The 42,713-nt window shown below is 66.4% G+C and carries 42 protein-coding genes and 1 riboswitch (1 of these 43 only partly in view); of the genes, 14 read left to right on the top strand and 28 right to left on the bottom strand.

The genetic code is table 11. The features are described 5' to 3' along the window. On the top strand, positions 1 to 1,029 hold a 1,029-nt coding region (locus C4S71_RS16220), incomplete at its 5' end, for an S-(hydroxymethyl)glutathione dehydrogenase/class III alcohol dehydrogenase (protein ID WP_103969853.1). 184 nt (positions 1,030 to 1,213) lie between these two features. Further along, a complete protein-coding gene (gfa, locus tag C4S71_RS16215) occupies positions 1,214 to 1,789 on the top strand; it encodes an S-(hydroxymethyl)glutathione synthase (RefSeq protein WP_103969850.1) in 576 nt (191 codons plus the stop codon). Between the two features lie 104 nt (positions 1,790 to 1,893). Here the strand turns inward: gfa and C4S71_RS16210 are convergent, their stop codons facing one another. From C4S71_RS16210 to C4S71_RS16195, 4 genes are all read right to left on the bottom strand, one after another. Beyond that, entirely contained in the window at positions 1,894 to 3,198 is a 1,305-nt protein-coding gene (locus C4S71_RS16210; protein WP_235014547.1) for an amidohydrolase, read from the bottom strand. 18 nt (positions 3,199 to 3,216) lie between these two features. Next, positions 3,217 to 4,680: a sodium:solute symporter family protein gene (locus tag C4S71_RS16205; RefSeq protein WP_103969848.1), complete on the bottom strand. Its 1,464-nt coding sequence runs from the start codon at positions 4,678 to 4,680 to the stop codon at positions 3,217 to 3,219. Beyond that, a complete protein-coding gene (locus tag C4S71_RS16200; protein ID WP_103969847.1) occupies positions 4,673 to 4,885 on the bottom strand; it encodes a DUF3311 domain-containing protein in 213 nt (70 codons plus the stop codon). Before C4S71_RS16200 ends, C4S71_RS16205 begins: the two co-directional genes overlap by 8 nt. A 154-nt stretch (positions 4,886 to 5,039) precedes the next feature. Continuing rightward, the gene (locus C4S71_RS16195) at positions 5,040 to 6,275 is read right to left on the bottom strand and encodes a D-amino acid dehydrogenase (RefSeq protein WP_103969846.1); all 1,236 of its coding nucleotides are present in this window, start codon (positions 6,273 to 6,275) and stop codon (positions 5,040 to 5,042) included. A gap of 151 nt (positions 6,276 to 6,426) precedes the next feature. Continuing rightward, a riboswitch (glycine riboswitch) is annotated at positions 6,427 to 6,525 on the bottom strand. 85 nt (positions 6,526 to 6,610) lie between these two features. Here C4S71_RS16195 and C4S71_RS16190 point away from each other — a divergent pair. After that, complete coding sequence (locus C4S71_RS16190) at positions 6,611 to 7,522, top strand: LysR family transcriptional regulator (RefSeq protein WP_103969845.1); 912 nt, start codon at positions 6,611 to 6,613, stop codon at positions 7,520 to 7,522. Between the two features lie 3 nt (positions 7,523 to 7,525). Here C4S71_RS16190 and C4S71_RS16185 read toward each other — a convergent pair whose 3' ends face one another. From C4S71_RS16185 to C4S71_RS16140, 10 genes are all read right to left on the bottom strand, one after another. Further along, positions 7,526 to 9,238, bottom strand: coding sequence for a DEAD/DEAH box helicase family protein (locus tag C4S71_RS16185; protein ID WP_103969844.1), 1,713 nt, complete (start codon positions 9,236 to 9,238; stop codon positions 7,526 to 7,528). A gap of 82 nt (positions 9,239 to 9,320) precedes the next feature. Further along, on the bottom strand, positions 9,321 to 10,526 hold the full coding sequence (locus C4S71_RS16180; RefSeq protein WP_103969843.1) for a benzoate/H(+) symporter BenE family transporter: 1,206 nt from the start codon (positions 10,524 to 10,526) through the stop codon (positions 9,321 to 9,323). Between the two features lie 98 nt (positions 10,527 to 10,624). Further along, positions 10,625 to 11,866, bottom strand: a complete 1,242-nt coding sequence (locus C4S71_RS16175; RefSeq protein ID WP_103969842.1) for a benzoate/H(+) symporter BenE family transporter — start codon at positions 11,864 to 11,866, stop codon at positions 10,625 to 10,627. 72 nt (positions 11,867 to 11,938) lie between these two features. Continuing rightward, a complete protein-coding gene (gene benD, locus C4S71_RS16170) occupies positions 11,939 to 12,715 on the bottom strand; it encodes a benzoate diol dehydrogenase BenD (RefSeq protein ID WP_103969841.1) in 777 nt (258 codons plus the stop codon). Further along, positions 12,712 to 13,755, bottom strand: a complete 1,044-nt coding sequence (gene benC, locus C4S71_RS16165; protein ID WP_103969840.1) for a benzoate 1,2-dioxygenase electron transfer component BenC — start codon at positions 13,753 to 13,755, stop codon at positions 12,712 to 12,714. The genes benD and benC overlap by 4 nt, the downstream gene beginning before the upstream one ends. Positions 13,756 to 13,788: 33 nt before the next feature. Beyond that, on the bottom strand, positions 13,789 to 14,277 hold the full coding sequence (benB, locus tag C4S71_RS16160) for a benzoate 1,2-dioxygenase small subunit (protein ID WP_103969839.1): 489 nt from the start codon (positions 14,275 to 14,277) through the stop codon (positions 13,789 to 13,791). A 31-nt stretch (positions 14,278 to 14,308) separates the two neighbouring features. Next, positions 14,309 to 15,676 (bottom strand): Rieske 2Fe-2S domain-containing protein, encoded by a 1,368-nt coding sequence (locus C4S71_RS16155; protein WP_103969838.1) that lies wholly within the window; start codon positions 15,674 to 15,676, stop codon positions 14,309 to 14,311. A gap of 111 nt (positions 15,677 to 15,787) precedes the next feature. Further along, positions 15,788 to 16,756: a catechol 1,2-dioxygenase gene (gene catA, locus C4S71_RS16150; RefSeq protein ID WP_103969837.1), complete on the bottom strand. Its 969-nt coding sequence runs from the start codon at positions 16,754 to 16,756 to the stop codon at positions 15,788 to 15,790. 52 nt (positions 16,757 to 16,808) lie between these two features. Further along, complete coding sequence (catC, locus tag C4S71_RS16145; RefSeq protein WP_103969836.1) at positions 16,809 to 17,099, bottom strand: muconolactone Delta-isomerase; 291 nt, start codon at positions 17,097 to 17,099, stop codon at positions 16,809 to 16,811. Positions 17,100 to 17,109: 10 nt separating this feature from the next. Then, positions 17,110 to 18,228, bottom strand: a complete 1,119-nt coding sequence (locus tag C4S71_RS16140; RefSeq protein ID WP_103969835.1) for a muconate cycloisomerase family protein — start codon at positions 18,226 to 18,228, stop codon at positions 17,110 to 17,112. Positions 18,229 to 18,330: 102 nt separating this feature from the next. Between C4S71_RS16140 and C4S71_RS16135 the strand changes: the two genes are divergently transcribed. Beyond that, the gene (locus tag C4S71_RS16135) at positions 18,331 to 19,233 is read left to right on the top strand and encodes a LysR family transcriptional regulator (protein ID WP_103969834.1); all 903 of its coding nucleotides are present in this window, start codon (positions 18,331 to 18,333) and stop codon (positions 19,231 to 19,233) included. A gap of 12 nt (positions 19,234 to 19,245) precedes the next feature. On the opposite strand, the gene C4S71_RS16130 is transcribed toward C4S71_RS16135, so the two are convergent. The 5 genes from C4S71_RS16130 to C4S71_RS16110 all read right to left on the bottom strand — a co-directional run bounded on the left by C4S71_RS16130 (position 19,246) and on the right by C4S71_RS16110 (position 22,794). Further along, positions 19,246 to 19,818, bottom strand: coding sequence for a hypothetical protein (locus C4S71_RS16130; RefSeq protein WP_103969833.1), 573 nt, complete (start codon positions 19,816 to 19,818; stop codon positions 19,246 to 19,248). Between the two features lie 36 nt (positions 19,819 to 19,854). Further along, positions 19,855 to 20,469 carry a class I SAM-dependent methyltransferase gene (locus C4S71_RS16125; RefSeq protein ID WP_103969832.1) on the bottom strand — a complete coding sequence of 205 codons (615 nt, stop codon included), beginning with the start codon at positions 20,467 to 20,469 and terminating at the stop codon, positions 19,855 to 19,857. A gap of 3 nt (positions 20,470 to 20,472) precedes the next feature. Further along, positions 20,473 to 21,225, bottom strand: coding sequence for an enoyl-CoA hydratase-related protein (locus C4S71_RS16120; protein ID WP_103969831.1), 753 nt, complete (start codon positions 21,223 to 21,225; stop codon positions 20,473 to 20,475). 197 nt (positions 21,226 to 21,422) lie between these two features. After that, a complete protein-coding gene (locus C4S71_RS16115; protein WP_103969830.1) occupies positions 21,423 to 21,797 on the bottom strand; it encodes a cupin domain-containing protein in 375 nt (124 codons plus the stop codon). Positions 21,798 to 21,915: 118 nt separating this feature from the next. Further along, the gene (locus C4S71_RS16110) at positions 21,916 to 22,794 is read right to left on the bottom strand and encodes an enoyl-CoA hydratase/isomerase family protein (protein ID WP_103969829.1); all 879 of its coding nucleotides are present in this window, start codon (positions 22,792 to 22,794) and stop codon (positions 21,916 to 21,918) included. 239 nt (positions 22,795 to 23,033) lie between these two features. On the opposite strand from C4S71_RS16110, the gene C4S71_RS16105 reads away from it, so the two are divergent. The 8 genes from C4S71_RS16105 (at position 23,034) to C4S71_RS16070 (ending at position 30,937) form a co-directional block, all read left to right on the top strand. Beyond that, positions 23,034 to 24,680 (top strand): AMP-binding protein, encoded by a 1,647-nt coding sequence (locus C4S71_RS16105; protein ID WP_103969828.1) that lies wholly within the window; start codon positions 23,034 to 23,036, stop codon positions 24,678 to 24,680. A gap of 43 nt (positions 24,681 to 24,723) precedes the next feature. Beyond that, the gene (locus C4S71_RS16100) at positions 24,724 to 25,491 is read left to right on the top strand and encodes an SDR family NAD(P)-dependent oxidoreductase (RefSeq protein ID WP_103969827.1); all 768 of its coding nucleotides are present in this window, start codon (positions 24,724 to 24,726) and stop codon (positions 25,489 to 25,491) included. A gap of 47 nt (positions 25,492 to 25,538) precedes the next feature. After that, complete coding sequence (locus C4S71_RS16095; protein ID WP_086508572.1) at positions 25,539 to 26,336, top strand: enoyl-CoA hydratase-related protein; 798 nt, start codon at positions 25,539 to 25,541, stop codon at positions 26,334 to 26,336. Between the two features lie 25 nt (positions 26,337 to 26,361). Next, complete coding sequence (gene aliB, locus C4S71_RS16090; RefSeq protein ID WP_103969826.1) at positions 26,362 to 27,501, top strand: cyclohexanecarboxyl-CoA dehydrogenase; 1,140 nt, start codon at positions 26,362 to 26,364, stop codon at positions 27,499 to 27,501. After that, on the top strand, positions 27,498 to 28,052 hold the full coding sequence (locus tag C4S71_RS16085; RefSeq protein WP_103969825.1) for a MarR family winged helix-turn-helix transcriptional regulator: 555 nt from the start codon (positions 27,498 to 27,500) through the stop codon (positions 28,050 to 28,052). The genes aliB and C4S71_RS16085 overlap by 4 nt, the downstream gene beginning before the upstream one ends. Before the next feature lie 94 nt (positions 28,053 to 28,146). Then, positions 28,147 to 29,370, top strand: coding sequence for an ABC transporter substrate-binding protein (locus tag C4S71_RS16080; RefSeq protein WP_103969824.1), 1,224 nt, complete (start codon positions 28,147 to 28,149; stop codon positions 29,368 to 29,370). Positions 29,371 to 29,431: 61 nt separating this feature from the next. Then, entirely contained in the window at positions 29,432 to 30,109 is a 678-nt protein-coding gene (locus C4S71_RS16075) for a nitroreductase (RefSeq protein WP_103969823.1), read from the top strand. Positions 30,110 to 30,223: 114 nt separating this feature from the next. Next, complete coding sequence (locus tag C4S71_RS16070; protein WP_103969822.1) at positions 30,224 to 30,937, top strand: SDR family NAD(P)-dependent oxidoreductase; 714 nt, start codon at positions 30,224 to 30,226, stop codon at positions 30,935 to 30,937. Positions 30,938 to 30,943: 6 nt separating this feature from the next. On the opposite strand, the gene C4S71_RS16065 is transcribed toward C4S71_RS16070, so the two are convergent. From C4S71_RS16065 to pobA, 5 genes are all read right to left on the bottom strand, one after another. Beyond that, positions 30,944 to 32,167 (bottom strand): CaiB/BaiF CoA transferase family protein, encoded by a 1,224-nt coding sequence (locus C4S71_RS16065; RefSeq protein WP_103969821.1) that lies wholly within the window; start codon positions 32,165 to 32,167, stop codon positions 30,944 to 30,946. Positions 32,168 to 32,213: 46 nt separating this feature from the next. Beyond that, the gene (locus C4S71_RS16060) at positions 32,214 to 33,719 is read right to left on the bottom strand and encodes a tripartite tricarboxylate transporter permease (protein ID WP_103969820.1); all 1,506 of its coding nucleotides are present in this window, start codon (positions 33,717 to 33,719) and stop codon (positions 32,214 to 32,216) included. A 30-nt stretch (positions 33,720 to 33,749) separates the two neighbouring features. Continuing rightward, a complete protein-coding gene (locus C4S71_RS16055; RefSeq protein ID WP_103969819.1) occupies positions 33,750 to 34,250 on the bottom strand; it encodes a tripartite tricarboxylate transporter TctB family protein in 501 nt (166 codons plus the stop codon). Between the two features lie 72 nt (positions 34,251 to 34,322). Beyond that, positions 34,323 to 35,249, bottom strand: coding sequence for a Bug family tripartite tricarboxylate transporter substrate binding protein (locus tag C4S71_RS16050; protein WP_191223224.1), 927 nt, complete (start codon positions 35,247 to 35,249; stop codon positions 34,323 to 34,325). Between the two features lie 255 nt (positions 35,250 to 35,504). Beyond that, positions 35,505 to 36,689: a 4-hydroxybenzoate 3-monooxygenase gene (gene pobA, locus C4S71_RS16045; RefSeq protein WP_103969818.1), complete on the bottom strand. Its 1,185-nt coding sequence runs from the start codon at positions 36,687 to 36,689 to the stop codon at positions 35,505 to 35,507. A 139-nt stretch (positions 36,690 to 36,828) separates the two neighbouring features. On the opposite strand from pobA, the gene C4S71_RS16040 reads away from it, so the two are divergent. Continuing rightward, positions 36,829 to 37,737 carry a helix-turn-helix domain-containing protein gene (locus C4S71_RS16040; protein ID WP_103969817.1) on the top strand — a complete coding sequence of 303 codons (909 nt, stop codon included), beginning with the start codon at positions 36,829 to 36,831 and terminating at the stop codon, positions 37,735 to 37,737. A gap of 102 nt (positions 37,738 to 37,839) precedes the next feature. Here the strand turns inward: C4S71_RS16040 and C4S71_RS16035 are convergent, their stop codons facing one another. From C4S71_RS16035 to C4S71_RS16020, 4 genes are all read right to left on the bottom strand, one after another. Next, positions 37,840 to 39,126 carry a TRAP transporter large permease gene (locus C4S71_RS16035; protein WP_103969816.1) on the bottom strand — a complete coding sequence of 429 codons (1,287 nt, stop codon included), beginning with the start codon at positions 39,124 to 39,126 and terminating at the stop codon, positions 37,840 to 37,842. Beyond that, positions 39,119 to 39,643 (bottom strand): TRAP transporter small permease, encoded by a 525-nt coding sequence (locus tag C4S71_RS16030; protein ID WP_086508582.1) that lies wholly within the window; start codon positions 39,641 to 39,643, stop codon positions 39,119 to 39,121. The genes C4S71_RS16035 and C4S71_RS16030 overlap by 8 nt, the downstream gene beginning before the upstream one ends. A gap of 14 nt (positions 39,644 to 39,657) precedes the next feature. Continuing rightward, complete coding sequence (locus tag C4S71_RS16025; protein WP_103969815.1) at positions 39,658 to 40,692, bottom strand: TRAP transporter substrate-binding protein; 1,035 nt, start codon at positions 40,690 to 40,692, stop codon at positions 39,658 to 39,660. Between the two features lie 251 nt (positions 40,693 to 40,943). Beyond that, complete coding sequence (locus C4S71_RS16020; RefSeq protein ID WP_103969814.1) at positions 40,944 to 41,951, bottom strand: helix-turn-helix domain-containing protein; 1,008 nt, start codon at positions 41,949 to 41,951, stop codon at positions 40,944 to 40,946. A 234-nt stretch (positions 41,952 to 42,185) separates the two neighbouring features. Between C4S71_RS16020 and C4S71_RS16015 the strand changes: the two genes are divergently transcribed. After that, positions 42,186 to 42,713, top strand: the start of a protein-coding gene (locus C4S71_RS16015; protein WP_103969813.1) for an aldehyde dehydrogenase family protein. The gene runs 891 nt beyond the window's last position; the window shows 528 of its 1,419 coding nt (coding positions 1–528); its start codon is at positions 42,186 to 42,188; its stop codon lies beyond the right edge, outside the window.

Genomic DNA, 42,713 nt, shown 5'->3' with positions numbered 1-42,713 from the left:
GGTGAGGTGCTGGTACGGATCAAGGCCACCAGCGTGTGCCACACCGACGCCTTCACCCTCTCCGGCGCCGACCCCGAAGGGCTGTTCCCCTCGGTGCTGGGCCACGAGGGCGCCGGCATCGTCGAGGCAGTGGGCGAAGGGGTGACCAGCCTCAAGCCCGGCGATCACGTCATTCCGCTGTATACCGCCGAGTGCGGCAAGTGCAAGTTCTGCCGCTCGGGCAAGACCAACCTGTGTCAGGCGGTGCGCGCCACCCAGGGCCAGGGGTTGATGCCCGACGGCACCTCGCGCTTCTCGCTCGACGGCAAGATGCTGCACCACTACATGGGCTGCTCGACCTTCAGCGAATACACCGTGCTGCCCGAGGTCTCCCTGGCGGTGGTCTCCAAGGAGGCGCCGCTGGACAAGATCTGCCTGCTCGGCTGCGGCGTGACCACCGGCATCGGCGCGGTGCTCAACACCGCCAAGGTGGAGCCGGGCGCCACCGTGGCCGTGTTCGGCCTCGGCGCCATCGGCCTGGCGGTGATCCAGGGCGCGCAGATGGCCAAGGCCAGCCGCATCATCGCCATCGACATCAACCCGGACAAGTTCGACCTGGCGCGCCAGTTCGGCGCCACCGACTTCGTCAATCCCAAGGAGCATTCCGATCCGATCCAGCAGGTGATCGTCGACATGACCGACGGCGGGGTCGACTACTCCTTCGAGTGCATCGGCAACGTCAACGTGATGCGCTCGGCGCTGGAGTGCTGCCACAAGGGCTGGGGCGAATCGGTGATCATCGGCGTGGCCGGGGCCGGCGAGGAGATCTCGACGCGGCCGTTCCAACTGGTCACCGGGCGGGTGTGGCGTGGCTCGGCGTTCGGCGGGGTGAAGGGGCGCAGCGAGCTGCCCGGCTACGTGCAGCGCTACATGGATGGCGAGATCAAGATCGACGAGTTCATCACCCACGACATGCCGTTCGAGCAGATCAACGAGGCGTTCGAGCTGCTGCATGCGGGCAAGAGCATTCGTACGGTACTCCATTATTGAAAGTCGCGCGAAAGCGTCACAAGAGCGATACACGTCCAAGGGACAAGGAGGCAGCATGAGCCTGATGGACATCATCCAGCGCTGGTTCGGCGGCAAGCCTGCAACTGCGACACAGAGCACGCCCCGACCGCCACCTGCGACGAGAAACCCCGAAAAAACGACAACACAGGGGAGTCAACCCACCATGAGCCACCACAACGTTCACATCCATCCCGCCGTGGACGACGGCGTCAAGCGCGGCAGCGACAGCTTCACCGGTGGCAAGCTCCACTGCCACTGCCCGAGCGACCGGGTCGAGGTGACGATCGACGCCCAGTGCGCCCACAACCATGTCTGCGGCTGCACCAAGTGCTGGAAGCCCGAGGGCGCGCTGTTCTCGATGGTGGCCGTGGTGCCCCGCGACAAGCTCAAGGTCACCGCCCACGAGGAGAAGCTCCAGGTGGTCGATTCGGCCGCGGCCATTCAGCGCCATGCCTGCACCGGCTGCGGTGTGCACATGTACGGCCGCATCGAGAACACCAGCCACCCCTTCCACGGGCTCGATTTCATCCACACCGAGCTCTCCCCCGACGAGGGCTGGGCCGGCCCCGAATTCGCCGCCTTCGTCTCGTCGATCATCGAGTCCGGCGCCGACCCGCAGAACATGGGCGCGGTCCGCTCACGGCTGCAGGAGCTGGGCCTGCCGCCCTACGACTGCCTCTCGCCGCCGCTGATGGACGCCATCGCCACGCATACCGCCAAGGCCAAGGGGGTGCTGTGACGGTAGCGTTCATCTTCCTGAAAGCGTCCGGGCCCGCCATGCTGATCTGATCTCGATGGCGGGCCCGGTCACCTTCGCCTTGTGCGGCGGGCCGCACCTCGCCCTTACTCGCCCAAATAGGCCAGCGCTGCCGCCGCCAGCGCCTCGATGCCGGTGCGCAGGGTCTCGGGATTGCCCGGGAAGTAGTAGGGGGAGTGCGGCATCTCGAGGTGGCGCATCTTGTCGACCACGCTCGCCCCGGGCGTATCGGCCCAGCGCTCGGCCGGCGTCGCGCCGATGAACCAGTAGACGTAGGGAATGTCCTCGCCGCCGAACCCGCCGGCCTCGGCATTGCCGAAGAAGGAAAAATCCTCGCTGCCGTTGAGCCGTGGCATTTCGTAGAGCCGCTCCGGCCCGAAGTGCCCGGCGTGAGCCCGGCGCACGTGGTCGACTGCCACGGGGTCGTTGTGCAGGGCGAGGGTCTCGTTCAGCACACGGAACTCCGGCGCTCTGGGCGAGCGCCCGGCCTCGCACTCGGCGCGTACGATGCGCTCGATGGCGGCTACCACCTGGCGATGCAGGGTGTCGTCGAAGCTGCGCACGTTGATCTCGAGCTCGGCCGAATGGGGGATGATGTTGGCCTGAGTGCCGGCCTGCAGCTTGCCGACGGTGACCACCACCGTCTCCTCCGGCGGCACTTCACGAGCGACGATGGTCTGCAGGCGAGTGACCACGTGAGCGGCGATCACCACCGGGTCCACCGTCTGGGCGGGCATGGAGCCATGCCCGCCGGCGCCGTGAATCGTCACCGCCAGGTTGGTGCAGGCGGCCATGGCGCGGCCGGCAATGTGCCCGACCGTGCCGGCCAGCGCCGGCATGTTGTGCTGGCCCAGCACCACGTCCGGCCGGGCGAAGCGCTCGTAAAGGCCGTCGTCGAGCATGGCCCTGGCACCACCGAAGATCTCTTCGGCAGGCTGGCAGATGAGCATCAGGGTGCCGTTCCAGCGCTCTCTCAGTGCTGCCATCACACCGGCGGCACCGACCACACAGCTGCTGTGCAGGTCATGGCCGCAGGCGTGCATCAGCGGCACCCGCTCGCCCTGGGCGTTCTCGGCGCTCTCCCGACTGGCGAACTCGAGCCCGGTGCGCTCCTCGATGGGCAGAGCATCCATGTCGCCGCGCAGCATCACGGTGGGGCCTTCGCCGTTGCGCAGCAGGGCCACGACACCGGTACCGCCCACGCCGCGGGTCACCTCGAACCCCAGGCTCTCCAGCGCCTCGGCGAGGCGGGCGCTGGTCTTGTGCTCCTGGAAGGGCAGCTCGGGGTAGCGGTGCAGCTGGCGGTAAAGCGCCTGCACCTCATCGAAGCCAGCCTCCACCTGGGCGCGAACGGCGCCCTTGAGGTCCCGAGTGGGGGATAAGATCGTCATCATGGCCTCCGTGGCGGTTCAGTGACTTGGAGTGCTGGATAAGGGGTGGCCATGGCGAGCCGAGCGGGATAGCCCCTGCCAGGCCGCTACCACGCCTACGTTGAGCAGCATCGCCCATACGCCGGCATGCCAGCCCAGCGGCGAGCTCCAGACGAAGTCCATCAGGAGATAGGCCAGGCTGCCCACCAGGGCGCCCGCCATGACGCTGGTGCGACGCAGTCGCGGCAGGAACAGGGCGCCGATCACCATGGGGAAGAGCTGTACGATCAGTCCGTAGGCGCCGAGCAGCAGCAATACCAGGGAAGCAGGATTGGCCAGGGCGAAGAGATAGGCGATCAGCGACAGGCCGACCACGCTCCAGCGGGTGGCGCTGACCACGGTCCGTTCACTGGCGCGCTGCATCACGGTGGGCCCCAGCACATCGCGTACCAGTACGATGGCCGCGGTATGGGCCAGGTTGGCGCCGGTGGACATGGCCGCCGCCAGCGCACCGGAGAGCATCAACCCGATCACCCAGGGGGAGAAATTGGCCACGTCCATGACCATGCGCAGCAGCACGGTATCCGAGCGCGCCAGCGGCTCGTCGGCGAACACCAGCACGCCGGCAAAGCCGATGAACAGCAGCGGTACCAGCAGGTAGGCGTAGAGCGGATAGAAGACGCTGACCTTGCGCAGGGTGCGGCCGCTGTCGGCGGAGTAGAACTTCATGAACAGATGCGGCCACATGGCCCCGCCGAAGGCGCTGACCAGTACCGCGGTGCTGAAGTAACCCCAGCTCATGCCGCTGGCGCCGGGCATGGTCAGGTACTCGGGCGCCGCCTGCTGGAGCTGGAGGAACATTTCGCCGACCCCGCCGTAGAGGCGCTGCGACACGGCCAGGCCCAGAAACCAGGCGATGGCGATCATCATGATGCCCTGCACCAGGTTGGTCCAGCCGATGCCGCTCAGGCCGCTGCAGAACACGTAGGCCGCCACCACCATGAAGGCCAGCAGGGCGCCGAGCCAGAAGGGAATCAACCCATCGGTGGCGGCCTGGAACAGCAGCCCGGCTCCGGCGATCTGGATGGTCAGATAGGGCACCAGCGCCAGCACGCCGATGGTGCCGGCCAGGATACCCAGCGCCTTGCTCCGGTAGTGGTCGGCGATCATGTCGCCCTGGGTCAGATAGCCCTTCTGGCGGCCCAGCTCGGCGACCCGAGGCCCCATCGCCCAGATGGTGATCGGCACCAGCGCCAGGTAGGCGAGAATGTAGAAGGCCGGCGAGCCGTGCTGATAGGCCCAGCCCGGCGCACCGAGGAAGGCGAAGGCGGAGAAGATCTCGGCACCGAGGATGAAGAACAGGATCACCACGCCGACGTGGCGTCCGCCGGCCACATAGCCCTCGAGGCTCGAGCTCTGCTGACCGCGGGCGCGCAGGCCCACCCACAGCACCATGGCGAGATAGGTCAGGGTGATACCGACCACGATCAGCGAATCAGTCATGACGGCCGCCTCCGTGACGTACGACGTAGGCAAGCCACATGCCGGCGAACAGCACCAGCATCCACAGGATGTACCAGAAGAACAGGAAGGGCAGCCCCAGCACGAAGGGCTCGATGCGGTTGGCAATCAGCGCACCGGGCCAGATCATGGCCAGCGTGCACAGGGCGAAGTGCAGCCCCGTCAGGAGATGGTAGGTCTTGGTCATCGGGAGAGTCCAGCTCGCCGCAGCGAGTCTTGTTGTGGGTTGTCTCCTGACTATGGGACAGACGGCACGATCGAAAAAATAGGGATTTGGGATGCGAGCCATGCCATGACGGCATGGCTCGTGGAAGGCTTCCGTACTGAAGCGCGCGGAGCGGTTACTGAACCAGGCTGGGGCGTACCTGCTCCGTTCTGGCCACCATCACGGAGTCAGCCACCAGCTCGGCGGTGATCGCCGACAGCGTCCAGCCCAGATGGCCATGGCCGGTGTTGTAGAACACCCGTGGCTGCCGCCCTCTTCCCACCCGCGGCATCATGTCGGGCAGCATGGGGCGCAGCCCCGCCCAGGGTACGACCCGCCGGGTACCGACGCCGGGGAAGCAGCGTTCGACCCAGTCGATCAGCGGACGAATTCGGTCGTGACGGATATCGCGGTCGAGGCCGTTGAACTCGGCGGTGCCGGCCACGCGGAAACGCTCGGCGCCCAGTCGGCTGGTGACCAGCTTGGCCTCGTCGTCCAGCAGGCTCACCATCGGCGCCGCATCTCGAGAGGCCGCGTCGTCGAGATGCACAGTGATCGAGTAGCCCTTCACCGGATAGACGTTGAGACGGTCGCCGAGACTGGCCGCCAGGCCACGACTCGCCACACCGGCGCACACTACCAGGCCGTCGTACGCCTCCCGCTCGCCTTGCACGCCGACCCAGGCTCCGCCGGCATCGGCCCCGACGCTGGACACGTCCTGGCCGTAGCGAATGCTCCCGCCGCGACGCTCGACGGCAGCCGCCAGGCCCTGGGTGTACTTGTGGATGTCGCCCGTGGCGTCGCTCTCGGTGAAGAAGCCGCCATGGTAGTCACCGGCCAGATTCGGCTCGATGGCGCGCATCTCCTCGGGCGTCACCGGCCGCCGCTCGAGCCCGCCATTTGCCAGCATCCTGGTGACTCTGGCCGCATGCTCGAAGCTCGCCCGGTCGCGGTAGATGTGCAGAATGCCCCGCCGCTCGAGGTCGAACTCGATCTCTTCGTCGCGCGCCCAGCGGTAGAGATACTCCCGGGCGGCGATCGCCAGGCGTGCCGTCTCCGTGGTGTTGTCGGCATAGCGGGGAATGGCGGCGATGAACTCGGCGAACCAGCTCAGCTTGTGCCAGGTAGGCCGGGGATTCACCAGCAGGGGCGCATCGGCTCGCAGCATCCAGCGCAGCCCCTTGAGCACCGTGGGCCAGTGAGTCCACACCTCGGCATTGGAGGCCGACAGCTGGCCGCCGTTGGCGAAGGAGGTCTCCATGGCTGCATAGCGGTTGCGCTCGTAGAGCGTGACGTCCAGGCCGCGTTTGAGCAGCGCGTAGGCGGTGGTGACACCCGTGATGCCACCGCCGATGACGGCGATACGTTGCATTGCGTTTCTCCAGACGCGTCGGGTCGAACTCGCCGCCAGCCGGCAACGAGCACCCCATCCGTCATGGAACCTGAGAGATTCACGCGCGCAACGCCCGCTTGCTCCTTCGGTGTGCCGACGGACGCAGTCGTCGGCCGCTCTTCGGAATCAGTGATGCGAAGCGGTCCTGTGGCCTGAGAGTTTCCGGGGCAGTTGCTCCTTCGGCGCCGGTGCCGCAGCTCACGGACCGGTCTCTCCCGCTGTCGCACTATCAGTCATGCCACTATCCGCGCTGGGAATCCATAGGAAAAATACCAATAATCGATGAAAGCCATGCCATTCAGGTATCGGAGCCGATGGAATTCCGCCAACTGCACTACTTTGTCGCCGTCGTCGAGGCCGGCTCCATTTCCGCCGCCAGCCGTCGCGTGCATGTCGCCCAGCCCGCCCTGACCCGTCAGATTCACCTGCTGGAAGAGGACCTGGAGACGCGGCTGTTCGAGCGGCATGCCCGCGGCATACGCCTGACGGTGGCCGGCCAGGCGCTCTATGAGGAAGCACAGCAGCTGCTCGACCGCCGCACCCGGCTCAAGGCACGCCTCACCGCGCTGGGACAGGGGGTGGTCGGCAAGGTCAGCCTGGGCGTGACGGTGACCCACCTGTGGGTACCGCAGGTGGCCGGGCTGCTCGGGCGCTATCGCGAGCGCTTCCCTCAAGTTGCCTTCGAGGTCTTCCCGCTGCTCTCGGGGCCGCAGTTGGAGCGGCTGCGGGAGGGCACCCTGGATGCCGGCATCCTCTACCTCGACGACAGCGGCCAGCCGGGGCTGGAGACACGCCTGCTACAGCACGATTCGCTGGTGCTGGCGGTGCCGGCAAATTCTTCCTGGGCCGAGGTCCCGCCGACGAGGCTGGAGCAGTTGGCCGACGCCGAGTTCGTGTGGGGGTTTCGCAGCGCTTCGCCGGTCTACTTCGATCGCATGCAGGCCCACTTCCAGCGTCTAGGCTTCCACCCCCGGGTGGTGCAGTATGGCGCCGACAACATCGCCATCTTGAGCATGGTGGCCGCGGGGCTCGGCATCGCCATTCTGCCCGCCGCCAGCAGTCATCACCCCATGCCGGGGATCCGCTTCCTGCACCTGCCGGAGCTCGACGCCTGCGCCATGCCGCTGTGGTTCGCCTGGCGGCCCGGCAACGACTCCCCGGCACTCTGCAATCTGATCGAGCTGGTCGAGAGCCTGGACGCTCCCGCCGGCCCAGCCCAGGGCTGAATTTCACTCCCCCTCGGACACACCCAGCGCCGCAAACAGCGCCGTAAGCTCCGGGTCCTGCCGCTTGGTGCGTAGCAGTGCAGCGTCCTCCACCGTGAAGCGGCCCGCGGTGGCGCTCAGGTAGACCTTGCCGCTGGCGCGGTCGGCGAAACGCACCTCCGGCACCTTGGCGAGGCACTGCTTGAGGAAGGTGCAGTTGGCGGCCACTGCCAGGGTGTCGCCGGCGGGATAGACCTCATCCGGACACGTCGCCGCGGTGTTGATCTTCTTGTAGCGGTCGAGGTTGACCAGGCCCACAGGGTCCAGCACGTGCAGCACTTCGCGGGTGCCGTGGGCGACGACCTCCGGCGGGGTGTGCCGGGGCACGCTGTTGTCGAGGAACACGTACTTGAAGCGTGGCCGCGGGCTGTCCATCCACTTGAAGAACACCCTGGGCATGCCGTCGTAGGCCTCCACACAGTGCCCCAGGAAATCCGACACCGCCTTGTAGCGCCCGCGCTCCAGCCCGCGCAGCCAGCCCCGCTCCACCGTGGCCTCCGGCGGGGTGATGATGAAGTACATGTGCATGGTGGAGACGTACTTGGCGTAAGTGCCATCCAGCAGCCGCGGCACCGTGTCGGAGGAGAAACTGTCGAAGCGAAAGCGGTCGATCAGCAGGTTGGGAATGGTGCGGTCCCGCTGCGCCTTGTCGCGAATGTAGCGGTCCAGCTTGGCGTCGATCAGCTTGACCTCCTTGCCCGCTAGGCGACCGGCGTACTTGTAGGCCTCACCCAGGGTCTCGTAGTCGAGCAGCAGGCGACGCCAGATATCGGGCGTGATGGTACCGTACTGCTCCGGCGGGATACCGAGATCCTGCAGGGTGTATCGCAGCAGGTGGCGCAGGGAGCTCTTGCCGGCCGCCGAGGCGCCCTTGAGGCTGATCAGAACCGGCTCGTCGGCGAGTGGCACCCGGGCGTAGCCCTCCTGCTCGATGGCCCGCTCGACGTGCGGCGCCAGCAGGTTGCCGATCTCACGGCTGCCGTAGTCGTTGCAGGCGTGACGGGCGATCAGCGTCGCCAGCACCTCGCGGTCCACGCCGATATGGCCATGGACCGCGGCAATCGAACTCATCACCCGATAGGCGCTCTTGTAGATGGCCTGTTCGAGCTCGTCCTGGGCGGCCAGCCCCCGCTGCTTGATGCCCTGGATGGCATCGTGGTGGCGCTCCTCCAGGGTACGGCGGTCGGCCTGCCGCTGCGGCGCCGGGCGCCTGCCCAGCCAGCGGGCCAGCAGCGAGACCGGCTCGGGCTCGGCCGCTTCCGGCTCGACCGCGAAGGCCGCTTCCAGGATCTGCCCCACTCCGGTCCGGATCGTCGCGTAGAGCTCGTCGAAGGCCTGACGCAGCGCCGGCATGTGGGGCAGCAGGTAGCCGCTGAGGATCTGCAGGGTGATGCGGCGGAAGTTGCGCCCCAGCATCTCCTCCTCTTCCCCCTCGGCCACTCGGATATCGGCGGTCACCCGCACGATCAGCTCGTGCAGCACCAGACGCTCGGCGCGAAACGCCACCAGCTCCTCCTCCTCGAGGCCGGTGAGGGCTCTCAGTTCGGGGATCTCGGCCAGCCGGGTAGAGACGTTCTCCTCGCGATGGATGGTTTCCAGGGGCTGGTAGCGCCTGGGCAGGTCGGCCTCGAGGCCGGGATTCCAGGCCGAATTCTCGGGAGCAGCTCGATCAAGCATAGGCGCCACGCACATGCTGGGGTTTCAGGCCGACGTTCGGCAGTCATGCCTCGACATTGGCCGAATTTCTCATGCGGAGCAATCACGTCTTTTCGTCGACGGCCACCGCCCGCTCCCGCGGCAGCGCCCACGGCCGATGCAGGATCAGGTAAGCCGCACAGCCGATCGCCACACCCCAGAAGGCCGAGCCCAGACCGAACAGGCTCATCCCCGAGGCGGTGGCCAGGAAGGTGATGATCGAGGCCTCGAGGTGCTGCTTCTCGGCTGCCGCGGCACTGAGGTTGCCGCTGATCGCCCCGATCAGCGCCAGTCCCGCCAGCAGGGCGACGAAGGTCACCGGCAGCGAGGTGAACAGCAGCACGATGCTGCCCGAGAACAGCGCGCCGAACAGATAGAACACGCCGTTGGCCACCCCGGCCACATAGCGCCTGGCGGGATCGGGGTGGGCCGCCCTGCCGGTACACAGCGCCGCGGTGATGGCCGCCACCACCGTGGTGATGCCACCGAACAGCGCCATCGGCATCGACACCAGGCTGGTGACGGTGAGGATCGGCCGGGCCTGGGTGGCGTAGCCGGCGCCGCGCAGGATCGCCATGCCCGGCAGGAACTGGCCGGTGAGACTGACCAGCGCCAGCGGCAGCGCCAGGCTCAGGGTGGCGCTCAGCGTCCACTCGGGGCGAATCGGCGCGGGCGCGGCCAGCTGCCATGAAACACCCGCCAGGCTGGCGCCTTCCAATGCCACCGCCAGCGCGATCCCGACCAGCAGCAACAGCACCAGGAAGTAGCGCGGGAAGAGCCGCTTGAACACCAGGTAGGCGGCGAGCATGCCCATGGCCAGGGCCGGCGAGCTCTCCAGTGAAGTGAACACGCCAAGGCCGAACTGGAACAGGATGCCGGCCATCATCGCCGCGGCGATGCCGGGAGGTATCAAGGCGATGAGACGGTCGAAGCTGCCGCTCACCCCCACCGCGAAGACGATCAAGGCGGCGGTGAGATAGGCCCCCACCGCCTCGTTCAACGACAGCCCGGGAAACAGCGTGACCAACAGCGCCGTGCCGGGCGCCGACCAGGCGGTGATCACCGGCACCTTGAGCCACAGGCTCAGGCCGATACCCGACACCGCGGCACCGATGGAGATCGCCCACACCCAGGAGCTCATCATCTGGGCGGAGATATCCGCGCTCTGCGCGGCCTGGAAGAAGATCGCCAGCGGGCCGGCGTAGGAGATCAGCACCGCCACGAAGCCGGCGGTCACGGCCGACAGCGACCAGTCCTGGCGCAATGACATGGTTCACCTCGCGTGAGTGGGATGGAGAGTCGAAACGGGGAAAAAGGCCCGCGGCGACGGATCGCACGCGGACCCATGGAGGACATACGGCCGCTACGCTAGCGCGCCGCGGCGGTCTCGCGCTTGACGATGAACTCGAAGTCCTTGGTCTCGAAGATCATCGAGATCAACACCCCCAGCACCAGTGCCCAGAACGAGGCGCCGATGCCGAGGATCTGGATGCCCGAGGCGGCAATCAGGAAGGCGAACAGCGCGCCCATCTCGTGTTTCTTGCCGGAGAAGGCGATGGCCAGCGCCGAGGTCAGCACGCGGACCAGCGCCAGGCCGGCGATGATGGCGATGAAGTAGCCCGGGGTGGCCTCGATCAGGCTGACCACGTAGCCGTAGAAGGGCGCGCACACCACGAAGATGGCCCCGGTGATCACCGCCGCCACCCAGCGCTTGTCGCGCTCGCCGGCTTCCGGCGAGGAGCAGATGCCGGTCATCGGCGCGGCGATACAGGTGCTGTGCAGGTTGAAGAACGAGGAGATCATGGTGCCCAGGCCGCCCACCGCGGTGATGCCGTTGGCCGGTACCTTGTCGTAGCCCATGCCCTTGACCAGGCCGACGCCGGCCGGGGTCTCCATCCCCACCAGAATGATCGCCAGCGGCAGGCCGTAGGCGAGGAAGGCGCCCAGGGTGAACTCGGGCACGACGAATTCGGGGAAGCGCACCGTGGCCTGGATGCCGGAGAAGTCGACGCCGGTGGCCATCAGGTAGGCGATGCCCGCGCCCATGGCCACCAGCAGCGGCGGCACGCGACGAAACAGCCGCGCCGCCAGGAAGAAACTCAGGATCATGATCGCGGCCGGCAGCAGGGCATCGTCCAGCGAGCCGACCATGCGCGTGCCGAAGCTCAGCAGCACACCGGCGATCATGCCCATCACGATCGGCATCGGGATCAGCCGCATCACCGTGGCCATCACCCCGGTGAGTCCGGCCACCAGCGAGATGGCGCCGGCGATCAGGGTCGCGCCCAGGGCGGCCTCCAGCCCCACCACCGGGATCACCGCGGCGAACAGCAGCGCGCCGGGAATCGAGTTGGCCATGGGCAGGGGCAGCCGGTAGTAGCTCGGCACCAGCAGGCCGAATAGGCCGTTGATCATCAGGTAGCTGATCACCCAGATCATGATGAAGGAAGAATCCAGGCCGGCCGCGGTGCCGGCGCTGATGTGGATGACGCCGGCGCTCAGGCCGAACACGCCGGCCACCAGACCGGCGCTGGCATTCTCGGGCGTCAGGTCGCGGATGAAATCGCCGGGTAGGCGCTTCAGGCTCGTGCCTTTCTCGATATGTTTCACGGTGTGCTCCAGGGGACTGTTGTTGTCGTTGGGTGGGTGCGAGCAGGTGGGTGAATGGCGCGACGGTATCGCTCAGCCGCTGTCGCCGCCTGCCACCGGCACCACGCTACCGGTGATGTAGCTGGCATCGCGGGATGCCAGAAACAGGATCGGGCCGGCCTGCTCGTCGAGGGTGCCGTAGCGCCCCATGAAGCTGGTGGCCTTGGTCTGATCGATCAGCTGCTGGTACCACGCCTTCTCCTGCTCGCTGGGCTCGGCGCTGTTGCGCGGCGTCAGCCGCGGCGGCGCCTCGGTACCGCCGGGGGCGGTGGCGTTGACGCGAATGCCGTACTCGGCGTACTCGAAGGCCAGCGCCACGGTCATGGCGTTGACCCCGCCCTTGGCCGCGGCGTAGGGCACCCGATTGATGCCGCGGGTGGCCACCGAGGAGACGTTGACGATGTTGCCCTGGCTCGCCAGCAGATAGGGCAGCGCCGCACGACAGCACCACAGGGTGGGAAACAGCGAGCGGCGCACCTCGGCCTCGATCTGTTCAGGCGTGTAGTGGGCGTAGGGCTGGGCCCAGATGGTGCCGCCGACGTTGTTGATCAGCACGTCGAGCCGACCATAGTGCTCCTGCACCTGGCGCATCGTTCCCTCGGCGCCCTCCCAGGCTTCCAGATCGGCCTGGATGGCGATCGCCTCGATGCCCGCCTCGCGCAGCTCGGCCGCCACCCGCTCGACGTGCTCGGCGCGGTCCACCAGCGCCAGCCGGGCGCCCTCGGCCCCGGCACGTTCGGCGACGCGCTTACCGATGCCCTGAGCGGCGCCGGTGATCACCATCGTCTGGTCCTGGAATCGGGCGCTCATGCCACCGCCTCCTTCTTGGCGTCTTGCGGGGCCAGGCTCGGGGCGAACTTCTCGTAGTGGAAGCTGGCCGGGGCGATGCCCTGCTCGCGGAAGTGGGCGAGCACCGCATCGACCATCGGCGGCGGCCCGCACAGGTAGACGTCGACCTCGCCGTCGTGCAGCAGCTCGGGGGCCATGTGGTGGGTCACGTAGCCCTTGCGCATGTGCTCGCTCGCCGCATCGGCGACCACCGTGGTGTAGGCGAAGTCGGGCAGCGCCTCGACGAAGCCGTCGAGCTCGTCGAGCTTGACCAGGTGATCGTCGACGTTCACGCCGTAGAGCAGCCGCACCGGCTGGTCGCAGCCCTGCTCCTGCAGCTGGCGCAACATGGCCAGGAACGGCGCCAGGCCGGTACCGCCGGCCAGCATCAGCACCGGGCGTCTGACCTCGCGCAGGTAGAAGCTACCCATCGGCCCGGTCAGAGTCAGGGCGTCCTCGGGCTTGGCCGCACCGCTGAGATAGCCGCTCATCAGGCCGTTCGGCACGTTGCGGATGAGGAAGGTCGCGCGGCGCTCGCCGGGCAGCGAGCTGAACGAGTAGGAGCGGGTCTCGTCGCTGCCCGGGACCTGGATGTTGACGTACTGGCCCGGCAGGAAGACCAACCCCTCGCCTTCATTGAGATCGACAACTAGCTCGAAGCTGTCCTCGGAGAGACGCTCGACCTCGGCGACCCGGGCCGGAAACTCGCCCACCGCGGTCTTGCACAGGGTCGAGGCCGCCGGTACCTGCACCACGCAGTCCGAAGAGGGCACCATCTGGCAGGTCAGCACCTTGCCCTCGGCGAGTTCCTCGTCGGAGAGCGCCTCGTCGATATACTCGTCGCCGAGATCGAACTCACCCTGCTCGCAGTGCCCCTTGCAGGTGCCGCAGACCCCGTCGGAGCAGTCCATCGGCAGGTTGACCTTGTGGCGGTAGGCGGCGTCGAGCACCGTCTCTCCTGCGTTGCAGGTGATGAAGCGGGTCACGCCGTCCTCGAAGTTGAGTGCGATGGTATAGCTCATGGTCGTCTCCTCCCCCACCGGGTTCACGATCGTTCAGACGTGATACACGTCGATGACCTGGTGGATGTAGTCGTTGTTGAGCACCACCTTCTTGCTGACGATACGCGGCTCGCCGCCGCTCACGTCCAGGGTGTAGAAGGAGCTGCCGAAGTAGCCGTCGGTCTGCTTGTAGCGGTGGCTCAGGGTGTGCCAGTTGAAGCGCAGCTCGACCGTATCGCCAGTCTGAGAGAGCACCTCCAGATTGGAGATCTGGTGCGTGGTACGCGGCTCGGGGGTGCTGGCGCCGCTGCGCTCGGTCTTGATGCGATAGACGCGATCCTCGAGCCCTTCCCGGCTGGGGTAGTAGATCAGCGAGATCTCGCGCTGCGGGTCCTCGGTCAGCCGGTCGTCGTCGTCCCAGGCCGGCATCCAGAACACCGCGTCCTTGCGGTAGCACGCCAGCCACTCGTCCCACTGGCGGTCGTCGAGCAGGCGCGCCTCGCGATAGAGGAAGGCCTGGATGTCGTGATAGCTGATGCTCATGTCGTTTCTCCCCGTCTCGGTAAGGCCTGGCTCAGGCGCTCTGGGTGGCGATGAACTGGCCGCGCTCGCGTTCGATGGCACGCAGCATTTCCTGGACCCAGTGCTTGTGGTGCAGCACGTAGAGCCCTTCGTCCTCGGGGGAGGCACCGCTGAGCAGCGGCTTCATGTCGATGGCCTTCGCGTTGTCGTCGGCGCCCTCGACCCACTGTTTGGCGCCGCGGGAGAGGTCGTTCCACTCGGCGGCCTCGCCGGCGTAGCCGTTCTGGCAGGCGCGGAACTCTTCCAGGTCGTCGGGGGTGCCCATGCCGCTGACGTTGAAGAAGTCCTCGTACTGGCGGATGCGCAGGGCGCGGTTCTCGGCGGACTCGCCCTTGGGCGCGAAGCAGTAGATGGTGACCTCGCTCTTGTCCACGGCGATGGGCCGGATCACGCGGATCTGGGTGGAGAACTGGTCCATCAGGTAGACGTTGGGGTAGAGGCAGAGATTGCGCGTCTGGTTGACGATGGAATCGGCCCGCGCCTCGCCGAACGCCTGCTCGATCCACTCTTTCTGTGAGTAGACCGGGCGCACCTCGGGGTTGAGCAGGCGGGTCCACAGCATCATGTGGCCGTGGTCGTAGGAGTAGAAGCCGCCCTGGCTCTTCGACCAGCCGTCGGCGTCCACCGCCTTGGTGCCGCCGGCGTCGTAGTTGCGGCGATCCATGGTCGAGGCGTAGTTCCAGTGCACGGTGCTGACGTGGTAACCGTCGGCACCGTTCTCGGCGCCCAGCTTCCAGTTGCCGTTGAAGGTGTAGGAGGAGGTGCCGCGCAGCACCTCGAGTCCTTGCGGCGCCTGATCGACGATGTTGTCGATGATCTTGCGGGTCTCGCCCAGGTACTCCTCCAGCGGCAGCACGTCGGCGCTCAGGCTGCCGAACAGGAAGCCGCGATAGCTCTCGAAGCGCGGCAGGCGCTTGAGGTCGTGGGAACCCTCCTGCTTGAAGCCCTCCGGGTAGGCGCCGGTCTTCTCGTTCTTGGCCTTGAGCAGCTTGCCGTCGTTCTTGAAGGTCCAGCCGTGGAACGGACAGGTGAAGGTGCCCTTGTTGCCCTGCTTGCGCCGGCACAGGGTCGCGCCGCGGTGGGCGCAGGCGTTGATCAGGCCGTGCAGTTCGCCGTTCTTGTCGCGGGTGATGACCACCGGCTGACGGCCCATGGTCACGGTGAAGTAGTCGCCCGGCTCCGCGACCTGGCTCTCGTGGGCCAGGAACAGCCAGTTGCCCTCGAAGATGTGCTTCATCTCCAGTTCGAAGAAGGCCGGGTCGGTGAACATGCTGCGGTGGCAGCGGAAGATACCGCTCTCGGCGTCGTCGACGACGGCACCGCGAACGCGTTTCTCGAGACGATCAAGCTGTGCGGTCATGGCTCCAACTCCTCGTTGCTCTTGTCAGGGACGAGGCTCCCCTACCCACCGGCGGGGGCCGGCGGGCGGAGCGCTTCGTGTCGTCAGTCAGGTAGCGTCGGTTGCGGCCGCTCAGGCCTCGACGGGCTCGCGCTTGGCCGCTGTCGCCTCGTCTTCCAGCGCCCGCGGGCGCTTGTGGCGGCTCTGCTGCTCGGGGTCGGCGGTGGGCGCCAGCTCGACGTCGAACACCACCTCGGTGAAGGGCGCCTCGAGCCCGCGCTTGGCGGCCTCGGCGGCGTCTTCGATGCGGGTGGCGTCGACCACCAGCTCCTCCCGGGTGGCGAAGGCGAAGTCGTCCCAGGTGTACTCGTCGCCGGCCAGGTTGATCTGGGTGGTCAGGTGACGATGGCCGGGCGCGGAGACGAAGAAGTGGATGTGCGCCGGACGCTGGCCATGACGACCCAGCAGCTTGAGCACCTGATCGGTGGGGCTGCCGGCCGGCACGCCGTAGCCGGAGGGGATGATGCTGCGGGCGCGGTAACGGCCCTCGGCGTCGGCGATGATGGTGCGGCGCAGGTTGTACTGCGACTGCGAGGGATCGAAGAAGGAATAGCCGCCCTTGGAGTCGGCGTGCCAGATCTCCACCTGGGCGCCGGCCACCGGCTTGCCCTGGGTGTCGCACACCTGGCCGGTCAGCCACATCACCTCGGCATCGACGTCGCTGCCGTCGTCCATGCGCGCCTCGCCTTCGCTCACCGGTGCGCCGGCCACGTAAAGCGGACCTTCGATGGTACGCGGCGTGCCGCCGGTCAGGCCGGCCTGTTCGTCGGCGGCGTCCATGCGCATGTCGAGGTAGTGGTCGAAGCCGAGCCCCGGAGCCAGCAGGCCGAACTGGCTCTCCTTGCCCAGCTCGTTGAGCAGGCTCACAGCCGACCAGAACTCTTCGGGGCTGACGTCGAAGTCGTCGATCAGGCGGTACACGTCGGAGAGCAGGCGATGCAGGATCTGCTTGCCACGGTGGCTGCCGCCCTGCTGGTCGAAGCCGGCCACGGCCTTGAGAAAGTTCTGCACGTCGGGGGTGTCATGGATCTTCACGGTCATGGGTCTGTCCTCGTTGTCGTTGGGTGCCCCGCGGGGCTGGCGTGCTGCTCGATCAGCTGTCGTCGTCGCGTATGGATGACGGATGGCGGCACAGCGGCTTGACGCTGATCTCCATCCACGGGAAGAGCGGCAGGCCCGCGACCAGCTCCTGCAACTCGGCGTTGTCACGCACGTCGAAGATGCTGACGTTGGCGTAGCTGCCAGCGACCCGCCACAGGTGGCGCCACTTACCCTGACGCTGCAGCTCCTGGGCGTACTCCTTCTCGCGCGCCTTGATCGCGGCGGCCTCGTCGGCCGGCATCGCCGGCGGCAGCTTGACGGTCATTTCCACTTGGAAAAGCATGCGTTTCTCCTCAACGGCGGGTGTAGTGGGCGAGCTTGTCTTCATCCAGGGTGACGCCCAGCCCCGGACCTTTCGGCAGCGCGACGCCGAACTCGCCGTAGGCCAGCGGCTCGGCGACGATGTCGTCCTTGAGCAGCAGCGGGCCGAACATCTCGCTGCCCCAGGCCAGCTCGGGCAGCGTGGCCCAGGCGTGCAGCGAGGCGGCAGTGCCGATGCTGCCCTCCAGTAGGGTGCCGCCGTAGAGGCCGATGCCGGCGGCCTGGGCCACCTCGGCCAGCGCCAGGGCGCCGCGCGGGCCGCCGGCCTTGGCGATCTTCAGCGCATAGGCGCCGCTGAAGCCGGCGGCGGCCAAAGCGAAGCCGTCGCGGGCGTCGGCCACCGCCTCGTCGGCCAGCATCGGCACCTCGAAGCGCTTGGCCAGGCGCACCAGCCCGGCATGCTCGCGGGCGGAGACCGGCTGCTCGATCAGCTCGATACCGGCGGCCTGCAGCGCGGCGATACCGCGCACGGCGGTGCTCTCGCTCCAGGCCTGGTTGACGTCGACGCGCACGCTGGCCCGTTCGCCCAGCGCCGCCTTGATCGCGGCCACGTGGCGCACGTCGTCGTCCACGGCGTTGGCGCCGATCTTGAGCTTGAAGTCGCAGTGGCGGCGCTGTTCCAGGCGCTGGAAGGCCTCGTCGATGTCGCGGGCGGTATCGCCGCTGGCCAGGGTCCACAGCACCGGCAGATGGTCGTGGCGCGCACCGCCGAGCAGCTCGGCCATGGGCAAGCCGAGGCGCTTGCCCTGGGCGTCGAGCAGCGCGGTCTCCAGCGCCGACTTGGCGATGGCGTTGCCGCGGGCGTGGCGGTCGAGGCGGGCACGCAGCACGGCGACGGCGTCCGCCGGCTGGCCGATCAGCAGCGGCGCCAGGTAGCTGTCGATGTTGCGCTTGATGCTCTCGGGGCTCTCGGGGCCGTAGGCCAGCCCGCCGATGGTGGTGCCCTCGCCCAGGCCCTCGACGCCGTCGGAGTCGCGCAGACGCACGATGACCAGCGTCTGGCAGGCCATGGTGGTCATGGAGAGCTTGTGAGGGCGGATGGTCGGCAGATCGACCAGCAGCGTTTCGATGGACTCGATGACAGATGACATGCGCGCTCCGGCGGTTCGGTGTTTCGATACCATGGCAGTCTGATTGCCACGGCGCGGCCGAACCAATATCGTTTAGGTCCCGAGCCATACCCTGGAGGTATCATGGAGCTGCGACATCTACGCTATTTCTGCATGGTCGCGGAGGAGCTCAACCTGACCCGAGCGGCCGCCAAGCTGCACATGGCACAGCCGCCTTTATCACGACAGATCAAGCAGTTGGAGAGCGAAGTCGGTGCCGAGCTGTTCGAGCGCAGCGCGCGCGGACTGCGTCTGACGCCGGCGGGCCAGTTCTTCCATGAGCATACCCTGCAGATACTGGACAAGGTCGACACCACCGTTGCCGCGACCCAGCGTCTGGCCCGTAGCAAGCGCGTGATGTTCGGCATCGGTTTCGTGCCGTCGGTGTTCTACGGGCAGCTTCCGCTGCTGGTGAGGGAATTACGACAAAAGGATAACGTCGAGCTGGTGCTGGCCGAGCTGACCACGGTGCAGCAGATGAAGGCGCTCAAGAGCGGGCGCATCGACCTGGGTTTCGGTCGCATGCGCATCGACGACCCCGACGTGGAGCAGGAGAACCTGTTCGACGAGCCGCTGATGGCCGCCCTGCCCGAAGGCCACCCGCTGGCCGATACCAAGCCGACCCTGGCCCAGCTCGCCGAGTACCCGCTGGTGCTGTTTCCAGCCCAGCCGCGCCCGAGCCTGGCCGACATGACGCTGGGGCTGTTTCGCCGCCGCGGGCTCAAGGTCACCGTGGCCCAGGAGGCCAACGAGCTGCAGACGGCGCTGGCGCTGGTCGCCTCGGAGATCGGCATCACCCTGGTGCCGGAGCAGGTCAAGCGCGTGCAGCGCGACGGCATCGTCTACGTCTACCTCGCCGACCCGGGCCTCACCTCGCCGGTGATCTGCAGCCGGCGCAAGGGCGAAGCGCCTTCGCCGATCATGCAGGCGGCCAATGCCATCCTCGAGGTGCTGGTGGAGAACCGCCGCAGTGGGCGCTATCCGTAGCGGGCCGGAGTGTCAGTTTTCCCCGCACTCGCCAAGCGCCAGGTAGTAGGCCTCTTGGGCGTCTTCGGCCTTGTCGAGGCGACACATCGTGAAGCCTTCGCAGGTAATGGAGCCTCGCTCGAAATCGGCGCCATTGACGACGACCGTCGGCCTGGACGAGTACGGCCGGGGAAACTCGACCCACTCACGGGCTTCCCGCAGCACGACATGCGAGCGCGCCACCTGTAGCCCGCTCTTGAAGCGATACCAATACCCGTCGTCGTTGGAGCCACTCTCCTGTGCATCACCCGCCAGGTCCAGCCCGAACACCTCATCCCTGACGGTCTCCCGCCGCTTGGTCCTGGCGGAGCCCGGCCCCGACTTGACCGAAATCGAGAACCCGAGCCCGGGAACGCGAACTTCGTTCGGCAAGTAGCCTTCATGCAACAGATAGGAGATGAGTGCCAGGCCCAGGAATGTTGCCATCCCGGGGCTCATGGCCAGTCTGGGCTCGTGCAGCACGTATTCGAGCAGAGCGCCGACGATCAGGAGTACCGTCACGACCAGCATCGGGTTGTCGGTGAGAGCCTTCCTGGCCTTGCGCATAACGCCTCCTTGCCACTCGATCCCTTGCAGTCTGGTTCAAGACAGACGTGCTGTCGTCGCCACCGCCAGGCACGATGCCCGGCTGCCGTGACGCGACAGCACCGTGAACTCCTCGAGCCGCAGGCCGGCGGCGTCGAGCTGCGCCTTGAAGGCATCCTCGTAGGTCACCCGGCCGAAGTCGATGCTGGTGAGCCGCTTGAGCATGGGCTTGAGCCACTCCATCCCACAGGAGGGCCGCAGTTGGATGGTCTGGGTGAAATAGAGCCGTCCGCCCGGGTTCAACAGTGCCGCGCAGTGGCGAAGTGCCCGCTCGGGCTCCGGCAGCAGCATCAGACTGGCCGAGAAATAGGCTGCATCGTAGGGGCCACCGTCATGGTCGTAGACGGACTCGAGACGCACCTCGGCATGGGCACAGAGCGACTCCTCCTCCAGCCGGCGCTGGGCGCGGTCGATGTAGTCGGCATCGATGTCGATACCGGTGATGCGCAGCCCCTTGCGCCTCACCGTCTCGGCATTGGCCGCCAGCGCCCCGGCCGTGCCGACCCCGACGTCCAGCAGGGCCGCCTCCTCGGGCAGCCGTTCGAGCACCGCGGCGTACCAACGGGAAGTCAGCTTCAGGATCAGGGCGTCGTAGATCAGGCTGCGCAGCATGGTTCAGCGGCCACGCCTGGCAAAGAAGGCGTCGATGGCACCCTGCGCCTCCGGCGAGCCGCAGCGCTCGAGCAAGCGTCGCTCCTCTCTGGCGAAAGCGCCTTCGACGGCAGCGTCGTCACTCTCACGCAGCAGCGCCTTGATGGCGAGCAGCGTATCGAAGGGCTTGGCCACGAGCCGTTCGGCACAGTCGAGCGCCTGCATCAGCGCCTTGCCGTCGGGGGCGACGTCGGTGATCAGGCCCAGCTCACCGGCACGGGCCGCGGTGAACGGCTGGCCCAGCATCAGCATCGCCGTGGTGGCCTTGCCGCCGGCCAGGCGCGGCAGCAGGTAGGTAGTGGCGCCCAGCGGCGTCAGGGCCAGGTTGACGAAAGGCAGGCAGAAGCGGGTCGAGTGACCGGCATAGGCGAAGTCGCAGTGCAGCAGGATCGACGTGCCGAGCCCCAGCGCCAACCCCTCGGCGGCGGCCACCACGGGTTTGGGAAAGGCACGCAAGCGGCGCAGAAAGGCAATGGCCGGCACGCTTTCGGCATTGGCCAGTGCCTTGTAATCGTTCAGGTCGTTGCCGGCGGTGAAGCAGTTCTCGCTGCCGGTGATGACCAGCACCTTGACCTCGGCGTCCGCCTCGGCCGCATCGAGCGCTTCGATCAACCGCGCATAGCTCGCCGCGTCCAGAATGTTGCGCCGCTCGGGACAGCTGATTCTGAGCAGCTCGATACCGCCCTCACGACGTGACGTGGTGATGTCGGTTGCCATGATCCGCACTCCTCTCACACCCAATGCCTGACCACAGCATAAGAAAAAATTAATAAGTAAGCTAAGTTTTCGAGCCGCGCCGTGTCCTGCCTTTCACAGCGTTCGGATCAAGCGAGCCGCCGCACTCTTGCCGGCATTCAGCGCTTCATGTCTCTTCCTTGCTTACCCGTTTGCATCCCTCTTCGGCGTCATGCCGCTCAAACCCAGACGTCGTTCAAGGCAGTGCGTTCGCCTCCCGCATTGCCGGTATTGAGAACCCCGCGCGGCTCGATCAGCATCACTTCCGCTTCCTCCTCGGCATAGGGTTTGTGCTCCACCCCCTTGGGAACGACGTACATCTGCCCCGCCGCCAGATGCACCGCACCGTCGCGAAAGTCGATGCGCAAATTGCCCTTGATGACGATGAAGGTTTCGTCGGTGTCAGGGTGGTCGTGCCAGACGAACTCTCCCTTCAGCTTCACGACCTTGAACTGGTAGTCGTTCATCTCTGCCACGACTCTTGGCGACCACTGCTCATCGACAAGGCTGAGCTTCTGGCCGATATCTATTGCCGTATATTCCCTCGTCTCCATTTCTCCCCCCTTGTTGTTCGGTTACGCCGTTTCTTGGCGCTATTCGAAAAGTAGACCATCGGGGCGAAGGAGATAGGCCTCTCCCGGTTTGAAGGCCCGGGTACGAGAAGTGTCCAGACTAGCCCTCTCGTGCCCATTGATGACGCGGGGCACGCCGACCGTGGCGCCGTGCTGCCAGTCGTGCCTCTGCCCGCTCCTGCAGCTGCGGCAAGGAAAGGCACTCCAGATGCAGCGCCCATTCGCGGCGCAGCCCTTCGTCGAAGGGTTGGTAAACGGCGGTCTTCAACGCTTTGAACAGTCTGGCGCAGGCCGGGTTGTCACGCGCCTCGTCAGGTAGCGCGAGGCTCTGGCGCTCGAGCCAACCGGCCGCATCGGCAACGGGCACCTTGATGCGCCGGTCGCGGGTTCGTCTCACCCCCTGCGCCGCCAGCTTCCACGCCTCGGCCTGCTGCTGCGCCTCCACGTGCAGCCGCGGCGTCACGGCATCGATGAGCCCCAGCCGTCGTGCCTGGGTCGCCCCGATGGTCTCACCCGAGAGCAGCAGGTGCAGCGCGGCGGTCAGCCCCATCAACCGGGGCAGCCGCTGGGTGCCGCCGGCGCAGGGAATCAAGCCCAGGGCGATCTGCGGCAACCCCAGGCGCAGCTCGGGCGGACCTAACCGGTAGTGACAGGCCATGGCCAGCTCCAGGCCGCCGCCGAGTACCGCACCGTGCAGCCAGGCCACGCAGGGTTTGGTGCCGCTCTCAATGGCCAGTGTCAGCTCAGGCAGGGAGGGCGCTTCATGCAGCCGGTCGAGCTCGCCCATGTCGGCGCCCGCCGAGAAGCAGCGGCCTCCCGCCTTGAGCAGGATCCACCTCACCTTCGGGTCGTTCTCGGCTTCGATGAGGGCCCGGCGCAGCTCGCTGCGCAGCCGCTGGGTCAAGGCATTGACCGGCGGGTTGAACAGAGTGATCCGCGCGCAGTCGCCCTCGCGAATCAAGGTCACGGCTCGGCTCATGGCTCGTCTCGCTGTGTGATTAAAGGGCCAGCTCTTGCAGCATTACTGACAACTTATTGTCACAGCTACTTCTTCGCGACATTGCCAGCTCATGGAGAGAGTTTAGCCAAACCAAAATAAAAGACAATGTATTGACATAAAATTTCGACTCGCCTAGCTTGAGCCTCAAGACGCGCCGAGCCGCACCAAGCACCGGCGCCCGCCACAACAACGAAACAACGGCAACATCAGGAGCTCGTATGGCTATCGAGACGAATCTGACTCCCGAGCGCAGGCAAGCGATGGTCGCGCTAGGCGCCTGGAATGACATGCTCTTGACAGATTATCTGGATGAGGCCGTGGCCAGCGCCGCCGGTCGCCCGGCCATCGTCACCTACCGCGTGGCCGAAGGCAGCCATGACTCGCTGTCCTACGCCGAACTGAACGAGAAGGTCACCCGCATGGCGGCGGGTTTGGCCGGCCTGGGCGTGGCCAAGGGCGACGTGGTCTCCTGCCAGCTGCCCAACTGGTGGCAGATGACCGCGCTACACCTGGCCTGCATTCGTATCGGCGCAGTGCTCAATCCGCTGATGCCGATCTTCCGCGAACACGAGCTGCGCTTCATGCTGGCCCAGGCCGAGAGCAAGGTATTCGTCGTGCCCGGCGTGTTTCGCGGCTTCGATCACGCCGCCATGGCCCGGGGGCTGAAGGCTGAACTCACCGCCCTCGAACAGGTGCTGGTGGTAGGCGGCGAAGGGACGGACAGCTTCGAGAACACCCTGCTGGAGCGCGCCTGGGAGCGGGAAACGGATACCGCCGCGCTGTTCCGCGAACGCCGCCCTGGCGGCGACGACGTGGTGCAGCTGCTCTACACCTCCGGCACCACCGGCAAGCCCAAGGGGGTGATGCACACCTCCAACACCCTGGTGAGCCACATCCGCCCCTTCGCCACCCGGCTGGGGCTGGGCAACGACGACACGGTGTTCATGCCCTCGCCGCTGGCGCACCAGCTCGGCTTTCTCTACGGCCTGATGCTGCCCGTCTACCTCCAGGCCACCGCGGTGCTGCAGGACACCTGGAAACCGGCCGAGGCCGTCGACATCATTCGTGCCGAGCGGCCCAGCCTGATGCTCGGCTCCACGCCCTTCCTGGCCGACATCGCCGAGCAGGCCGAGGCCCACGGTCCTGACCTGCAGTCGCTCAAGCTGTTCATGTGTGCCGGCGCACCGATTCCCAGCCCGCTGGTGGAGAAGGCCGCACGCAACCTGCCGACGCGCATCATCTCCGCCTGGGGAATGACCGAGAACGGCGCGGTGACCACCACTCGCCCCGGCGACGCCCCCTCTCGCGCCGTGCACACCGACGGCCTGCCCCTGCCCTTCATGGAGCTGAAAGTCACCGACCTGGAGGGCAATACCCTGCCGCCCGGCCAGGAGGGGCCTCTCTATGTTCGTGGCGCCAGCCTGTTCGTCGGCTACTTCAAGCAGCCGGCGCTCTACGGCGTCGACGCCGAGGGCTGGTTTCCCACCGGCGACCTGGCCCGCCTCGACGAGCAGGGCTATGTGCGCATCACCGGACGTTCCAAGGACGTGGTGATCCGCGGCGGCGAGAACATTCCCATCGTCGACATCGAAAACGCGCTCTACCAGCACCCGGCAATCCAGGCCGTGGCCCTGGTGGGCCGTCCCGACGAGCGCCTGGGCGAGCGGCTGTGCGCCTACGTCACCCTAAAGGAAGGCGTCGAGTCGCTGACGCTCACGGATGTCATCGCCTTTCTCAGCGAGCGCCAGGTGACACGCCAGTACCAGCCGGAGTTCCTGGTGGTGCTCGACGAGCTGCCGCGCACGCCCTCGGGAAAGATCCAGAAATTCAAGCTACGCGAGCAGGCCACCCAGAACGTGGCGTGACGCGAGGCCGTCGCCTACCCAATCCGCAACGAGAGAGAGCTGCATGAGAGGACTTCAGGACAAGACCGTCATCGTCACCGGTGGCGGCGGCGGCATCGGCCGCGCAGTGTGTTGCCGCTTCGCCGCGGAAGGCAGCAAGGTGGCGGTGCTCGACCGCGATCTCGACGCCGCCCGCCGCACCGTGGAGGTGATCGCCGAAGCCGGCGGCCAGGCCCGCGCCTATGGCGCCGACATCACCGACTACGCCGCCATCGTCGACACGGTCGAGCGCCTCGAGGCCGAACTCGGCGTGCCCCGGGTACTGGTCAACAACGCCGGCTTCGATCGCTTCATGCCGTTCCTCAAGACCGAGCCGGCGCTGTGGGAGTCGCTGATCGCGGTGAACCTCACCGGCGCGCTCAATATGCACCACGTAGTGCTGCCGCGGATGATCGAGGCCGGCGGCGGCAAGGTGATCAACGTCGCTTCCGACGCCGCCCGGGTCGGCTCCTCCGGCGAAGCCGTCTACGCCGCCTGCAAGGCCGGCCTGCTGGGGCTGAGCAAGACCCTGGCCCGGGAGCTCGCGACCAAGGGCGTGACCCTCAACGTGGTCTGCCCGGGCCCCACCGACACTGCGCTGCTGCAGGGCTTTGCCGAGACCTCACGCGACCCGGAGAAGCTGCTCGAGGCGTTCCGCAACGCGGTGCCCATGCGCCGTATCGGCCAGCCCGAGGACTACCCGGGAATCATCGCCCTGCTCGCCAGCGACGACGCCGATTTCATCACCGGCCAGGTCATCAGCGTTTCCGGCGGCCTCACGATGGCGGGCTGACGCCCCCGCGACGCTTTCAGCCCCACAACGCTTTCAGGAAGACACTCATGACACTGCAGACACCGAACTACGAAGACGTTCTCTATGACGTCACCGACGGCGTGGCGACCATCACCATCAACCGCCCGGAGCGCTACAACGCCTTCCGTGGCCAGACCTGCATGGAGCTGCTCGACGCCTTCAACCGCGCCGGCTGGGACAAATCGGTGGGCGTGATCGTGCTCACCGGCGCCGGCGACAAGGCGTTCTGCACCGGCGGTGACCAGGGCGCCCACGAGGGCCAGTACGACGGCCGCGGCATCATCGGCCTGCCGGTGGAGGAGCTGCAGACGCTGATCCGCCAGGTGCCCAAGCCGGTGATTGCCCGGGTCAACGGCTTCGCCATCGGCGGCGGCCATGTGCTGCACGTGGTGTGCGATCTCTCCATCGCTGCCGAGACTGCCATCTTCGGCCAGGTGGGCCCCAAGGTGGGCTCGGTGGACCCGGGCTTCGGCACCGCCTACCTCGCCCGGGTGATCGGCGAGAAGCGCGCCCGCGAGATCTGGTACCTGTGCCGCAAGTACAGCGCCGCCCAGGCGCTGGAGTGGGGCCTGGTCAACGCCGTGGTGCCGCCCGAGCAGCTCGACGAAGAGGTGCGCCGATGGTGCGACGAGATCCTCGAGAAGAGCCCCACCGCGCTTTCCATCGCCAAGCGCTCGTTCAATGCCGACAGCGAGAACATCGCCGGCATCGGCGCGCTGGGCATGCAGGCGCTGAGTCTCTACTACGAGACCGACGAGTCGCGGGAAGGGGTGGCCGCCTTCAAGGAGAAGCGCCGGCCCGAGTTCAGAAAGTTCTACAAGTGACGGCCCCTGCCGCGAGGATGACAGCATGAACTTTGCCTTTACCGAACAGCAGCAGGCCATTCGCGAGAGCGTGGCGCGGCTGGCCGCCGACGCCCTGGCCCCGCGCTACCGGGCCCGCGAGCAGGAGGCGCGCATCGAGCGCGAGATCGTCGTCCAGCTCGGCGAGATGGGCTGTCTGGGCGGCGAGCTGCCCGAGGCGTACGGCGGCAGCGGCCTGGACTGCGTGACCAGCGGCATCATCGTCGAGGAGATCGCCCGCGGCGACTTCAACGTCGCCTACCTGCCGCTGCTGGCCTCGCTCAACGGCCAGATCATCGCCCGCTACGCCCGCCCCGAGCTGGCCCGAGAGTGGCTCGGCGGCATCACCGCCGGGCGCAAGATCGCCTGTATTGCGCTGACCGAGCCCCACGGCGGTTCCGACGCCGCCAACCTCAAGCTCAAGGCCACCCGCGACGGCGAGCGCTTTCTGCTCAGCGGCGAAAAGACCTCGATCTCCATGGCCGACCAGGCCGACGTGGCGGTGGTATTCGCCCGCACCGGCACCCAGGAACAGCGCGCCAACGGCATCAGCGCCTTCCTGGTGCCGATGGATTCGCCCGGCATCTCCACCAGCCGCTTCGAGGACTCGGGACAGCGCGCCATTGGCCGGGGCTCGATTTTCTTCGACAATGTCGCGGTACCGGCCGATCACATGCTCGGCGACGAGGGGCAGGGCTTCAAGCAGGTGATGCAGGGCTTCGACTACAGCCGCGCGCTGATCGGCCTGCAGTGCCTGGCGGTGGCCCAACAGTCGCTGGACGAAACCTGGCAGTGGCTCACCGAGCGCGAGGCCTTCGGCCACAAGCTCGCCGCCTTCCAGGGCCTGACCCATCCGCTGGCGGAGTACCAGACCTACGTTCAGGCCGCCCGTCTGCAGTGCTACTACGCGCTGTGGCTGAAGGACAACGAACTGCCCCACACCAGCGAGGCGGCAATGAACAAGTGGTGGGGGCCGAAGCTCGCCTTCGACGTGGTCAAGCAGTGCATGCTGGCCCACGGCCATACCGGCTGGGGCGAGGACATGCCCTTCTCCCAGCGCATGCGCGACGTGCTGGGACTGCAGATCGGCGACGGTACCGCCCAAATCATGAAAAACATCATCGCCCGCCAGGCGGTGCCCAGATGACCAGCCTCATCGCGACCGGACGCCCTGACTCCCGCCTGGCGGCGCTGCTCGACAAAGGAGTGCCATCGATGGCGATTCAGGACGACAAGAGCGTGGCCAACCGGCTGTTCTTCCGTCTCTTCCAGGCCAGCAACATCCTGCAGAAGCAGACGGTGGGCCAGGTCGGCCTGAGCACGGTCCAGTGGGCCGTGCTCGGCGCCCTGTCGCGCAAGGGATATGAAGACGGCATCTCCTTCAATCAGCTCACCGAGTACCTGATCGTCAGCCGCCAGAACCTCGACGGCGTGCTCAAGCGGCTGGAGCGGGACGATCACGTCAAGCGCATCCCTCATCCCGACGACAAGCGCGCCCGGCTGATCCTGCTCACCGACAAGGGCCGCGCCTTCTGGGAGAGCCTGCAGCCGAAGATCCACGAGTTCTATGCCCAGGGGCTTGCCAACTTCACCTTCGACGAGACGGTGAGCCTGCTGCACTACCTCAACAAGTTCCAGAAGGACCTGGAGGCCATCGCCATGCAGGATGCCCCCACCGCCGAGCGCGAGGAGAGCTGAACCACCCAGAGCCCAAACGCACCCCTTCACGACGCACGACCCCACAACGCCAACAACAAATAGCCTCGTCTTGCGACGAGGTAGGAGAGTTCGTATGTCCGCAAAACGCCAATTCACCCTGAAAAGCGGCCTGCTGGGCCTGGCCGTGACCCTTGCCGCCGGCGCTGTCCAGGCCGAGATCAGCGATGACGCGATCCGCATCGGCTACCTCGCCGACATGTCCGGTCCCTACCGCGACCTGGCCGGCCCCGGCGGGCTGGAAGCGCTGCGCATGGCCGTGGAGGACCACGGCGGCAGCATTCACGGCGCCCCCATCGAGGTGTTCAGCGCCGACGACCGCAACAGCGCCGACGTGGGCGCCAACACCGTGCGCGAGTGGATCGACCAGCGCAACGTCGACATGGTGGCGGGGCTGGTCGCCTCGTCGGTGACCATCGCCGCCACCCGGCTGCTGGCCGAGCACGACAAGATCGGCATGGTATCCGGCGCCGCCGCGCTCAGCGTGACCAACGAGCACTGCACGCCCAATCACATTCAATGGGTCTACGACACCCACGCCATGTCCAACGGCTCGGCCCGGGCCATCGTCGAGGAAGGCGGCGACAGCTGGTTCATCATCGCTGCCGACTACGCCTTCGGCCACTCGCTGGAGGCCGATGTAGAGAAAGTGGTGGAAGCGAGTGGCGGCAAGGTGCTGGGCAAGGTACGCCACCCGCTCAACACCGCCGACTTCTCCTCCTACATGCTGCAGGCCCAGGGCTCCGGGGCGAAGATCGTCGGCCTGGCCAACGCCGGCGCCGACACGGTCAACGCCATCAATACTGCCGGCCAGTTCGGCCTGGCAGAGTCGGGCCAGGCCCTGGCAGGCCTCATGGTGTTTCTCAACGACATCCACGCGCTGGGCCTGGAGACCACCCAGGGCATGCAGCTCACCACCGGCTGGTACTGGGACATGAACGACGAGGCCCGCGCCTGGGCCCAGCGCTACTACGAGCGCATGGGCAGCATGCCGACCATGGTCCAGGCAGGCGTCTACTCGAGTTCCATGCACTACCTCAATGCCATCGAGGCCACCGGCACGGACGATGCCGCCACGCTGCGTGCCTGGATGGGCGAGACGCCGGTCAACGACATGTTCACTTCCAACGGCGTGATCCGCGAGGATGGGCGCATGGTCCACGACATGTACCTGGTGGAAGTGAAGTCGCCCGCCGAGTCCGAAGGCGAGTGGGATCTCTACCGCATCGTACGTACCATCCCGGGAGACGAGGCCTTTCTGCCGCTGGCGCAGAGCGGTTGTCACCTGGTCAATTCCTGAGCGCCTGCCGGGCCGCCGATGAGGGCGGCCCGGCTTCTGAAGAGAAGGATGAGGAGAGCCCATGCACGTCGACGACGCCATCCGCAGCCGCAAGTCCGTTCGCCGCTTCTTGCCTGATCCGGTCAGCCGCGACACGCTGGCCCACATCATCGAAGTCGCCGGACGCGCGCCCAGCGGCAACAATATTCAGCCGTGGCAGGTTCACGTGGTGGCGGGTGAAGCACTGCACCGGCTCAGCGCTGCCATTCTCGCCGCCTTCGACAGCGGCGAGGAGCATCAACCTGAGTACACCTACTACCCCACCCAGTGGTTCGAACCCTATCGCGAGCGCCGCCAGCGCTGCGGCTACGGCCTCTACGAGACCCTTGGCATAAGGCGTGAAGACAAGGCCCGGCGCCATGAGCAGATGCGCCGCAACTTCCTCTTCTTCGATGCCCCGGTGGCCATGATCGTGACCATCGACCGACGCCTCGAGACCGGCAGCTACATGGATGCCGGCATGCTGATCCAGAGCCTGATGACCGCCGCCCGAGGCCAGGGCCTGCACACCTGCGCCCAGGCCGCGCTGGCCTGGTATCACCGGATCATCCGTGCACAGCTGGGGCTCGCCGACAGCGAACTGGTGCTGTGCGCCATCGCCGTGGGCCACGAGGCCCCCGAGGCCCCGGAGAACCACTTCATCACCGAGCGTGAACCGGTGGAGAACGTCGCCACGTTTCACGGCTTCGAGACCGACTGACTGGCTCACTGTCGCCATCGAGACGAAGGTCGGGTTGTGATACGGCTGTCGGAGCGAAAACATAGCGAACTAACGTACGCATAACGCACACCGACAGCCAAAACGGAGCCGCACATGAGCGAACCCTGCGCAATCGTCACCGGCGGCGCCCGCAACATCGGCCAGGCCATCGCCCTGCGCCTGCAACAGGACGGCTATCGCACCATCGTGCTGGACATCGTCGAGCCCGAGGCGGAATCGCTCAGGGCCGATGCCCGGCTGGTCGATCTCGCCGAGGTGGAAGCGACCCGCGAGGTACTCGCCGAAATCGTCGCGGCTCACAGCGTAGGTTGTCTGGTCAACAACGTGGGGATCGTCGCGCCGGCGCTACTCGACGACACGCGAGTGGAGGACTTCGATCGCCTGATGCACCTCAACGTGCGCTCGGCGCTGGTCTGCACTCAGGCGCTGCTGCCGGGCATGCGCGAGCGGCGCCACGGCCGCATCGTGATCAATGCCAGTCGCGTGGTGCTGGGCAAGGAGGCCCGCAGCCTCTACAGCGCGACCAAGGGTGCGCTGCAATCCATGGCCCGCACCTGGGCGCTGGAGCTGGCCGGCGACGGCATCACGGTCAACTGCGTCGCCCCCGGCCCCATCGCCACCAGCGCCTTCTGGGAGAACAACCCGCCGGATTCGGAGCGCGCACGACGCATCATCGACAACATCCCGGCGCGGCGCATGGGCCAGCCCGAAGACGTGGCCCAGGCGGTGAGCTTCTTCTGCGACGAGCGCAGCGGTTTCGTCACCGGCCAGACCCTGTTCGTCTGCGGCGGCGTCAGCGTCGGCTGATCCGCGCTAGATCACACCGCGCTGGCGCAACCCGGCGATCTCCGCCGGCGCCTTGCCGAGCAGCCGCGCCAGCACGGCCTCGGTATCCTCGCCCAGTGCCGGCGGCGCCTTGCGATACTCCAGCTGCGTACGCGAGTACTTGATCGGGTTGGCCACGCCGGGCACCGGCCCGTGGCGCGACTCCAGCTCGATCTTCATTTCCCGCGCCTTGACCTGGGGGTCGTCGAAGACCTGTGCGATGTTCTGGATCGGCCCGCAGGGCACGGCGATCTCGCCCAGCAGTGAGATCCATTCGGCGGCGGTACGGCTGCGGGTGATCTCGACCATGATCGGTACCAGCTCGAGGCGATGCCGGACCCGCTCGGGATTGGTCGCAAAGCGCGGGTCCTCGGCCAGCTCCGGCCGCCCCACCGCCTGGCAGAAGCGCTGGAACTGGCCGTCGTTGCCGATGGCGATGATGACCTTCTCGCCGTCGGCGGTGGGGAACGGCTGGTAGGGCACCAGATTGGGGTGGTACTCGCCGGTGCGGGTGGGTGGCGTACCGCTGCAGAAGTAGTTCTGTGCCTGGTTGGCCAGCCAGCTCACCTGCACGTCGAGCAGGGCCATGTCGATGTACTGCCCTTCGCCGGTCAGGTGACGATGATGCAGCGCGCCGAGAATGGCGATGGTCGCGTTCATGCCGGTGGTGAGGTCCGCTACGGCCATGCCGACTCGCTGCGGTCCCGCGCCGGGCTCGCCGTCGGCGGCGCCGGTGATGCTCATCAGGCCGCCCTGGGCCTGGATCAGGTAGTCGTAGCCGGCCAGGGCGGCCATCGGCCCGGTCTGGCCGAAACCGGTGATGGAGCAGTAGATCAACCCGGGATTGATCGCTTCCAGGGTGGCGTAGTCGAGCCCCTTGCGCGCCAGGCCACCGCGCTTGAAGTTCTCCACCAGGATGTCGCTCTGGGCGGCCAGCTCACGGATCAGCGCCTGCCCTTCGGGCTGGCCCATGTCCACGGTCACCGAGTGCTTGCCGCGGTTGGCCGAGAGATAATAGGCGGATTCGCGGGTCTCGTTGCCGTCGCGATCCTCGAGCCAGGGCGGCCCCCAGTGCCGCGTGTCGTCGCCGCTCACCGGGCGCTCGACCTTGATCACCTCGGCGCCCATGTCGGCGAGTATTTGGGTGCACCAGGGGCCGGCCATCACCCGGCTCAGGTCGAGCACGCGCAGGCCTGTCAGCGGTCCTGCCATATCACCTCTCCCGATCCTTGCGTTGCGCCCGTGGGTTCGATATTGCTCACGGGCTCTCCTGCGTCGCGCCGGCGCTGACGGACTGACGGCGCGCCGCGACATAGCGATAGATCGCCAGCAGGATCGAACCCAGCGTCAGGGCGATGAAGAACCAGGTGATCGGACCGCGGACGAAGATCGCGAGATCGTTGTGCCCGATCAGCAGCGAGCGGCGCAGGTTGTCCTCGAACATCGGCCCGAGAATGAAGCCGATCAAGAACGGTGCCGCCGGAATCGCCGCCCGGTTGAAGATGTAGCCGAGCACGCCGAAGCCCAGCATCAGCCACACGTCGAAGGTGTCGTTGTTCACCGCGTAGGCGCCGTAGACGCAGAACATCAGCACGATGGGGAAGAGGATCGACTTGGGAATGTCGGCGATCAGCGAGAAGTACTTGATCGCCCCGTTGCCCACCACCAGCAGCACCAGCGAACTGAACATGATGCCGACGAACAGCGCGTAGATCAGCGTCAGGTTCTCCTGAAACATGATCGGGCCCGGGGTCAGGCCGTGGACCATGAAGGCGCCGAGGATGATGGCGGTGATCACGTCGCCGGGAATGCCCAGCGACAGCAGCGGAATCATGGTCGCCCCGGCCACCCCGTTGTTGCCCGCCTCGGCGGCGGCCACGCCTTCCACCTCGCCCTTGCCGAAGTTGTCGCGGTTGGGCGAGCGGCGGCGGGCGTCGCTGTAGGAGATGAAGGCCGCGGCGGTGGCCCCGGTGCCGGGAATCGCGCCGATGATCACGCCGATCAGGCTGCCGCGAATGATGCTCTTCAGGCAGCGCTTGAGCTCCGCCAGGGTCATGCCCACCCCGCTGGCCTTGGCCTTGAGGTGCGGCAGCGCCTTCTTGCGATAGAACTCGATGATCTCGGGAATGGCGAACAGCCCGATCAGCAGCGGGATGAACGAGATCGAATCCATCAGGTTGTAGTTGCCGAAGGTCAACCGCTGGGAGCCGTAGACCTCGTCCAGTCCCACCAGCGAGAGCAGGATGCCCATCAAGGCGGCGAGCAGGCCCTTGATCATCGAGCCGCTGGCCAGCGAGATGATGATGGTCAGCGAGAAGCAGATCAGCCAGAAGAACTCCGGCGCACCGAAGTTGAGCGCGATCTTGGCCAGATAGGCGGCGAAGAAGATCAGCGCGATGTTGGAGATGAAGTCGGCGATCACCGAGGAGTAGAGCGCCGTCTTGAGCGCCTTCTTGGCGTGGCCCTGCTGGGCCATGGGGTAGCCGTCGAGCAGCGTGCAGGCGGATGCCGGCGAGCCCGGGGTGCGGATCAGGATGGCCGTGATGGAGCCGCCGTACATGCCGCCCTTGTAGATGCCCACCAGCAGCAGGATGGCCGCCACCGGCTCCATGGTGAAGGTGAACGGCAGCGCCAGCGCGACTGCCATGGTGGCGGTCAGCCCTGGAATCGAGCCGACCACGACGCCGATGACGACCCCCAGCGCAATGGCCAGGAAGTTGTCCAGGCTGAGAAAGAGATGGAGCACTTCCGAAAACATATCCATGCATTCACCCAGGGGCAGTAGCGCCTGCCGTCAGAACGGCATCAGCGGCAGCGGCACGTTCATGACCTTCACGAAGACGAAGGCGACGGCGGCAGGGAAAACGAAAGCCAGGCTGTAGACCCACCAGGTCCTGACCGGGTGAGCCGCAAACAGGATCAAGGTGGCCAGGATGCCGCTGATCACCGCCCCCAGCGCCTCGAACAGCGTCACGTAGACGACCAGCGCCGCCACCATCATGGCGAAGCGCAGCCTGGGCCCCTTCTCGATACGGCGCCCATCCTCCTTGTCGGTGTTGTCCACCAGCAGCCCCTGCACGATCAGCAGGCAGGAGAAGAGCAGCATCAGCCCGCCCACGATGCGCGGCAGCCAGCGCGGCGACATCAGCGGGCTCTGCATGATGGGCGGTTCGCTGATGTAGTTGGGTATCAGGTAGAACAGCAGGATGGCGGAAGCGACCAGCAGCACACACCCCGAGAGAACGTCTCCGGGGTCGCGAACCGCCATGACACGCTTTGACGACGAGGACGACATGACACCCTCCAGAGGACAGGTGAGGCGAGGACGGAGCCTCGCCTCAGCGAACGGTGAAAGCGGTCGACTCGCTTACTGACTGATGCCGGCCTGCTCGGCCACTTCCTGCCAGCGCTCGACCTCCTGGGCGATGAACTGCTTGAACTCCTCGCCGGCCACCTGGCCCGGCTCGGCACCCAGTTGGTCCGCGAAGCTGACGAACTCCTCGCGCTGCATCACGGCATCGAGCGCGGTGCGCATGGCCTCCTGAGCCTCCTCGGAGAAGGACTCGTGAGCGATCAGGCCGAACCAGGCGGTGGTCACGAACTGATCCAGGTTGTAGTCACCGACTTCCACCAGGGTGGGCACGTCGGGCAGATGCTCGGAACGCTCGGCGGAGGTCACCGCCAGCGCCTTGAGGTCGCCTGAGCGGATATGGGACAGCACGGTCGGCATGTTCTCGAAGGAGACGTCGACATCGCCTCCCAGCAGAGCCGGAAGAGCCGCACCGCTGCCGGCAAACGGCACGGCGGTCAGGTTGGTCTCGGTCAGCGTCTTGAACAGCTCTCCCGACATGTGAATGGAGCTACCCACGCCGCTGTGGCTGAAGGTCATGTTCTGCTCGCGGGCCGCCTCGACGAACTCTTCGACGCTGTCATAGGGGCTGCTGGCCGGCACCACCATCACGTTGGGGATGTCGATCAGGTTCTGCAGGAAGACGAAATCCTCGACCGGATCGTAGTCGAGGTCGGGATAGATCGCCGCCCCGATGGTATGTCCGGGCGAGGCCATCAGAATGGTATGAGCGGCGTCGCGCCCACCGCGCGCCAGGCGACCGGTGGCCACGGTGGAACCCGCTCCCGGCCGATTCTCCACCACAACGTTGGCGTCGAGCTCATCCTGCAGCAGGTCGGCCACACGACGCGACAGTACGTCGGTGGTACCACCCGGGGCATAGGGCACGACCAGACGCACATCGCCGGTCGGCCACTCGTTGGCATGGGCCGTAGAAACGGACATTGCCACCGCCAGGCCACCACCGCATGCCGCAAGGCACACCTTTTTCAACAAGCTCTTTTGCACACCAGCCATCACGCCACCTCGCATCGTCGTTTGAAATTGTTCGCAAAGCGCACACTTATTCGTTATCGAATCGAGAGTACTGGGTTGCGCCCGGGCTCCAAACCCGACCTTAGTCTTAGCGAGTGTCTCGGCAGGCATGAAAAAGCCCGGGCCAACCACCACAGCCCGGGCAAGGAGGAGCAAGGAATAACGCTACTCGAGCGACTCGTAGGGCAGGCCCACGTAGTTCTCGGCGATGGTCTTGAGGCCCGCCTCCGAAGACGTGAGATAGTCCAGTTCGGCCTGCTGCATGCGGGTCTCGAAGTCCTCCTCGTCGGAGAACTTGTGCAGCAGCGAGGTCATCCACCAGGAGAAGCGCTCGGCCTTCCAGATGCGCTTCAGGCAGGTCTGCGAGTAGTTGGGGATCAGGTCGGTGCGGCCCTCCTGATACACCTTCACCATCAGCCGGTAGAGCGTGTTGACGTCGCTGGCGGCGAGGTTGAGCCCCTTGGCGCCGGTGGGCGGCACGATGTGGGCGGCATCGCCGACCAGGAACAGCCTGCCGTACTGCATGGGCTCGACCACGAAGCTGCGCAGCGGTGCGATGCTCTTCTCCAGCGCAGGGCCGGTGACCAGCTTGGCCGCCACTTCCTCGGGCAGGCGCCGCTTGAGCTCCGCCCAGAAGCGCTCGTCGGACCAGTCCTCGACCTTCTCGTCCAGCGGCACCTGCACGTAGTAGCGGCTGCGGGTCGGCGAGCGCATGCTGCACAGGGCGAAGCCGCGCTCGTGGCGGGCGTAGATCAGCTCATCGGAGACCGGCGGCGTATCGGCCAGCAGGCCCAGCCAGCCGAACGGGTAGATCTTCTCGAACTCCTTGATGCGGTCCTTGGGGATCGACTGGCGCGATACGCCGTGGAAGCCGTCGCAGCCGGCCACGTAGTCGCAGTCGAGGCGCACGGTCTCGCCGTCCTTCTCGAAGGTGACGTAGGGAGCGTCGGTTTCGAGATCGTGGGGCTGCACGTTGTCGGCCTCGTAGATCGTCGTGCCGCCGCCGGCCTCGCGGGCCTCCATCAGGTCGCGGGTCACTTCCGTCTGGCCGTAGACCATCACCGTCTTGCCGCCGGTCAGCCCGGCCAGGTCGATGCGCACGCGGCGGTTGTCGAAGGCCAGCTCGACGCCGTCGTGGGGCAGGCCCTCCTCGTTCATGCGCGCATCGACGCCCGCTTCACGCAGCAGGTCGACCATGCCCTGTTCCAGCACGCCGGCGCGAATGCGGCTGAGCACGTACTCGCCGCTCTTGCGCTCGAGGATCACGTTGTCGATGCCTTGGCGGCTCAGCAGCTGGCCGAGCAGCAGCCCGGAGGGGCCAGCACCGATGATGGCTACCTGGGTCTTCATGAAAAAAGCCTCATTGTTGTCAGGGGCGACACACGAGTTGCATTTTTCAATGAAAGGGCGAGGCTATTAAGGCAAGATAAAGATCAATAGTTGGACTTTTCGCACATCCTTTATCGACTTTAGTCGTACAGGTGCCCTCATGTCGAACACACCCCACGCCTCGGTGCCCGTGTTCAAGCTCTACGGCGAGACCCACCCCTGGCCGACGCCGGACCTGCTGCACTGCGAATCGATCCCCGAGCGCAGCCGGCTACACGACTGGCACATCCGCCCCCACCGGCACGCCGATCTGGTGCACGTGCTGCACATCGCCAGCGGACAGGTCGAACTGGAGCTGGAGGGCACCCAGCATGCCTTGGGCGGGCCGCTGGCCATCGTGGTGCCGGCCATGAGCATCCACGGCTTCCGCTTCTCGCAGGATGTCGAAGGGCATATCGTCACCCTGGCCCAGCCGCTGGCCGAACAGCTCAGCCAGCAGCTCGAGGAGCAGGCCAAGACGCTGCGTCAGGCCAATTACTTTCCGCTGGAACAGGCGACTCAGGCGCACCGCCTGGCCACGCTGGTAGCGCAAATCGACGCCGAGTACCGCCAGCCCGCCGCGGGCCGCCACCGCATGCTGGGTGCGCTGGTGCAGGCCCTGTGCGTGGAGCTCGCGCGCCTGGCCGAACCGCACGGCCCCGCCACCGCGGAGCCACGGAGCCGCGACCGCGGCCACGAGCACCTTGCCCAGTACCAGACGCTGATCGAGGCGCAGTACCGCCAGCAGCCCAGCGTCGAGCAGTTTGCCGAGTGGCTCGGCATGAGCAGCGCGCACCTCAATGCCCTGTGCCGCCGCCTGGCGAATCGCAGTGCGCTGCAGCTGCTCCACGAACGCCTGTTGCTGGAGGCCAAGCGCCAGCTCACCTACACCAACATGACCATCAGCCAGATCGCCGACAGCCTCGGCTTCTCCGAACCGGCCTACTTCACCCGTTTCTTCAAGCGCAACACCGGGCTCTCGCCGCGGGACTTCCGCCTGCGCCAGCACGCCAAAGCCTCGCCCATATGAAAAGGCCCCGGTCAGACAGGCTGAACCGGGGCAGGAGATCAAAGGTGCGAGGCTAGGCTCTGCCTGAAAAGTCGACGAGCGCAGCCAGTATTCGGGCAGAAACTAGAGCATCCATAGCGATAGCACCGGAAAGGCAATCAACAGCGCCAGGCGCAGCAGGTCGGCGACGATGAAGGGCGCCACACCGCGGTAGATCTCGCCCAGCCCCACATGGGGCGCCATCGCCTTGATCACGAACACGTTCATGCCCACCGGTGGCGTCACCAGCCCCAGCTCCACCGTCAGCACGGTGAGAATGCCGAACCACACCGGATCGATGCCGAGCATGGTGATGATCGGGAACACCACCGGCACCGTGATCACCAGCATGGCGATGGAATCCATGAACATGCCGAGCACGAAGTAGAGCAGCAGAATCAGCAGCAGAATGACGATGGTCGGCACGTCCAGCCCGCCGAGGAAGGTGCTGATGGTGAAGGAGATGCGCGACACCGAGATGAAGTAGCCCAGCGTCTCGGCCCCTACCAGCATGAAGAACACCACCGCCGAGAGCGCCAGGGTCTCCCGCACGCTCTGCCACAGCCCGGCCAGGCGCATGCCCTTGTAGAAGGCGTAGAGCATGGTGGCGAAGGCTCCCACGCTGGCCCCTTCGGTGGGCGTGAACATGCCCTGGTAGATGCCGGCAATGATGATCACGAACACGGCGAAGAACGGCAGCAGCCCGGAGATCGAGCGCAGCTTCTCGCCCAGCGAGGTGGGCTCGCCCGGCACCGCCATGTCGGGCCAGATGCGCATCACCACGCTGACCGTCAATGCATAGAAGAGCAGCCCCATCAGGCCCGGGATGATACCCGCGGCGAACATGTCGCCGACGGATTGCTCGGTGATCACCGCGTAGATCAGCAGGGCGATGCTGGGCGGGATCATGATGCCCAGGGTGCCGCCGGCGGCCAGCGTGCCGGTGGCCAGCGAGCGCTTGTAGCCGTGCTTCTCCATTTCCGGCAGGGCTACCCGGGTCATGGTGCTGGCGGTGGCCAGCGACGAACCGGAGATCGCCGAAAAGACACCGCAGGAGCCCACCGTGGCGATCGCCATGCCGCCCTTCCAGCCGCCGCAGATGGTGCGCGTGGAATTGAACAGCATGCCCGCCATACCCGAATGGGCGGCCAGCACCCCCATCAGGATGAACATCGGAATGGCGCTGAAGCTGTAGCTCGAAAGCACGTCCACCGGCACCGACTTGACCATCGAGAGCGCCGCTCCCCAGGAGATCACCTGGGCGAAGCCCACCACGCCGACGATCAGCATCGCCAGCGCCACCGGCACCCGCAGAATCAGCAGTACCAGCAGACCGATCAGGCCGATGCCACCGATCATCTCGCTACTCATGGTGGACACCTCCCCCCTCGGTGGCGAAGAAGACGCCCAGCACGGCATGCAGCAGGCTGCGCAGCGCCAGCAGCGCGCACAGCACGGCACCGAACTGGTAGATCGGCCCCATAGGGATTCGCAGATCCTGGGTCACCTGACCGCGCTGGGAGGCGATACCGGCCTCCTGCCACAGACCGATGGCCATGACCGCCCCCAACACCACGAAGCCGAACAGGAACAGACCGCCCAGGCGCTCCTTGAGCACCGGCGAAAGGCCGTGGGAGAAGGCCTCGACCACCACCTGGCTGCGCTCCACGCTGGCGGCCATGGCCGCCAGCAGCGAGAACATCAGCAGATAGCGCACCAGCTCGACGCTGCCGATCACGCTCCAGTTGAGCGCCCCGCCGGAGAGGCGGAACGCCATGCGCAGCAGCACGTCGACGATGGTCACGCTCATCAGCGCCAGCAGCGCCAGACCTGCCACCAGCAGGCACAGGCGCGCCAGCTGGCGGCTTGCGAAAAGCAAGGGTTGCATCACGGCCTCCCGGCTCAGCTCTGCTCGACCGAGCAGGCCTCGCGCGCCGCCATGGCGGCTTCATAGACTTCACGCGCATTGTCCAGGCCGCGGCCTTCGAGCTCGCTGAGGTAGTTCTCGATCCCCGCCTTGAGCGGACCGGCCCAGTCGTCGTGCTCGAGCGGGTTGTCGATCACGCGGATGGTGTGCCCGGCCTCCTCGGCTTCCTGCTTGCCTGCTTCATCCAGGCCGTCGAACACGCCGCCGGCCACTTCGCTCCACTGCATGCCCATGTTGGCCTCGATGGCCGCCTGCTGCTCTTCGCTCAGGCGGTCGAAGCTGCGCTGGTTCATGGTGGCAACGAAGATCAGCGAGTAGAACGGCACCTGGGTGTGGTAGTTGGCCAGCTCGTTGAGACGGAAGACCTTCATGCCCTCCCACGGGAAGCTCAGGCCGTCGATCACGCCGCGCTGCAGCGAGGTGTAGATGTCCGGCGCCGGCATGCCGACCGGCTGGGCGCCGAGCTGCTCGAGCATCTCGCCGGCCACGGCAGTGGGGCGGCGAATACGCAGGCCGGAAAGGTCGGCCGGCGACTGGATGTCGTTATCCACGGTGTGCAGGTAGCCCGGCCCCGTGGTGAACATGAACAGCACCTTGGTGTCGTCGTACTCGCTGGCAATGTGGCCGTCGTCGTAGAGGGTCTGCAGAATGCAGGCGCCCTGGCTGGCGGTATCGGAAACCCCCGGCAGCTCGACGATCTGCGACAGCGGGAAGCGACCCGCGGTGTAGCCCTGGGCGGTGATGGCGATGTCGGAGATGCCGTTGACCGCGCCCTGATAAGCCTGGTCGGCGCGGGTCAGGGTCTGGGACGGATAGTTCTCGATCGTGAGCTCACCGCCGGAGGCTTCCTGCACGGCATCGGCCCAGGCCTGGAAGATCTCCTGGTTGATGCCGGAACCGTCCGGCCAGAAGTGCGACATGCGCAGGGTGGTGGAGGCCTGCGCGGCGGACGCGGCAGTGAGCCCAGCGATGGAAGCCGCCAGCAGGCAGCGGGACAGGACACGGTTCATGAGGGTGCCTCCGGGGTCGTTGTAGTCGATTCTCAGCGCCATTGTTCGCAAAACGAACACACGTTCGGCTTATCGACTAAGCTACCCCACCACTGCCCCTCTCGATAATCGACATTAGTCTATGTCGCTTGGATTTTCCGTTGCTTATGACAAAGGAAAAGCACCCATTTGCCCATAAAAAAGGACAAAAGGAATATTAATTTGGACTTTTCAAAGGCGGCGTGACAGAGACAAGGGAACGTGCCGTGATCTCAGTGCTCCAGCGACCCCTGCCGCCTGCGCAGTTCCACGGGTGAGATTCCGTAGCGCTGGCGGAATATCCGGGCAAAGTGTGCGCCGTCGACGAAGCCATGCTCCAGGGCAATGTGGGTGATGGTGTTGCGTCGATTCGCGGCGTCCAGCAGCGCCAGATAGCAGCGTTCCAGACGCAGCTCGCGAATGAAGGTGGCCGGCGGCGCCAGCTGATGACGACGAAATTCGTCGTAGAGCGCGCGCATCGACAGGTTCAGGGCGCTGGCCAGATCCTCCGGCGCCAGGGTCGGGTCGGCGAGCCGCTCCAGCACCAGGCGCCGCGCCCTGACCAGCCGCTCGCTCGGCATGGGGGCGCAGTGCAACTGCTGGCGTTGACGCCGCCAGAGGAAGTCGAAGACGAGTTCGAGCGCCACCTCCTCCACCTTTGCCACCATGGGGTCGTCACCCCACACCAGCTGCGAACGCAGCGCCGCCAGGGCTCCCTGCACGGCGGCGTCCCACGGCAGCACCTGCCCCTGGCAGCGTTCGGCCAGCTGCCGCCACTCCGGCATGTCGGCCAGGTCGAGGCTCAGCATCAGCACGCGATAATCGCCGAAGGTATGCAGGCGGTAGGGCGTCGAGAGGCGATAGACCGCCATCTGCCCGGCCCCCAGGCGGATGGTGCGGTTGCCCTGCTCCATCTCGGCCCCACCCTGCAGTTGCCACACCAGCTTGAAGGTGTGGTCGGCGCTGGTGTGACTGGCCAGGCGCGGCGTACGCGTGACCCGCACCGGTGAGCTGGCCAGCTGAATCAGCTGACCGCTGTGCAGGTTTCGGCCCCGCAGGCTGGCGCGGAATGTCGCTGTCTGGGGTACGACCTCCAAAGGCGGCAGATGAGCGCCGCTGGCGCTGACGAAGCGCTCCAGACTGGTGGTGCGCAGGCTGGTGGCACACAGGCTGGCGTCGGATGGGGCTGGCGACGGCATCCCAGCGGGACGCGCATCGCGCCGAGGGGCGAAGGCGTTCATCTCCGGCGTCTCCGTAGCAATTGTTATTGACGTTATTTATTGCCACTTACAACAAACTCGACATACAGGGTGGTCCAAGACGACCCGACTTGGCAAGCGATCGCTGCAGGATTCGACAACGTCTCTGCACGGATACGCAAGACCGGCATGGCATGGCGAGGCTGAATGGTCGTTACCCCCGGACGAAACAGCAGACGTAAACAACAGACGTAAACACAACAACAGGAGCACGCCATGTCCACTTCCCACGCCTTCCATGCCCTGATCGACGGCGAACTGACCACGGGCACTCGCCAGATGGCGGTGATCAACCCCAGCAATGAGGAGGTGGTGGCCTACTGCCCCCGCGCCACCCCCGAAGAGGCCGAGCGTGCCATTCGTGCCGCCCGCGAGGCCTGGCCCGCCTGGCGGGATACGCCGCTGGAGCGGCGGCGCCAGGTGCTGCTTGCCATCGCCGATCGCATCGAGGCGAATGCAGAGGAGCTGGAGCACTTGATCACCCTCGAACAGGGCAAGCCCCTGGCAGGCTCCAAGGTGGAAACCTTTCAGGCACCGGCGATCCTGCGCTATTTCGCCAATGCCGATCTCTCGCCGCGAATACTGCAGGACGACGCGCAGCAGCGCGCCGAGCTGCACCGCCGCCCGCTGGGCGTGGTGGCCGCCATCGTGCCCTGGAACTTCCCGCTGGTGATGGCCTGCTACAAGCTCGGCCCCGCGCTGCTCACCGGCAATACCTGCCTGGTCAAGCCGAGCCCCACCACG

The sequence above is a fragment of the Billgrantia desiderata genome (assembly GCF_900108215.1).
GTDB lineage: Bacteria > Pseudomonadota > Gammaproteobacteria > Pseudomonadales > Halomonadaceae > Halomonas > Halomonas desiderata.
This window is presented reverse-complemented; position numbering and strand designations above follow the sequence as displayed.

Excerpts from the sequence above, each read along its gene's own strand:
- gfa (WP_103969850.1), top strand. The coding sequence starts at position 1,214 with ATGAGCCACCACAACGTTCACATCCATCCCGCCGTGGACGACGGCGTC.
- C4S71_RS16210 (WP_235014547.1), bottom strand. The coding sequence starts at position 3,198 with ATGACGATCTTATCCCCCACTCGGGACCTCAAGGGCGCCGTTCGCGCC.
- C4S71_RS16205 (WP_103969848.1), bottom strand. The coding sequence starts at position 4,680 with ATGACTGATTCGCTGATCGTGGTCGGTATCACCCTGACCTATCTCGCC.
- C4S71_RS16200 (WP_103969847.1), bottom strand. The coding sequence starts at position 4,885 with ATGACCAAGACCTACCATCTCCTGACGGGGCTGCACTTCGCCCTGTGC.
- C4S71_RS16195 (WP_103969846.1), bottom strand. The coding sequence starts at position 6,275 with ATGCAACGTATCGCCGTCATCGGCGGTGGCATCACGGGTGTCACCACC.
- C4S71_RS16190 (WP_103969845.1), top strand. The coding sequence starts at position 6,611 with ATGGAATTCCGCCAACTGCACTACTTTGTCGCCGTCGTCGAGGCCGGC.
- C4S71_RS16185 (WP_103969844.1), bottom strand. The coding sequence starts at position 9,238 with ATGCTTGATCGAGCTGCTCCCGAGAATTCGGCCTGGAATCCCGGCCTC.
- C4S71_RS16180 (WP_103969843.1), bottom strand. The coding sequence starts at position 10,526 with ATGTCATTGCGCCAGGACTGGTCGCTGTCGGCCGTGACCGCCGGCTTC.
- benD (WP_103969841.1), bottom strand. The coding sequence starts at position 12,715 with ATGAGCGCCCGATTCCAGGACCAGACGATGGTGATCACCGGCGCCGCT.
- benC (WP_103969840.1), bottom strand. The coding sequence starts at position 13,755 with ATGAGCTATACCATCGCACTCAACTTCGAGGACGGCGTGACCCGCTTC.
- benB (WP_103969839.1), bottom strand. The coding sequence starts at position 14,277 with ATGAGCATCAGCTATCACGACATCCAGGCCTTCCTCTATCGCGAGGCG.
- C4S71_RS16155 (WP_103969838.1), bottom strand. The coding sequence starts at position 15,676 with ATGACCGCACAGCTTGATCGTCTCGAGAAACGCGTTCGCGGTGCCGTC.
- catA (WP_103969837.1), bottom strand. The coding sequence starts at position 16,756 with ATGACCGTGAAGATCCATGACACCCCCGACGTGCAGAACTTTCTCAAG.
- catC (WP_103969836.1), bottom strand. The coding sequence starts at position 17,099 with ATGCTTTTCCAAGTGGAAATGACCGTCAAGCTGCCGCCGGCGATGCCG.
- C4S71_RS16140 (WP_103969835.1), bottom strand. The coding sequence starts at position 18,228 with ATGTCATCTGTCATCGAGTCCATCGAAACGCTGCTGGTCGATCTGCCG.
- C4S71_RS16135 (WP_103969834.1), top strand. The coding sequence starts at position 18,331 with ATGGAGCTGCGACATCTACGCTATTTCTGCATGGTCGCGGAGGAGCTC.
- C4S71_RS16130 (WP_103969833.1), bottom strand. The coding sequence starts at position 19,818 with ATGCGCAAGGCCAGGAAGGCTCTCACCGACAACCCGATGCTGGTCGTG.
- C4S71_RS16125 (WP_103969832.1), bottom strand. The coding sequence starts at position 20,469 with ATGCTGCGCAGCCTGATCTACGACGCCCTGATCCTGAAGCTGACTTCC.
- C4S71_RS16120 (WP_103969831.1), bottom strand. The coding sequence starts at position 21,225 with ATGGCAACCGACATCACCACGTCACGTCGTGAGGGCGGTATCGAGCTG.
- C4S71_RS16115 (WP_103969830.1), bottom strand. The coding sequence starts at position 21,797 with ATGGAGACGAGGGAATATACGGCAATAGATATCGGCCAGAAGCTCAGC.
- C4S71_RS16110 (WP_103969829.1), bottom strand. The coding sequence starts at position 22,794 with ATGAGCCGAGCCGTGACCTTGATTCGCGAGGGCGACTGCGCGCGGATC.
- C4S71_RS16105 (WP_103969828.1), top strand. The coding sequence starts at position 23,034 with ATGGCTATCGAGACGAATCTGACTCCCGAGCGCAGGCAAGCGATGGTC.
- C4S71_RS16100 (WP_103969827.1), top strand. The coding sequence starts at position 24,724 with ATGAGAGGACTTCAGGACAAGACCGTCATCGTCACCGGTGGCGGCGGC.
- C4S71_RS16095 (WP_086508572.1), top strand. The coding sequence starts at position 25,539 with ATGACACTGCAGACACCGAACTACGAAGACGTTCTCTATGACGTCACC.
- aliB (WP_103969826.1), top strand. The coding sequence starts at position 26,362 with ATGAACTTTGCCTTTACCGAACAGCAGCAGGCCATTCGCGAGAGCGTG.
- C4S71_RS16085 (WP_103969825.1), top strand. The coding sequence starts at position 27,498 with ATGACCAGCCTCATCGCGACCGGACGCCCTGACTCCCGCCTGGCGGCG.
- C4S71_RS16080 (WP_103969824.1), top strand. The coding sequence starts at position 28,147 with ATGTCCGCAAAACGCCAATTCACCCTGAAAAGCGGCCTGCTGGGCCTG.
- C4S71_RS16075 (WP_103969823.1), top strand. The coding sequence starts at position 29,432 with ATGCACGTCGACGACGCCATCCGCAGCCGCAAGTCCGTTCGCCGCTTC.
- C4S71_RS16070 (WP_103969822.1), top strand. The coding sequence starts at position 30,224 with ATGAGCGAACCCTGCGCAATCGTCACCGGCGGCGCCCGCAACATCGGC.
- C4S71_RS16065 (WP_103969821.1), bottom strand. The coding sequence starts at position 32,167 with ATGGCAGGACCGCTGACAGGCCTGCGCGTGCTCGACCTGAGCCGGGTG.
- C4S71_RS16060 (WP_103969820.1), bottom strand. The coding sequence starts at position 33,719 with ATGGATATGTTTTCGGAAGTGCTCCATCTCTTTCTCAGCCTGGACAAC.
- C4S71_RS16055 (WP_103969819.1), bottom strand. The coding sequence starts at position 34,250 with ATGTCGTCCTCGTCGTCAAAGCGTGTCATGGCGGTTCGCGACCCCGGA.
- C4S71_RS16050 (WP_191223224.1), bottom strand. The coding sequence starts at position 35,249 with ATGTCCGTTTCTACGGCCCATGCCAACGAGTGGCCGACCGGCGATGTG.
- pobA (WP_103969818.1), bottom strand. The coding sequence starts at position 36,689 with ATGAAGACCCAGGTAGCCATCATCGGTGCTGGCCCCTCCGGGCTGCTG.
- C4S71_RS16040 (WP_103969817.1), top strand. The coding sequence starts at position 36,829 with ATGTCGAACACACCCCACGCCTCGGTGCCCGTGTTCAAGCTCTACGGC.
- C4S71_RS16035 (WP_103969816.1), bottom strand. The coding sequence starts at position 39,126 with ATGAGTAGCGAGATGATCGGTGGCATCGGCCTGATCGGTCTGCTGGTA.
- C4S71_RS16030 (WP_086508582.1), bottom strand. The coding sequence starts at position 39,643 with ATGCAACCCTTGCTTTTCGCAAGCCGCCAGCTGGCGCGCCTGTGCCTG.
- C4S71_RS16025 (WP_103969815.1), bottom strand. The coding sequence starts at position 40,692 with ATGAACCGTGTCCTGTCCCGCTGCCTGCTGGCGGCTTCCATCGCTGGG.
- C4S71_RS16020 (WP_103969814.1), bottom strand. The coding sequence starts at position 41,951 with ATGAACGCCTTCGCCCCTCGGCGCGATGCGCGTCCCGCTGGGATGCCG.